This window comes from Rhizobium sp. SRDI969, from assembly GCF_025152725.1.
GTDB classification, from domain to species: Bacteria; Pseudomonadota; Alphaproteobacteria; order Rhizobiales; family Rhizobiaceae; genus Rhizobium; species Rhizobium leguminosarum_I.
On record NZ_CP104038.1, the window covers coordinates 1 to 57,671 of the forward strand.

Annotated in this window: 41 protein-coding genes and 2 pseudogenes (1 of these 43 running past the window's edge); 15 read left to right on the forward strand and 28 right to left on the reverse strand. The window is 62.1% G+C overall.

Translation table 11 applies throughout. The annotated features are described in order from the left end of the window. From repA to N2A41_RS29710, 4 genes are all read left to right on the forward strand, one after another. Window positions 1–1,197: a plasmid partitioning protein RepA gene (gene repA, locus N2A41_RS29695; protein ID WP_260111914.1), complete on the forward strand. Its 1,197-nt coding sequence runs from the start codon at window positions 1–3 to the stop codon at window positions 1,195–1,197. Beyond that, window positions 1,194–2,189 carry a plasmid partitioning protein RepB gene (gene repB / locus N2A41_RS29700; protein WP_260111915.1) on the forward strand — a complete coding sequence of 332 codons (996 nt, stop codon included), beginning with the start codon at window positions 1,194–1,196 and terminating at the stop codon, window positions 2,187–2,189. The genes repA and repB overlap by 4 nt, the downstream gene beginning before the upstream one ends. 154 nt (window positions 2,190–2,343) lie before the next feature. Continuing rightward, window positions 2,344–3,558 carry a plasmid replication protein RepC gene (repC, locus tag N2A41_RS29705; RefSeq protein WP_260111916.1) on the forward strand — a complete coding sequence of 405 codons (1,215 nt, stop codon included), beginning with the start codon at window positions 2,344–2,346 and terminating at the stop codon, window positions 3,556–3,558. A 179-nt stretch (window positions 3,559–3,737) separates the two neighbouring features. Then, entirely contained in the window at window positions 3,738–4,871 is a 1,134-nt protein-coding gene (locus N2A41_RS29710; protein WP_260111917.1) for an RHE_PE00001 family protein, read from the forward strand. 222 nt (window positions 4,872–5,093) lie between these two features. Here the strand turns inward: N2A41_RS29710 and N2A41_RS29715 are convergent, their stop codons facing one another. From N2A41_RS29715 to N2A41_RS29725, 3 genes are read right to left on the reverse strand one after another with little or no spacing between them, the layout of a single operon-like run. After that, window positions 5,094–5,804, reverse strand: a complete 711-nt coding sequence (locus N2A41_RS29715; protein ID WP_170262638.1) for a Bax inhibitor-1/YccA family protein — start codon at window positions 5,802–5,804, stop codon at window positions 5,094–5,096. A 20-nt stretch (window positions 5,805–5,824) separates the two neighbouring features. Continuing rightward, entirely contained in the window at window positions 5,825–6,592 is a 768-nt protein-coding gene (locus N2A41_RS29720; protein ID WP_260111918.1) for an anti-sigma factor family protein, read from the reverse strand. Then, a complete protein-coding gene (locus tag N2A41_RS29725) occupies window positions 6,579–7,118 on the reverse strand; it encodes a sigma-70 family RNA polymerase sigma factor (protein ID WP_260111919.1) in 540 nt (179 codons plus the stop codon). Before N2A41_RS29725 ends, N2A41_RS29720 begins: the two co-directional genes overlap by 14 nt. Window positions 7,119–7,299: 181 nt before the next feature. Here N2A41_RS29725 and N2A41_RS29730 point away from each other — a divergent pair, with 181 nt between their 5' ends. Then, window positions 7,300–7,608, forward strand: a complete 309-nt coding sequence (locus tag N2A41_RS29730; RefSeq protein WP_170279418.1) for a hypothetical protein — start codon at window positions 7,300–7,302, stop codon at window positions 7,606–7,608. Window positions 7,609–7,648: 40 nt separating this feature from the next. Here N2A41_RS29730 and cueR read toward each other — a convergent pair whose 3' ends face one another. The 5 genes from cueR to N2A41_RS29755 all read right to left on the reverse strand — a co-directional run bounded on the left by cueR (window position 7,649) and on the right by N2A41_RS29755 (window position 20,936). Continuing rightward, the gene (gene cueR, locus N2A41_RS29735) at window positions 7,649–8,038 is read right to left on the reverse strand and encodes a Cu(I)-responsive transcriptional regulator (protein WP_260111920.1); all 390 of its coding nucleotides are present in this window, start codon (window positions 8,036–8,038) and stop codon (window positions 7,649–7,651) included. 9 nt (window positions 8,039–8,047) lie between these two features. Next, entirely contained in the window at window positions 8,048–10,573 is a 2,526-nt protein-coding gene (locus N2A41_RS29740) for a heavy metal translocating P-type ATPase (RefSeq protein ID WP_260111921.1), read from the reverse strand. Between the two features lie 106 nt (window positions 10,574–10,679). Continuing rightward, entirely contained in the window at window positions 10,680–13,289 is a 2,610-nt protein-coding gene (treY, locus tag N2A41_RS29745; protein ID WP_260111922.1) for a malto-oligosyltrehalose synthase, read from the reverse strand. A 103-nt stretch (window positions 13,290–13,392) separates the two neighbouring features. Then, the gene (pbpC, locus tag N2A41_RS29750; protein WP_260111923.1) at window positions 13,393–15,471 is read right to left on the reverse strand and encodes a penicillin-binding protein 1C; all 2,079 of its coding nucleotides are present in this window, start codon (window positions 15,469–15,471) and stop codon (window positions 13,393–13,395) included. Further along, a complete protein-coding gene (locus tag N2A41_RS29755) occupies window positions 15,468–20,936 on the reverse strand; it encodes an alpha-2-macroglobulin family protein (protein WP_260111924.1) in 5,469 nt (1,822 codons plus the stop codon). The genes pbpC and N2A41_RS29755 overlap by 4 nt, the downstream gene beginning before the upstream one ends. A gap of 198 nt (window positions 20,937–21,134) precedes the next feature. Between N2A41_RS29755 and msrA the strand changes: the two genes are divergently transcribed. Next, a complete protein-coding gene (gene msrA, locus N2A41_RS29760) occupies window positions 21,135–21,839 on the forward strand; it encodes a peptide-methionine (S)-S-oxide reductase MsrA (RefSeq protein WP_260111925.1) in 705 nt (234 codons plus the stop codon). A 230-nt stretch (window positions 21,840–22,069) separates the two neighbouring features. Then, a complete protein-coding gene (locus N2A41_RS29765; protein WP_017968559.1) occupies window positions 22,070–22,510 on the forward strand; it encodes a response regulator in 441 nt (146 codons plus the stop codon). A gap of 40 nt (window positions 22,511–22,550) precedes the next feature. On the opposite strand, the gene N2A41_RS29770 is transcribed toward N2A41_RS29765, so the two are convergent. Continuing rightward, a complete protein-coding gene (locus tag N2A41_RS29770; protein WP_170262628.1) occupies window positions 22,551–23,291 on the reverse strand; it encodes a TetR/AcrR family transcriptional regulator in 741 nt (246 codons plus the stop codon). A 269-nt stretch (window positions 23,292–23,560) separates the two neighbouring features. On the opposite strand from N2A41_RS29770, the gene N2A41_RS29775 reads away from it, so the two are divergent. Together N2A41_RS29775 and N2A41_RS29780 are read left to right on the forward strand one after the other, a co-directional pair. After that, window positions 23,561–24,760 (forward strand): multidrug effflux MFS transporter, encoded by a 1,200-nt coding sequence (locus N2A41_RS29775; protein WP_017968182.1) that lies wholly within the window; start codon window positions 23,561–23,563, stop codon window positions 24,758–24,760. A 103-nt stretch (window positions 24,761–24,863) separates the two neighbouring features. Beyond that, window positions 24,864–26,156 carry an MFS transporter gene (locus N2A41_RS29780; protein WP_260111926.1) on the forward strand — a complete coding sequence of 431 codons (1,293 nt, stop codon included), beginning with the start codon at window positions 24,864–24,866 and terminating at the stop codon, window positions 26,154–26,156. Between the two features lie 33 nt (window positions 26,157–26,189). Here the strand turns inward: N2A41_RS29780 and N2A41_RS29785 are convergent, their stop codons facing one another. Together N2A41_RS29785 and N2A41_RS29790 are read right to left on the reverse strand one after the other, a co-directional pair. Continuing rightward, window positions 26,190–27,227: a LacI family DNA-binding transcriptional regulator gene (locus N2A41_RS29785; RefSeq protein ID WP_017968184.1), complete on the reverse strand. Its 1,038-nt coding sequence runs from the start codon at window positions 27,225–27,227 to the stop codon at window positions 26,190–26,192. A 74-nt stretch (window positions 27,228–27,301) separates the two neighbouring features. Continuing rightward, window positions 27,302–27,775, reverse strand: a pseudogene (locus tag N2A41_RS29790) (LacI family DNA-binding transcriptional regulator); the annotation flags it as partial. Between the two features lie 105 nt (window positions 27,776–27,880). Between N2A41_RS29790 and N2A41_RS29795 the strand changes: the two are divergent. Next, a protein-coding gene (locus N2A41_RS29795; protein WP_222282285.1) for an IS630 family transposase occupies window positions 27,881–28,827 on the forward strand; the annotation gives its coding sequence in 2 pieces (ribosomal slippage) (window positions 27,881–28,219 and window positions 28,222–28,827; 945 coding nt in all). A 213-nt stretch (window positions 28,828–29,040) separates the two neighbouring features. On the opposite strand, the gene N2A41_RS29800 is transcribed toward N2A41_RS29795, so the two are convergent. The 3 genes from N2A41_RS29800 to N2A41_RS29810 all read right to left on the reverse strand — a co-directional run bounded on the left by N2A41_RS29800 (window position 29,041) and on the right by N2A41_RS29810 (window position 33,239). Then, window positions 29,041–29,337 (reverse strand): hypothetical protein, encoded by a 297-nt coding sequence (locus N2A41_RS29800; RefSeq protein ID WP_260111927.1) that lies wholly within the window; start codon window positions 29,335–29,337, stop codon window positions 29,041–29,043. Between the two features lie 106 nt (window positions 29,338–29,443). Continuing rightward, the gene (locus tag N2A41_RS29805) at window positions 29,444–31,342 is read right to left on the reverse strand and encodes an ABC transporter ATP-binding protein (RefSeq protein WP_162115178.1); all 1,899 of its coding nucleotides are present in this window, start codon (window positions 31,340–31,342) and stop codon (window positions 29,444–29,446) included. An 88-nt stretch (window positions 31,343–31,430) separates the two neighbouring features. Beyond that, a complete protein-coding gene (locus N2A41_RS29810) occupies window positions 31,431–33,239 on the reverse strand; it encodes an ABC transporter ATP-binding protein (protein ID WP_260112001.1) in 1,809 nt (602 codons plus the stop codon). Window positions 33,240–33,789: 550 nt separating this feature from the next. On the opposite strand from N2A41_RS29810, the gene N2A41_RS29815 reads away from it, so the two are divergent. After that, window positions 33,790–35,196 carry an FAD/NAD(P)-binding protein gene (locus N2A41_RS29815; protein ID WP_260111928.1) on the forward strand — a complete coding sequence of 469 codons (1,407 nt, stop codon included), beginning with the start codon at window positions 33,790–33,792 and terminating at the stop codon, window positions 35,194–35,196. A 68-nt stretch (window positions 35,197–35,264) separates the two neighbouring features. Continuing rightward, a complete protein-coding gene (locus tag N2A41_RS29820; RefSeq protein WP_260111929.1) occupies window positions 35,265–37,193 on the forward strand; it encodes a hybrid sensor histidine kinase/response regulator in 1,929 nt (642 codons plus the stop codon). Here N2A41_RS29820 and N2A41_RS29825 read toward each other — a convergent pair. The 5 genes and pseudogenes from N2A41_RS29825 to cyoA form a co-directional block, all read right to left on the reverse strand. After that, window positions 37,188–38,023: pseudogene (locus tag N2A41_RS29825) on the reverse strand (SURF1 family protein). The gene N2A41_RS29820 and the pseudogene N2A41_RS29825 sit on opposite strands and share 6 nt — an antisense overlap. Further along, a complete protein-coding gene (gene cyoD / locus N2A41_RS29830) occupies window positions 38,020–38,421 on the reverse strand; it encodes a cytochrome o ubiquinol oxidase subunit IV (RefSeq protein ID WP_017968191.1) in 402 nt (133 codons plus the stop codon). The pseudogene N2A41_RS29825 and the gene cyoD overlap by 4 nt, the downstream one beginning before the upstream one ends. After that, the gene (gene cyoC, locus N2A41_RS29835) at window positions 38,418–39,038 is read right to left on the reverse strand and encodes a cytochrome o ubiquinol oxidase subunit III (RefSeq protein WP_170277604.1); all 621 of its coding nucleotides are present in this window, start codon (window positions 39,036–39,038) and stop codon (window positions 38,418–38,420) included. The genes cyoD and cyoC overlap by 4 nt, the downstream gene beginning before the upstream one ends. A gap of 5 nt (window positions 39,039–39,043) precedes the next feature. After that, complete coding sequence (gene cyoB / locus N2A41_RS29840) at window positions 39,044–41,047, reverse strand: cytochrome o ubiquinol oxidase subunit I (protein WP_170262622.1); 2,004 nt, start codon at window positions 41,045–41,047, stop codon at window positions 39,044–39,046. Window positions 41,048–41,089: 42 nt separating this feature from the next. Beyond that, window positions 41,090–42,268: a ubiquinol oxidase subunit II gene (gene cyoA / locus N2A41_RS29845; protein ID WP_222385364.1), complete on the reverse strand. Its 1,179-nt coding sequence runs from the start codon at window positions 42,266–42,268 to the stop codon at window positions 41,090–41,092. Window positions 42,269–42,647: 379 nt separating this feature from the next. Here cyoA and N2A41_RS29850 point away from each other — a divergent pair, with 379 nt between their 5' ends. The 3 genes from N2A41_RS29850 (at window position 42,648) to N2A41_RS29860 (ending at window position 44,866) form a co-directional block, all read left to right on the forward strand. Beyond that, the gene (locus tag N2A41_RS29850) at window positions 42,648–43,979 is read left to right on the forward strand and encodes an MFS transporter (RefSeq protein ID WP_170262620.1); all 1,332 of its coding nucleotides are present in this window, start codon (window positions 42,648–42,650) and stop codon (window positions 43,977–43,979) included. 135 nt (window positions 43,980–44,114) lie between these two features. Then, window positions 44,115–44,579, forward strand: coding sequence for a hypothetical protein (locus N2A41_RS29855; RefSeq protein WP_260111930.1), 465 nt, complete (start codon window positions 44,115–44,117; stop codon window positions 44,577–44,579). Beyond that, window positions 44,576–44,866, forward strand: coding sequence for a type II toxin-antitoxin system RelE/ParE family toxin (locus tag N2A41_RS29860; protein WP_064246775.1), 291 nt, complete (start codon window positions 44,576–44,578; stop codon window positions 44,864–44,866). Before N2A41_RS29855 ends, N2A41_RS29860 begins: the two co-directional genes overlap by 4 nt. Window positions 44,867–44,873: 7 nt before the next feature. On the opposite strand, the gene N2A41_RS29865 is transcribed toward N2A41_RS29860, so the two are convergent. The 9 genes from N2A41_RS29865 to N2A41_RS29905 form a co-directional block, all read right to left on the reverse strand. Next, entirely contained in the window at window positions 44,874–45,341 is a 468-nt protein-coding gene (locus N2A41_RS29865; RefSeq protein ID WP_017968198.1) for a cyclic nucleotide-binding domain-containing protein, read from the reverse strand. 102 nt (window positions 45,342–45,443) lie between these two features. After that, window positions 45,444–48,158, reverse strand: coding sequence for an ABC transporter ATP-binding protein (locus N2A41_RS29870; protein WP_222295339.1), 2,715 nt, complete (start codon window positions 48,156–48,158; stop codon window positions 45,444–45,446). A gap of 161 nt (window positions 48,159–48,319) precedes the next feature. Further along, window positions 48,320–49,486: a glycosyltransferase family protein gene (locus tag N2A41_RS29875; protein ID WP_260111931.1), complete on the reverse strand. Its 1,167-nt coding sequence runs from the start codon at window positions 49,484–49,486 to the stop codon at window positions 48,320–48,322. After that, window positions 49,483–50,730 (reverse strand): glycosyltransferase family 4 protein, encoded by a 1,248-nt coding sequence (locus tag N2A41_RS29880; RefSeq protein WP_260111932.1) that lies wholly within the window; start codon window positions 50,728–50,730, stop codon window positions 49,483–49,485. Before N2A41_RS29880 ends, N2A41_RS29875 begins: the two co-directional genes overlap by 4 nt. A gap of 9 nt (window positions 50,731–50,739) precedes the next feature. Then, a complete protein-coding gene (locus tag N2A41_RS29885) occupies window positions 50,740–51,948 on the reverse strand; it encodes a glycosyltransferase family protein (protein ID WP_162115187.1) in 1,209 nt (402 codons plus the stop codon). A 96-nt stretch (window positions 51,949–52,044) separates the two neighbouring features. Beyond that, entirely contained in the window at window positions 52,045–53,217 is a 1,173-nt protein-coding gene (locus N2A41_RS29890; RefSeq protein WP_162115188.1) for an ABC transporter permease, read from the reverse strand. After that, window positions 53,217–54,215, reverse strand: a complete 999-nt coding sequence (locus tag N2A41_RS29895) for an ABC transporter permease (protein WP_017968204.1) — start codon at window positions 54,213–54,215, stop codon at window positions 53,217–53,219. Before N2A41_RS29895 ends, N2A41_RS29890 begins: the two co-directional genes overlap by 1 nt. Window positions 54,216–54,218: 3 nt before the next feature. Continuing rightward, window positions 54,219–56,126, reverse strand: coding sequence for an ABC transporter substrate-binding protein (locus N2A41_RS29900; RefSeq protein ID WP_170262614.1), 1,908 nt, complete (start codon window positions 56,124–56,126; stop codon window positions 54,219–54,221). Then, a protein-coding gene (locus N2A41_RS29905; RefSeq protein WP_260111933.1) for an ABC transporter ATP-binding protein crosses the window boundary here: on the reverse strand, window positions 56,126–57,671 show its 3' portion. 344 nt of this gene lie beyond the right edge of the window; the window shows 1,546 of its 1,890 coding nt (coding positions 345–1,890); the start codon falls outside the window, past its right edge — the gene reads right to left on this strand; its stop codon occupies window positions 56,126–56,128. Before N2A41_RS29905 ends, N2A41_RS29900 begins: the two co-directional genes overlap by 1 nt.

The following is a 57,671-nucleotide window of genomic DNA, read 5'->3' on the forward strand; positions in this document are numbered from 1 at the left end:
TTGGACAACATTAGCGTATCGACGACAGATGTACGGATCGAGCGGCATGCGAACCAGCTTTCGCGGCAACTGAAGCTCCTCCGCGACAAGCTGTTTCCGCCGCTCTCGCAAAAGACGCTACGAACATTCTCCTCCGGCGAGGCGGCCCAGATGATCGGCGTCTCGGACGGCTATCTTCGCCAGCTTTCACTGGATGGCAAGGGACCGCAGCCGGATCTTGCCCAGAATGGCCGGCGTTCCTACACGCTCGGCCAGATCAACGAATTGCGCCAGTATATGGCCAAGCTCAAGCCGAAGGATGCGCTTTCCTATCAGCCGTGGCGTCGCCCTGGCGAAAAGCTGCAGACGGTTGCCGTCACCAATTTCAAGGGCGGCTCGGCCAAGACAACGACGACGCTCTATCTGGCGCAGTATCTGGCGCTGGCGGGTTACCGGGTGCTTGCGATCGATCTCGATCCGCAGGCTTCGCTCTCCTCCATGCTCGGCGTTCAGCCCGAATTCGATCTTTCCGAGGGCGATACGCTGTATGGCGCAATTCGCTATGATGAGAGCCGCAAGCCGCTGAAGGAGATTGTCCGCAAGACCTATTTCGACGGACTGGATCTGGTGCCGGGCAACCTCGAACTGATGGAGTTCGAGCATGAGACGCCACGGGCACTGAACGACCGGCAGCGACCGGGCGAGCTGTTCTTCCGTCGCGTTGGCGTTGCCATTGCCGAGGTCGAGGCGGATTACGACATCGTGGTGATCGACTGCCCGCCGCAGCTCGGTTACCTCACGCTTGGCGCCGTTTGTGCCGCCACGTCTCTTTTGATCACCATCCATCCGCAAATGGTCGACGTCGCTTCCATGTCGCAGTTCCTGCTGATGACTTCGGATCTGCTTTCCGTCGTGCGCAAGGCCGGCGGCGATCTGCAGCACGATTTCATCAAATATGTCGTCACTCGTCACGAACCTTTCGATGCGCCGCAGTCGCAGATCGTCGCGCTGTTGCGCAGCCTCTTCAGTGACGACGTGTTGACGGCGACCATTCTCAAGTCGACGGCGATCGCCGATGTCGGCCTGACCAAGCAGACGCTCTATGAGATCGAGAAGGGGCAGGTGCGCCGCTCGACCTATGACCGGGCGCTGGAATCGGTCAATGCCGCCAACAGCGAGGTTCTCGCCGGTATTCACAAAGCCTGGGGTCGAGCATGAGCAGACGCGATCGCCTGAAAGGTCTTTTCGACGATACAGCGCAGGAGTTGGCCGCGGCCAACTACGAGGAACCATCTTCGCGCGGATCGGCCGGGCCGGTTCGGACGATGGCGCTGACCCTTGGCCGCATGGAGGAAGAGAGCAGGGCGATGCAGGAGGCTTTGCTCTCCGGTGAACGCATCGTCGAGCTCGATCCTGATCTGATCGATTCCTCCTTCGTCCGCGACCGCCTTGGCGACCAGCCCCTGGATATTGAGGACGAGTTGGTGCAGTCGATCGCCGAGAACGGCCAGGAAGTGCCGATCCTCGTTCGCCGCCATCCCAATAATGAGGACCGCTACCAGATCGCCTACGGCCATCGCCGTCTGCAGGCGGTCAAGCTGCTCCGCCTCAAGGTGCAGGCGATCGTCCGTAAGCTCGACGATACCGATGTCGTCATCGCGCAGGGCATTGAGAATTCGGCGCGCCGGAACCTTTCCTATATCGAGCGCGCGGTCTTTGCCCTCAATCTCGAGCTCAAGGGTTTTGAGCGCCCCGTCATCATGAAAGCGCTGTCGACGGACAAGACGGAGCTATCGAAGCTGATATCCGTTGCAAAAGCTATTCCCGCCGAGATCGTCAGGTCGGTCGGAGCCGCACCCGGCATCGGGCGACGCCGGTGGATGGCGCTTGCCCAGGACTGGAATGGGATGACGGCGGCTCGGCTTGCGAAGCTCATTGCCTCGGGAGGTTTCATGGCGGAGGAGAGCGACCGCCGTTTCGAGCTCTTGGTTGCCGAACTCGCCAAGAAAGAGGCAAAGCCCGACGCCACGGAATATGACTGGAAGCCGAAGAGCGGCGGCAAGATTGCCGGACGAATCAAGAGCGCCGGCAATTCCTTCACGATCGCATTGAAGACCGGCGATGCGCCGGATTTCGGCGCTTACATTTCACGCCGTCTCGATGAGCTTTACGAAGCCTATCGGGCCGGAAAGTTGCAAGCAGGAGAGTAGGCCGCAAAAGAAAAAAGCCTCCGAACGTTGCCGTCGCGGAAGCCTTTCTCATATCTGGACAATCTGAGAATCGCACTTCCTCGAATCACTGTCAAGCGTCTTCGGCATCCTTTTGGGTGGTAGGTTTCTTTTGCCTTGAGAAAAGGTGAGGGACATGGAGCCTCAATATGTATCGACGCCCTTCGGGCGGCGATCGATGACGCTTGGCATGCTGGCAAGCCAGGAAAGCGCCAGCAAGGTCGATCCGGACGCATCGGTCGACAAGTGGAAGATCTTTCGTGCGCTGTGCGAAGCAAAGGACATGGTAGGCGTATCGGACCGTGCACTGGCTGTTCTCAACGCGCTGTTGACCTTCTACCCGAAGAACGAGATTGCCGAGGCCAACGGTTTCGTCGTCTTCCCATCGAATGAGCAGCTGTCGCTGCGCACGCATGGCATGGCCGGCACGACGCTGCGGCGAAACCTGGCGATGCTGGTGGAAGCCGGCCTGATCATCCGGCGGGATAGCCCGAACGGGAAACGTTTTGCCCGCCGCAATGGCGAGGGCGGGCTTGGTGAGGCCTTTGGCTTCAGCCTGGCGCCGCTCCTGGTACGCGCTCGCGAGATCGAGGCGCAGGCGGCTCAGATAATGGCCGCCAAGCTCGAATGGAAGCGCCTGAGAGAGCGCCTGACACTTTGCCGGCGTGACATCACCAAGCTCATCGAGATCGCGCTGGAGGAGGAAATTGCCGGCGAATGGATCGAGATGCAGAAGCATTTCAATCTGCTTTCCGCAAGCCTGCCGCGCCGCCCGTCGGCCGCCGAGATGGAAAGCCTGCTGGCTGATCTCGAAGCTTTTCGGCAATTGATCGTCAAGACGCTGGAATCGAAGTCGAAAGCAGAAAAAACAGACGCCAATGATAACCAAAACGGTCGGCACATACATAATTCAAACCCACACCTAACATCTGAACTTGAACCAAGCTTCGAAACGAAGCAGGGCGCAAAGCCGGAGGAAGAACCGCAGCGGTGGCGGGAGCCGTCGAAATCCTTTCCCCTTGCCATGGTGCTGCAGGCCTGCCCGGAGATCATCGCTTACGGACCGGGCGGCGGCATTGGCAGCTGGCGGGATCTGATGGCCGCGGCCGTCATCGTCCGTTCCACGCTTGGCGTCAGCCCCAGCGCCTATCAGCTGGCCTGCGATTTCATGGGACCGGAAAACGCCGCCACGGTGATCGCCTGCATCCTGGAAAGGGGCGGACATATTAACTCGGCCGGCGGCTACCTGCGTGACCTGACACGGCGGGCGGAGCGTGGCGAATTCTCGCTCGGACCGATGCTGATGGCGCTGATGCGGGCAAATGGTCCGACGGCGAGGAAAACCGGATGAACAGCTATGAAAAAGTTTCGCGCCAGTTACGACGGTTAGAAGCATATGCGGCCGGTCTATCAGCCGTCTTGACGGCTTCCTTTCCCGTAGTTTGTTGAAAACCGCTGTTAACCATGTCATACATGGCGGAAGGAAACATTCGTTTTGCTTCCATTTGTGGAAAACTGTAAAGCTTAACAATGCGCTACGATATTGACGGTGCAATGCTTCAAACCCTGCTTCCCTCCATTGCCGCGGCGGTGGATGCGGTGGCGCGGCTGGACGAACGTGTGTTGCGCTCGCCGGTCGGCGAGGGATTTGCCGAACGCAGCCATTTCTTCGACGCCGCCGGCGCGCTCTGGGTGGCCGGCGAACTGGTGCATGTCGAGGATCTCGTTTTGCATGATGCGCATATGGATAGCCGCGCTCCCACCCACGAACTGACGATCGCCCATTCCGTACTGCGAGCACGTCGGCGCATCTGGACCGGCGAACCCTCCTGGGCACTCGGCGTCTCGGGTCTTGCGACGCTGACTGCAACCGCCGGGGAAGGGGAGGGGAAAGTGCCGGACGCGAAGAGCCCCGCAGTTCCGGTCGAGACCGACGAGGAGGGCGAGCATGAAGACGGGCCGCTCGCTGCGGAGATGGCGGAGATCGATGCGCTTCTTGCCCGCTCGCAGAAGCTGCTCGATATCCACACAGGGAAAACGCCGGCAAGCGAGACGGCCGCCCTTACCCCGGCAAGGCGCAACGAGGATCCTCTTGGCTTGCTCGGTGACGACGAGTGGGACGAGGAACAGCGGCTTGCGGAGTGGCGGAGCGTCCAGCCATTGGCCGATAGCTTGCCGCCGGTTCTCGGCGCCGTCATCCTCTTCGAAGCCTGGGAAAGGATCGAGCCGTTGCGGCGTCAGCACTGGCTCGGCGGACTTCTGGTCGCAAGCCATCTACGCGCCCGCGGCAAGGTCGCCTCGCATCTCTTTTCTTTCTACGGCGGGCTGAAGCTGGTGCGCCATGAGCGTCGTCGGGCGCGCGATCGCGCCACGCGGCTGCAAGCCTTTCTGGAGGCGGTGCATCTGGGTGCTGTGGCCGGCCTCAAGGAAATGGATCGCTTGTCCTTGGCACGCACGCAGATGGAGCTGCGCTTTCGCGGCCGCCGTTCAAACAGCAGCCTGCCGGAACTTGCCGATTTCATCCTGTCGCGGCCGATGGTCTCGGCGACGATGATCGCCCGTCATCTGCGCATCACGCCGCGCGGCGCGCTGAACCTCGTCAATGAGATCGGCGTTCGTGAAATTACCGGTCGGGGCCGCTATCGCGCCTGGGGTATCATCTAATGCATGTCGCCCAATAATGTGCAGCGGTTTTGGGACAACGACATGCATAAAACAAAGACTTAAAGCGCGTCGTATGATTCCGATTTGACGCGATGCGCTTTAAAAGCGAAAACGGCCGGGCATTGCCCCGGCCGTCTCGTTTAGGTGAACACCCGATCCGCCATCCTGTCACAGATTGCAGACCGGGCGCTCTGCGCTTCCTTTGCCCCCAGAAGCGCAGTCCTATTCCCGCTCGCCGGTGAAGTTGAGCAGAAGCTGGAAGATGTTGACGAAGTTCAGGTAGAGCGAGAGCGCACCGAAGACGGCGAGCTTCTGGTTCGATTCCTGATCAAAGTTTTCCGAATACTGTTCCTTGATATTCTGCGTGTCGTAAGCGGTCAGACCGACGAAGACGACGATGCCGATCACCGAGACCGCAAACTGCAGCGCGCTCGAACCCAGGAAGATGTTGACGACCGAGGCGATGATGACGCCGAAGAGGCCCATCATCAGGAACGAGCCCATGCGCGAGAGGTCACGCTTCGTCGCATAGCCGTAGAGGCTGGTGGCGCCGAACATCGTCGCGGTGATGAAGAAGGTCCGCGCGATGCTCATCCCGGTGAAGACCAGGAAAACGGAGGCGAGCGACAGGCCCATCACGGCGCAGAAGGCCCAGAAGGTGATCTGAGCGGTGCTGGCCGACATCGTCTGGATCTTGAACGAGAAGAAAAAGACGAAGGCGAGCGGGGCAAGCATCACCACCCACTTCAGCGGCGAGCCGAAGATCGGGACGTAGAGTGCCGGCGTCGAGCCGACGACAAAGGCGACGAGGCCCGTTATGACGAGGCCGAGAGCCATATAGTTGTAGACGCGCAGCATGTGCTGGCGCAGGCCTTCGTCGAAGAGGGCCTGGGAGCCGGCGACGGCGCCATAGCGGGGATTGATCGGGTTCATGCTGATCTCCTCGGTTTGAATTAATAGAGCGAGCGGGCGAGCCGTTCGGCCGCCTGGTCGAGATTGAGACCGCGATCGTCGGCGATCAGCGCATAAGCGACCTCGCCGATCTGCCAATAGGCGGCTTCTGCTTTTTCCAGCGTGAGATGACTGACCGGCTTGACCTCGAAGGCGCCCGGACGGACGGCAAAAAGCGACAGTCGCTTTCCATCCGATTGTTCGATCGCCATCTCGACGCTGGGGCCGAACTCGGACGGGAAGATCTGCACGTCGGCGACCTTCCAATCCCTGGGCAGTTCGGGCATCACGATCGCGGTGGCGGCGCGAATATCGTCGGCGCTATAGGTGGCCGGCGTCTGCGGAGGCATCGATTGGCGCAGCGTCGCCGTCTGATAGGCGCGGACGGCATCCTCGACATAGGCGGGTGCCGGAACCGATGCCGCCACCTCTGTCGCCGAGAAGGCGCCGAAGGAATTGTGCGCCACCCAGCCGGCGGCGATCAGTATGCCAACGGCGGCAACGCGCTGCATGGAATGGAAGATGCGGCCATAGGAAAGGCCACGTTCCAGCCGGCGGGCGGCATCGCGGGTCTCGGGGCGGCCAAAGGCACTTTCGCCGGCCAGCGCCAGACGCAATTCGCCCCTCACGCTGAGGTCGGCCATGACCTTGGCGGCAATCGCCGGATTCTCGGAAAGATAGGATTCCACCTGGATGCGACGGGCGACATCGAGCTCGCCATCCACATAGGCGTCAAGGTCGGCATCGAGGATCGGATCAACTGCTTTCATTGCTGTTCCCTCCGATTACTCTCAGATGCGAAACCCGCGGCGTCTTCTCCTCGAATTCGCGCAGTTGCGCGCGGGCGCGGGAGATGCGCGACATCAGCGTCCCCACAGGAATGCCGAGCGCCTGGGCGGCTTCCTGGTAGGAAAGGTCTTCGATCGCGACGAGATGCAGCGCCTCGCGCTGTTCCTCCGGCAGGGCGAAGAAGGCGTCGCGCACCTGCTGCAGGCGCACGGCATGTTCCTGGCCGGCCGGCAGCGATTGCTCGGCTTCGACAGCTGCTTCATCGTGGCGGCGCGTCAGCGATCGGTTGCGGCGAAGACGATCGATATGGGCATTGTGCAGGATGGAGAGCAGCCAGGTGCGCAGGTTGCCGCCGCTGCGGAAGCTCTTTCGCTTCTCGAAGGCGCGCACCAACGCATCATGCACCAGATCCTCCGCCTCGTCCGAATTGCGCACCAGCGAGCGAGCGTAGCGCCTCAGCGCTGCAAGCTGTCCGATGACGTCGAAGGGGCGTTCTTTGCGTTCCATGATTGAGTATACGCGAGTGCCGCAGGTTTTATTCCCGACGGAACTAAAAAAGTCAGGGCGGGCGGAAGACCGTCGCTGGATCAAATCCTTCCCCGGCGGAGGGGAGCCGCAAATCCGCGATTGTTTATGACAATTACATGACAGATCATGACGCCGCTGATTTGTAGGGGAACATCAAGAAATGAAGGAAAAGAAGCGGGTCTACGAAGCACTCGTGGACGGCGCCATGGAAGGGCTGACGGATCAGGCGCTTTATGATTTCGTCAAGGCGCGTTGTCCGAAGGCCACCAGCAAGAAGATCGTCCGGGCCTCGCTTCTCGCCCTGATGGACCCTCATCTCAGAGACCGCAATATTCTCGACGTGATCTATGCGCTGGCGATCAAGCATCGGCTGGATGACGGCGTGCTGGACGACGGTGAAGACGAGGAGCCCGACGAGCGGGCTCAACCGTCGCGGGCAGCCAACCAGAACATGCCGCAGCTTTCCTGATGCAGATCATCTGAACGCGACGCCTGCTCTCCCGGAATGGTCAGCCGCCGTCCGAAAGCTCTTCGAGGATCGGACAGTCCGGTCTGTCGTTGCCGTGGCAGGCATGCACGAGATGCTCCAGCGTCCGGCGCAGTTCCGTCAATTCGCGGATCTTGCGGTCGATCTCGGCAAGCTTGGTCTCAGCGATATCCTTGACGTCGGCGCTCGCCCGGTTGTTGTCCTCGTAGAGCGCCAGCAATTGCCGGCACTCCTCGACGGAAAAGCCGAGACCGCGCGAGCGCTGCAGGAAGCGCAGCTTATGGACGTCGGTCGCGGCATAGTCGCGATAGCCGTTTCCGCCCCTTTCGGGGCGGATGAGGCCGATATCCTCGTAGTAGCGGATGGTCTTCGAAGGCAGGCCGGATTGTTCCGATGCTTCGCCGATATTCATCGCCATCTCCTATAGTTTTGCAAAACGCAGTCTCAGCGCATTTGATATCACCGAGACGGACGAGAGGCTCATCGCCGCTGCGGCGATCATCGGCGAAAGCAGCAGCCCGAAGATCGGGTAGAGCACGCCGGCCGCGACCGGCACGCCGAGCGCATTATAGCCGAAGGCAAAGCCGAGATTCTGCCGGATGTTTCGCATCGTCGCCTCCGCCAGCCGTCGCGCCCTGACGATGCCGTTCAGGTCGCCCTTCACCAAGGTGATGCCGGCGCTTTCCATCGCGACGTCGGCGCCGGTACCCATGGCGATGCCGACATCGGCGGCGGCAAGCGCCGGCGCATCGTTGACGCCGTCGCCGGCCATGGCGATGATGGCGCCCTTGGCTCGCAACTCGTCGATCAGCGCCTTCTTGCCTTCCGGAAGCACATCGGCACGGACCTCGTCGATGCCGAGACTTTTTGCCACCGCGCGCGCCGTGCGCTCGTTGTCGCCGGTCGCCATGATGATCTTCAGACCGCTGTCGTGCAGTGCCTTGATGGCGGCTGCCGTTGTCGGCTTGATGCGGTCGGCAACGGCGACGAGACCGGCAAGTGCACCGTCGAACACCACGAACATCACCGTCTTGCCGTCGCCGCGCAGGACTTCGGTCTTCTCGACAAGGACCGCTGGATCGATGCCGAGATCGGTAAGCATCGCCGCATTGCCGAGCGCTACCGTCGTGCCGCCGGCACGACCCTGAACGCCCTTGCCGGTCTTTGCCTCGAAGCCGGTGACCTCCACGAAGGGGACACCGCGCTCCTCGGCGCCGGAAACGATCGCTTCGGCCAGCGGATGTTCGGAGCCGCGCTCCAGGCTTGCCGCCAGCGACAGCAGCCGATTTTCCCCGACCCCGCCGAAAGTGACGATGTCGGTAAGCTTTGGCTTTCCCTCCGTCAGCGTGCCGGTCTTGTCGACGATCAGCGTGTCGACTTTGGAAAAGCGCTCCAGTGCTTCGGCGTCCTTGATCAGCACACCTTCCTGCGCCCCTCGCCCCGTCGCGATCATGATCGACATCGGCGTCGCAAGGCCGAGTGCACAGGGGCAGGCGATGATCAGAACGGCGACAGCGGCAAGCAGTGCATTCGCCATGCGCGGCTCCGGACCGATCGCGGCCCAGACGAGGAAGGCAAGCACGGCGGCGGCGACCACCGCCGGCACGAAGATGGCCGACACCCGGTCGACCGCACCCTGGATCGGCGCTCGCGAGCGTTGCGCCTTGGCGACCATGTCGACGATACGCGACAGCACAGTGTCGGCGCCGACCTTCTCTGCGGTCATGACGAAGGTGCCGTTCTTGTTGATCGTGCCGCCGGTCAGCGGGTCGCCCTTCGACTTCTCCAGCGGCAGGGGCTCGCCTGATATCATCGATTCATCGACCGTCGACTGGCCTTCGAGGACGGAGCCATCCACCGGCACCCGCTCGCCGGGACGAACGCGCAGTCGGTCACCAGGCTGGATATTATCCACCGGCACGTCGTTCTCGCTGCCCTCCGCATCGATGCGCCGTGCCGTCTTCGGCGCAAGGTCGAGCAAGGCGCGAATTGCCGAGCCGGTGCGTTCGCGCGCTTTCAATTCTAGCACCTGGCCGACGAAGACGAGCGCGACGATGACGGCTGCCGCTTCGAAATAGACGGGCACCGCTGCACCGTGGCCATGGAAGCTCATCGGGAAGATGCCGGGTACAAGCGTGGCGACGACGCTGTAGACATAGGCGGTGCCGACGCCGAGACCGATCAGCGTCCACATATTCGGACTGCGGTTGACGATAGACGCCCATGCGCGGCGGAAGAAGGGCAGGGCCGCCCAGAGCACCACCGGCGTTGCCAGCAGCAATTCGATGTAGGTCGCCTGTGACTCGCCGATTGCTTCTCGCAGCGGTAGGCCGAGCATCGGCCCCATGCTGAGTGCCAGCAATGGTATGGCGAGAATGGCGCTGATCCAGAGCCGCCTGACGAAATCGACGAGTTCCGGGTTCGGGCCTTCGTCAGCAGGCGGAATGCCCATCGGCTCCAGCGCCATGCCGCATTTCGGGCAGTCGCCGGGGCGATCGCTGACGACCTCCGGGTGCATCGGGCAGGTATAAAGCCTACCCTTAGGTGCCGGCTTTGCCACCGGGCGGCTGCCGTCGCGATAGGCTGCGGGGTCGGCTTGGAACTTCGCTTGGCAAGCGGCCGAGCAGAAGTAGAATTTTTCGCCCTCGACTTTCAAAAAATGTTTTGCGGTCGAGCGATCGACGGTCATGCCGCAGACGGGGTCCTTCGCGGTCAGATAATCCTCAGGTGCCGCCACAAACTTCGTCCGGCAGCCCTCGGAGCAGAAATGATAAATGCGGCCGTCATGATCGAGCGAGGGCTTGCCGGCCTGCAGATCGACGGTCATGCCGCAGACAGGATCACGGATCATGGCGCTGACAGCCTTCTCCTGTTCATGGCCGCAATGGCAATGATCGTCGTCATCGGCGTGGCTGTGATGGTGATCGTGTTCGTGCTTGATATCCATGACTATCTCCTGTGCCCGGAGGGCCGTTGGATAGGCTTATCCACCTTCCAGCGACTGGAAGGTCAAGCACTATTTTCACGGACTCGATTTTTGCGACGGCTGATCGTCAGATCGGGGTGATCAGCCCGACCGGCTGACTCCCGAGCAGGGCGGCGACTGAAATGCTGCCCCCGGGCTCGATTGTCTTTCCGGTCAGCAGGTCGGCCTTCAGACCGTGAAGCGGGGAGGGCACGGCGATTGCCGTATCCTCCCAGAATTCAGGGCCGGCAAAGAGCACACCCGGATCAAGCCAGCCGAACATCAGCCGGGGCGCCGCGATGATCGCGAAATCATCCTTATGCACCCGGGCAAAAGCAAGCACATGGTCGCGTCGGGCGCCCGTCACCTTCAGCGGCAGATAGTCGCCTCTGGCAAAGAGTTCCGCCTGCCGCTGACGCAGCTGCAGACCGATCCCGACGAGGCGCTGCTTCAGCGCCGCCGCCTGCAGCTTGGCGATCGGTCCGGCTTCATCAAGCCAAGCCGTCAGCCGTTCATGATCGACCGGCCGGCGGTTGTCGGGATCGACGAGACTGAAATCGAAACCCTCCGCACCTTGGTAGATATCGGGAATGCCGGGGGCCGTCAGCTTGAGCAGCGTCTGCGACAGGCTGTTGAGGTAACCCGCCGCGATGAAAGGCTGCAGCACCATTTCGAAATCCTCGAGGAAGACGTCATTGTCAGGCGAGACCAGCGCCGCGGCATAGGTGGTGACCGCTTCCTCGTAGGCGGCATCCTGCTCTGTCCAGCCGCTGTGCAGTTTCGCCTCTCGCACCGCCTTGAGCGCGTAATCGGTGAAACGTTCGCGGAGTTCTTCCGTCTGTCCTCTGTCGAAATCCTCTGGCCAGATGCCGGCCAGCGCCTGATAGAGCATCCATTCGACATTTGGTTCCGGCGCGGCACCCTCCGGCAGATCATTCACCCACGGCCGGTTCATCTCGCGCCAACGCTCGACCGCCTGCGCAAATACATCCGCGCCCTCGCTCAGCGCATAAAGCCTTGCCCGCGCATCCTCGCCGCGTTTGGTGTCGTGGGTGGCGCTTGCCGAAAGCCCATGCGGCTGCAGCCGAGCTCGCTCGGCCATGCGGCGGTGGAATTCCTCCGGGCCGCCAGGCGCCTTGCCTGGTTCGCCGCCCACTTCGTTTGCGGCAAGCAGCCTGTTGTAGCGATAAAGCAGCGTATCCTCCGTCGCCTTCGCCATTACCGGCCCGCTCAATTGCTGCAATCGGATACGGAACTCGTGGGCCGCGTCACCTTCGACCTTGCCTTCGAGAAGCTTCAGCACATGGTCGAGGGTACGCCGATCGTCGAGCCGCGCCATGGCTTGCGAGGCGGTCGCCGCAAGGACCGCTGAATCCTGCCAGGAAAGCGGGCCGCCGTCGCCATAGGTGCGGTAGACGGGAAAGGCGATCAGCAGTTCGCTGAGCGCAGTGGCGATCTCGCTTCTTTTTAGCTCGGGAAAGATGCCTGCTGCGATCGACACCAGCCTGTCGGTCTCACCGGCGAAATTGCGCTCGACCATCAGTTGCTTGGCATTCCGCCGGCCCGCCTCGAGATCACCCGTCTCGCCGGCGATGCCGCGATAGGCATCGTCCAATATGCGCAGGCCACCGCCGTCGATGAACAGCTCGCTCAAGGCGGCGATGAATTCATATCCCGTGGTGCCGGCGACCGGCCAACTCTCCGGCAGGACCTCACCGGCTCCGAGGATCTTTTCGACAACGATATAGGTGTCCAGTCCCGCCGCCTCGCGCAGCCTGTCGAGATAGGCCTTGGGTTCGGCGAGCCCGTCGATATGGTCGACGCGCAGGCCCTGGACCTTGCCATGGCGCACCAACTCGAGCACCAGCCGGTGCATGTCCTCGAACACAGGAGGGTCTTCAACGCGGGTGCCGACCAGTCCGGTCACCTCGAAAAAACGGCGATAGCTCAGATGTCGCGCCGCCTCCTTCCAATGCGTCAGCCGCCAATGCTGTGCCTCATGCAGGCTTCTCATGAAATCGCGATCGGCCGAGATGTCATCGAGCTTTTGCTGGAGGACTGCCCGATCGCCGGCTTCGAAGAGAATGTCTCGCATTGCACGGTTGAAGCTCTCGCCGGATGTCACGGCCGCAGCTTCCGCCATTCTGGTGGCAACCGGATCGTCGAGCTGGTTTGCGATCGCCCCGTAACTCCCGGGGTTCAGCGGCAACAGCGTCTCGAAATAACCGAAGGCGAAGTTGCCATGCGTTTCGTCGAGCGTGATGCGAAGCTCGCCGTCAGCCAGCGCCCCATCGAAATCCTGGCCGAGCTGTGGCAGCGTCAGCGGCTCGCTCCAGTCGATGTCGAAATAGCTGCAATAGGCGCTTTGCCGGCCGAATGTCAGCACGTCGCGCCACCAGCCGTTTTCCGGCGAGGCCGCCATGTGGTTCGGGACGATGTCGAGGATCAACCCCAGGCCCGCCGAGGCGAGGCTTTCGGTCAGCCTGTCGAATCCTACCCGGCCGCCGAGCGCCGGGTCTATGTCGTTGGCGTCAGTGACGTCATAGCCGTGGGTCGAGCCGCTGACGGCGGTGAAGATCGGCGAGGCATAGAGGTGGCTGATGCCGAGGGTCTTGAGGTAGGGGACGAGGCCGCAGGCGCGATCGAAGCTCATGCCGTTGCGGAATTGTATCCGGTAGGTCGCGGTCGGAAGTGTCATGAGGCCGTCTGACGTTGGAGGGAGACTGTCCCCAACGGTTGCAGCATAGCTTTTGTTCCCTTACCGGCCGGCGTGTCTTTTCAGACGTGCAAAGAACGATGCTTCAGTCGATGAAAACGCCGACGCTTGCGGCGCGGCCGGCCGAGTCGATGACCGTCAGTTTCGAGTAGCCGCCGCCATCAGGCAGCCATTGCTGGATGCGCCGGCGGGAGAGATCGGGCAGCGGCTTGCCGTTGGCAAGCCAGCGGAAGGGGGCTCGGCCGCCCTGGAGCTTCAGCATCAGCGGTGACAGGTTGCCTTGCCTAGCGCCGAGATCGACATGCGCGCCCTCGGGCGGATAGATAATCTCAGGCGCGGCCTCGTGGCCGGAGGTGAGCAGGCCGCTGGCATTGAGGGCAAAACGCCGCTGGCTGATCGGCAGCTCGGACTGGGCGATGCGTACGGCGCCTGCAGGCGGGCGGGGCATCGGCGTCGTCGCGATGCCTGACTTGGCGAACCCTTCAAAGAGGATGGGCGCGGCGGTACCATAACCGGTCAATCCCGGCACGGAGCTGTTATCAGGCCGTCCGACCCAGACGCCGAGCACATAGCGCCCGTCATAGCCGACCGACCAGGCGTCGCGATAGCCATAGCTCGTGCCGGTCTTGTAGGCTATGCCGCGCTGCGGCGCGCCGACGGGGGGGATGACGCCGGAGAGAATATCGGCGACGTTCCAGACCGCGACCGGCTCCAGCAGCGGTTCGCCGTCGAGCTTGCCCGGTGCGCCGGTGACGCCGTCGCCGAGCCTTGCCGGTTGGCCGCGATCGGCGAGCGCCGTATAGAGCTGCACCAGATCCTTCAGGGTGATGCCGACGCCGCCCAGCCCGATCGCAAGCCCCGGCGTCTCATTCGGCGGCAGGACCGGCCGTACCTCGGCGCGGCGGAAGCGTGCCATCAGCCGTGACGGCCCGACGGCATCGAGCAGCTTGACGGCCGGCACATTTAGCGAAAGCTGCAGCGCCTCGCGCACGGTAACGTCGCCCTGATAGCTCATGTCGAAATTGCGCGGCCGGTAGCCGAAGAAATCGGCGGGGCGGTCTTCGATGATCGTCTCCTGGGACACTAGGCCCTGTTCGAAAGCTAGCCCGTAAATAAAGGGCTTCAGCGTCGAGCCTGGCGAGCGGTTCACGCGTGTCATGTCGATCCAGCCGGAGCGGCTGGCATCGAAATAATCGGCCGAGCCGACCTCACCGACGATCGCGCCCGTCTGCGCATCCGCCATCACCATGGCAAGCGAAAGCTTCGGCCCGAGCTTGAATGCCGCTGCCCGCGCAACCGCCTCCAGCCCCTGCTGCACCTGCCTCTTCAGTGTCGTCTGATACTTGAGGACATCAGGCTCCTTGCGCAGTGCTGCTTCGGCGACATGGGCGGCAAGTGCCGGCAATTGCATGCGCTGGGGCGGGACCGCGACGCCTTCGGCCCGTTCCGCCTCGCCGTCACCAACGGCTCTGGCGACCGCCACCCGATCGAGGACACGCTTGCGTGCCTCCTCGGCTGCCTTGAGATTGCGATCCGGCCGGCGTCGTTCCGGCAATTGCGGCAGGGCGACAAGCAGGGCTGCCTCGGCGACCGTGAGGCGGCGTGGTTCCTTGCCGAAATAGGCAAGGCTTGCGGCGCGCACGCCTTCCAGATTGCCGCCATAGGGCGCATGCGTCAGATAGAGGTCGAGGATCTCTTCCTTCGACAGCCGCCGTTCGATCTGCACGGCGCGCGCCAGTTGCAGCAGTTTTGCCGAAAGAGAGCGGCCTTCGCGCGGCTCGATCAGCCGCGCCACCTGCATCGACAGCGTCGAGGCGCCGGAGACGATGCGGCCGTTGCTGACCAGTTGCACGGCAGCGCGCCCGAGCGCCCAGAGGTCGATGCCGCCATGTTCGTAGAAACGCTGATCCTCATAGGCGATCAGCATGTGCAGGAATTGCGGATCGACGTCGGAGACCGCCGTCTTCAGCCGCCAGCGGCCTTCCGACGTTGCAAACGCACGCAGCAATTGCCCGTCGGCATCCAGCACTTCGGCGGAGACGGCATTTGCCCTGTCGAGCGGCGGCGGAAAGGTCTTGTCGGCGGCATCGAGCGCAAAGAGAGCCGCACCGGCAAGAACGATGCCGGCTGCGGACCCGATCGCAAACTTGTGCCACCGCCTCATTGTTGCGCCGTCACGACCTCCATCTTGCCGGTAGCCGTGCGGGCCGAAAGCTCCGGCCGGTACATATCCTCGACGCTTGCCGCCGGATGGTCGTAGGTGCCGGGGGTGACGGCGCGCACGACATAGGCGACGTTGAATTCGCGCTCGTCACCTTCTGCGCGGTTGAAGGCGGCCACGAAGCGATCGTAGCGGAATTCGTTATGGGCGGCGGAGATCTCGCCGATCCAGTCGAAATTCGTCATCTGCGCGCTGTCGACGAGATTCGGATTGTCGATCTCGAAGCCGGCCGGCAGCAGATCCGTGATGACGATGCGCGACGGCCAGGCATTGATTTCGCGCACATGGATGACGACGACGTAGCGCTCGTTCTGCTTCGCCTCGCTGACATTCGCCTCTTCGCCGTCGAGTGTGTAATAGGTGCGGTCGATGATGAAGCCGTCGCCGCCGGCCGGCAACGGCACGGTGGGCGCGGCAACGGTGGTGACGACGGCCGAAACCGCGTCGCCCGTCTGGTTGGTCAGCGTCAGCGGATGGTCGCTCAGCGCATCGCCTGATATCTTCGCCATGTAGGCACCGGTGTGCGGCGCGCCGTTGACATCGACCTTGAGGCCGTCGTCACCGCCCTGGATGGCGCGGGCGGCGAGCAGCATCCAGGCCTCTTCCTGGGTGCTCTTATATTTGCTGCGGCCCCATTCCTTGGTGACGGCCTTGGCAAGCTCCGGGATGACAGGCGGCACCGGCCGGCTTTCGGCTGCGAGCGCCAGGATCGCCGCGCCGTCGCGCAGGATCGTGCCGTAATCGGTACGCGACAGGTTCACCCGCGATACCATCGATTGCTCCGACATCTGCAGCGCGTCGAGGAAGATATTCTTCGAACGCTGCGCATCACCGTAGAGCGCCAGCGCGGCGGCGATATGCGCCTTGGCGAGCGGCGTCGGGAAGTCGTTGATCATCGTATCAGCATAGTAGCGCAGATCGCTGACCGCAGCCTTCTTGTTGCGGGCAAGCACGTAGATGGCATAGGCGATCTGGTCACCCTGGCCCTTGATATCGGTTGTGTAGGACAGCGTGTTCTGCAGGTTTTCGAGCGCCTGGACGAAAGCCCTTTCCGGCACGTCGTATTTCATTTCGCGAGCCCGCGTCAGGAAATCGGTGACGTAGGAATCGAGCCAGACATCGCCCGAATCCGGTCCCCAGAGACCGAAGCTGCCGGCCGAGGCCTGATAGGAGAGCACGCGGTAGATCGCATCCTGGACGCGCTTCTTCACATCGTCGTCGTTTTCCATGCCGGCCTGCTTCGCCACTTCGGCGAGATAGAGCAGCGGCAGCGCCCGGCTGGTGGTCTGCTCGGCGCAGCCGAAGGGATAGCGGTCGAGCGTCATCAGCAGGGCTGGGATATCGAAGGCGGCAGAACGGGTGACGTTGACGCTGATCGAGGCGCCGGGCAGCACGCTGTCGGCGAGCAGGTTCTTGTCGACGGTGAGCTTTGCCCCGGGCTTCAGCGCCAGCACCCTGCGTTCGGTGATCGGCAAGGAGGCCGGGCGCACCGGCACGTCGAGGTTCTGGTCGAGCGAGAGGCCGGAAGCGTCGGAGAGGTTGATCGAGACGCTGCCGGCGCCCGGCTGTTTGCCGATGAGCGAAAGCGTCAGCTCGGATTTCGCGCCGGCCTCGAGACGGATCGTCTGCGAGGCGGACGCTTGCTCGATGCCGACCGCGTCATTGCCGGTCAGCTGCAGTTTGTAATCGCCGGCTGGCGCATCGGTGTTGGCGATGTCGAGGCGCAGATTAGCCTTGTCGCCGGGGGCGAGGAACTTCGGCAGGCTTGCAGTCACCACGACAGGATCGCGGATGATGACATCCTTGACGCCGTGGCCAACGCCTGATTTCGACCAGGCGACCGCCATCACGCGCGCCGTGCCGTTGAATTGCGGAATATCGAAGGAGACATTGGTCTTGCCTTCGGCGTCGAGCTTCACCGGCCCGGAGAAGAAGGCGACGAGCTTCTGCGTCGGCGGGCTTGCCTGCAGCGCGATGGCACCGCCATCGCCACCGGTGCGGAGCTTGCCAGTCGCACCCAGCGAGCCGTCGATCAGGCGGCCATAGAGGTCGCGGATTTCAAGGCCGAGCTGGCGCTGGCCGAAATACCAGTCCTCGGGATTCGGCGGTTCGTAGCGCGTCAGGTTGAGAATGCCGACATCGACGGCGGCAACCGTCACATAGGCCTCCTCATTGGCGCCGGCGCCCGCCACCTGCAGGCCAATATTCAGCGGTCCGCGCGGCAATATCTTTTCGGGCGTGTCGAGCGTTACCTGCAGCGCGCGCTGTTCAGGATCGACTTTCAGCCATTTGATGCCGATCGAGCGCATCGGCATGTGGCTGTCCTGCGCGTCGCCGGGGCGGAAGAGCGTGGCGGTCACATATGCGCCGGCACCCCAATCAGCCGTGACGGGGATGTCGACCTCGCCGCCGGTCTCGCCGATCGTGGCATTCTGCACCGCCACCAGCTTTTCGGTTCCGGCCGTCACCATCAGCTCGCCGCCATAGCGCGAGGTGACTTTGAGCTTGGCGGTTTCGCCGATCTTGTAGCTGTCCTTGTCGAGGGCGATCTCAAGCCCGTCGGGCGTTTCGGTCGAGGTCGAGGTCACGAACCAGCCGGCGTCGAATTCGACGCTGGAAGTCGGGCCGTCGGCATCCGGGCTTTCCACTTCGAGACGATAGCGGCCCCAGCTCACCGGCACGGAGATCTTGCCGCCGTCCATCGTCGCGTCGACGCTGCCGTTGGAGACCTGCTCGGCGGTGTAAACAGGCTCGTATTTCCAAGCCGTTCCCTCGCGATACCACTGATATTCGCGGTTGAGGCTGTAGAATTTCCAGCGCAGGCTCTTCGTCTCCTGCTTCTGTCCATCGGCCTTGACGCTGATCACCGTGAAGTTGGCGATCGCGTTCTCCGGCAGATCGTCGGAAAATTCCGGCTTGATGCCGATCGAAGCGCGCTCGTTCTTCACCGGAATGGTCAAAGAGCGCTCGATGGCGCGGCCGCCCGCCTCCTGCATGCGCATATAGACGGTGGCGTTCAGCAACTGTGTCGTTGCCGGCAGTTCGCTGATGGTGAGATCCGTCGAGGCTTCGCCGTTCTCGTCGAGTTCCGGCAGGCCGTCGATCGGCAGGCGCGAATCTTCGCTCGCCTCTTCGTCGGCGAGGCCGAAGAGGAAGCCCTTGTAGGCCGCACTCTCGCGCGTCGGCTTGACGACGACGTCGCCTTCGAGCGTCAGGCCGGCGGCCGGGGCGCCGTAGAGATATTTGCCCGAAACGGTGATCGTCGCCGGCGTGTCCGGGCCGACTTCCTTGGCCTCGGTCTTGATCTCCATGTCGGTGCGATCGGGGACGAAATCGTCGACGAGGAAGCTCTTGGTGGCGATCGCGCTGCCCTTGGGATCGGTATAGATGTTCATCGTCCAGGTGCCGCGCATGGCGTTTTCCTGGGTCGGGAAATCGACGCTATAGCCGCCGAGATTACTGGCCTGGCTGACGATCCGCCGGTCTTCGACACCATCGGGACGGCTGAAAATGAAGGTGAGCGGCAGGTTGTCGATGGCGTTGCCATCGGTGTCGCGGGCTAGTGCCTGGGCATGCACCGTCTCGCCGGCGCGGTAGATGCCGCGTTCGGTGAAGGTCAGCACGTCGATCGCGCCGGGTGCGGCGCGGCCCGTCACTCCACGGTCGGAAAGGTCGAACCCGGCGCGCGTCATGTCCAGGAAGACGTAGTCCGACGCGCCGTTCCTGGCGGTAATGACCGCGGGCGTCAGCGCCGCCGTGCCGCGGATCAGGCCGGCGGTGAAGGTGGCTCGGCCGTTTTCGTCGGTGGTGGCGGTGCCTAGCACTTCATTGTTCTTGGCCAGCAGCTGCAGTTCGACGCCTGATATCGGCTTTGCCGAAGCGAGCGAGCGGGTGAAGACGTTGAGGCCATCAGTACCGGCATAGGTGGTGACACCGATATCGGAGACCAGGAACCATTGCGTCGCCTGCGAATCCCACTCCTGCGCGGGGCCGTTTGCTGCCGTTGCGGTCATCACGTAAATGCCGGGCTTGCGCGCGGGCAGCGCCTCGTCGACCGGAAAGCTGGTGACGATGTCCTTGTTGAGTTCATTGGCGATGTCGATGGAGCCCTGCCAGACGAGCTCGCCGCTCTGGTCCTGGATGTTCTGGGCGCTGTAGCCGTCGAGCTGGGACAGGAATTGCGAATTGGTCAGCAGCGGCGCGATGGCGCGATCGCCGATGCGATAGAGTTTGAGGTTGGCCGAGGCCATGTTGACCGAGACGATCGGGATGCCGCGGCGCGCCGTCGACGGCAGCACGAAGCTGTCGCCGGTGAAACGCACCATCTGGCTGCGGTCCTTGATATAGACGTCGATGCTGACGGGGGCGTCGAGCGGCTCGTCGACCGACGACGGCAGGCCGGTGCGGAAAGCGATCTTGTAGGTCTGGCCATGCGTCAGCCCCTCGACGCAGATCTGCTTGTCCTTGGTTTCCAGCACCTTCGGCGCTTCGCCGTTCAGCGTCACGAAGGGCGTGTAGTCGGTGGTCTTGACGAGCGCTTCTGAGAAGGTGACGCAGGCACGCGGCGTGGCGCTGTCGGCATCGACCGTGTGTTCGGTGATGCGGAAGCCCTGCGTCGATTTCAGCTGCAGGTAGGCGGTCTGCACGTCTTCGGAGGCAACCAGCGCCAGGCTCGCCTTGTAGGCGTCAAGCGCCGGACGGTAATTGGCGTTTCGGTCCAGGGCGTCGGCGAGGACGGCGAGCGCCTCGGCGCGCTTGGGCTTGGTGCGAGTCAGCTCGTAGCCGTTCAGCGCGTCGAGCACGGCCTGGCCGCTCGTATTGCTCTCGGCGGTACCCAGCGAAGCGGCGGCGCGGGCGGCTTCGAGCCAGAGATCAGCGTCGTCAGGTGTGATCGACAGCGCGCCATGGAAGGACTTCAGCGCGTCGGCCAGGTTGTTGCCGGTAAGGTCGATGCGGGCATTGGCCGTCAGGCTGTCGACACTCTGGCCATGCTGGTCGTCGGCAAGCTCCAGATTGTCCTTGAAGTCGCGGGCCTGCTGAATGAGGTCGTTGGTCAGGAAGGTGGGGCGCGGCGCGGCGCCGATATCCGGCTCCTGCTGGCCGGCCGTTTCGACGATCTTGCCGGCGATGGCGCCAGGAAAGGCGTTCATCGTCTTGAAATCGGATTTCAGGAAGCACCATTTCACCTTGGGATTGTAGGTGAAGGCCTTGCAGCTCTTGTCGCCGATGCAGGAGGTTTTGCACTGATCGAGCGAGACGTTCTGTTCGGTGCGAAGATCGAAGCCGAAGAAATCGGCGTCCTTGATCGTCTGGATGTCTCGCTTGGTGTCCGCAGCGGCGGCGGGAAAGCTGATGGCGATCATGGAAAATGCGATTGTCGCGAATGCGAAGAACGAGCGCACGGACATAGGTTCCCCCCGGAAATGCTGGCTCTGACCGGCGGCACTCTCCTCACTCCTCGCGAGATTGTCAACTCAGGTTGAGCGCTGTTTCATCTTCACACAGGCGCTTTCGTCTGGCTGTCACATCGGCGTGAGTGACCGCCTTGTGATTTGCGGCTTTTGCAAGGATGAGCAAGGATTTGGGTGATCGCAGGAGGTAGTGCCATGTCCCCGTCTTCCCACCGCAGGAGCCTTGCCGCGCTCCTTGCAGCCACCATTTTCTCGCTCGGTACGTGTGCTGCAGGCGCGGCCGAAGATGCCGTCGTCATCCCGCCGCCGTCCGTCGACGAGGCGGCCGGGCCAGGCACAGAGACCGCCATTTTCGCCGGCGGCTGTTTCTGGGGCGTCCAGGGCGTCTTCCAGCACGTGAAGGGCGTTGAGAGCGCCGTCTCCGGTTATGCCGGCGGCGACGCCAAAACGGCGCAGTACGAAACCGTCAGCACCGGCTCGACGGGCCACGCCGAATCCGTCCAGGTGAAGTTCGATCCGAAACAGGTAAGCTACGGCAAGTTGCTGCAGATCTTCTTCTCGGTGGCGCACAACCCGACGCAGCTGAATTTTCAGGGCCCGGACCGGGGAACGCAGTACCGTTCGGCGTTGTTCGTTGCCGATCCAGAGCAGCGTAAGGTTGCCGAGAGCTATATCAGCCAGCTCGACAAGGCGCATGTCTTCTCGCAGCCGATCGTCACCAAGGTCTCTGAAGCCGCAGGTTTCTATCCGGCCGAAGCCTATCATCAGGATTTCCTGACGCTCAATCCGACCTATCCCTATATCGTTTACAACGACCTGCCGAAAATCGAGAACCTGAAGTCACTGTTTCCCGCCGACTACCGCGGCAAACCGGTCCTGGTGATGAAGGTCAAAGGCTGATTAACCCTATCGGTGCTGGCATTATCGAGGCGGCAATGGTGCCGCCCTTTCTGCGCCACCTCTGTGCACTTAAGAATTTATCAACGTTAACAATATCTTAAATGCAAAAAACGGCGTTCCACGGCGGAACATATCGTTAAGTTGCCCGTTACCACCGTGAGTTTCGCGTGGGATAGGCTGTCGGAGCGGATCACTCGTTAGAAGTATAGGTGTAACCAAAGGGACGTATCATGGCCACCAATGTCGTGCGGCGCTGGCAGCGAGATGATCTCATGAAACAGAGAGTATTGATCGTCGAAGATGAATTCCTGATCGCGCTCGATCTCGAGGCGACGGTGGAAGGCATGGGCATGCGAGTTGCGGGCCTTGCGAATGGTCGCGAGCAGGCCCTGCGGCTGGCGCCGCTTGCCGATATCGCCTTCGTCGACGTCAATCTCGCCGATGGCCCGACCGGGCCTGAGATCGGCCGACGGCTGGCGCAGGAGCATGGCATTGCCGTCGTCTTCATGACCGGCAATCCCGAAGTGGTGGCTGACGGCGTCAAGGGCGCCGTCGGCGTGGTCCAGAAGCCGGTGATGCCTTCGGTTGTCGAGCAGCTGGTGAAATATCTTGCCGCGCGCCGTGTCGGCATGTTCGCGGTCGTGCCCGCGCAGATGACGATCTTTGCCTGATCGGCCGGCTTGATCTGCCGGTTTTATCTGAAAGTCCTGGTTAGCCTGATATGGCTGCGAGCTGCGGCGGATGGCCGGTCTTTTCAGCCTCTGCCCGGCCATAGGCCTTGAGAAAGGTACGCACGGCGTTGCGCGCCGCCTTTTCCAGCTCTTCATCGGTGGGCGTGGCGCCGAGAAGGATCATCATCTGCAGGTCGGCATTGCCGAGCGCCACGAATTGCCGGGCGGCAACGTCGAAATCATCGATGACGAGCGCTTGCTTGTGGGCAAGCCGCGCGAAAAGTGCGGAAAGTGCGGTGGTCAGTTTGCCGGGCCCCTGCTGGCGCCAGCCTTCGAAGAGGTGCGGATATCGCTCGCCCTCGGTCTGCACCAACTTGCGCAGAAATTTTCCGTCGTGGTTGCAGATGCAGTTCTTGTTGAGGCGCACGGCGAAGGCCGTCAGCTCGTCTTCCAGATTGTCGGGACGATCAGGAAAGGTCGACAACACGGAAAAGAGCATGGCATTGGCGCGGTTCATGACATCCTCGACGACGGCGACGAACAGCGTTTCCTTCTCGCGATAGTGATTGTAGATCGTCTGGCGCGAGACACAGGCGACGGCGGCGATCTCGTCGATGCTGGCGCCGGCAAAACCCTGGCGGCAGAATACGTCGGCCGCGGCATCGAGGATCGACATGCGCTTGGCGCATTGTCCACGCTGCGTATGCCCTGTCATCCGGACTGCCGGTGTCATGCGATCTTTCATGCGATCGAAGATAAGACGTCTTGACGTATTAGACAATGGCGTCTAATTTTACATCCGTGTCCAAATTTGTTGACACTCCTGGTTCCACGGCTGAGATATGAGCTCCCAACTTCGTCTTCGCGCGAACGATTATCATTGAACGGGCGCATCGGCCCGAAAATCGGAACCGATTTTCGGAAAGTACGATGCGCAGATTTAAAGTGTTAGAGCATCCCTTGTGCCTCCGAGAGGACGCGCGGGCACTCTCAGAGCAATGCGGCGGAGTGACAATCCGGTACCCTGCGCTATTATGAAAGATCACCATTATGACGGCTCCCTTCTTTCGCATTGCCCTCATTCTCGGCCTTCTGTCGGCCATCGGGCCTTTCGCCATCGACATGTATCTGCCAGCGCTGCCGTCGATCGGCCAGGACCTGCATGCCGATAACAACGTCACCCAGCTTACCCTTCTCGCCTTCTTCATCTCCTTTGCGCTCGCTCAGCTCGTCTATGGTCCGCTGTCGGATATGTGGGGCCGCAAGCTGCCGCTCTATCTCGGCATCGGCCTCTTTGCCATCGCCTCGATCGGCTGTGCGCTGGCAACCGACATCGAAACGCTGATCGCCTTCCGTTTCGTTCAGGGTATCGGCGGTGCTGCCGGCATGGTCATTCCGCGCGCCATCGTCCGCGACATGCACACTGGCGTGCAGGCCGCCCGACTGATGTCGCTGCTGATGCTGGTCTTCTCGATCTCGCCGATCCTGGCGCCGCTGACAGGCAGCGCCGTCATCGAGTTCTACGGCTGGCGCGGCGTATTCTGGGCCGTGACGATCGCCGCCTTCATCGGCCTCGTCCTGCTCGCCACCCAGCTTGACGAAACCCGTTCGGCGAACGAACGCAATGGCAGCGGTCTGAAGAGCGCCATGGCGGCTTACCGTCTGCTGCTAACCGACCGCAATTTCCTGACGTTGACTTTCATCGGCGGCCTCGGCATTTCGAGCTTCCTCGTCTATCTCGCCAACTCGCCCTTCGTGCTGATCCAGCATTACGGGCTGACGCCGACACAATACAGTTTCGCCTTCTCGATCAACGCCGTGTCGTTCTTTGCGGTATCGCAGGCCACGGGCTGGCTCGGCGAGCGTTTCGGCCTCGTGCGCGTCATGCGGATTGCGGTCAGCGCCTACGCGCTTGCGATGGTCGTGATGGCGGTGGTGATGGCCTCCGGCTTCAACCAGCTGCCCGTCCTGGCGACCTTTCTGTTCATCGGCTACGGCTTCCTCGGCCTCGTCATCCCGACGAGCGCAGTGCTTGCGCTTGAGGATCACGGCGAGATCGCCGGCACTGCCTCGTCGCTTATGGGCACGCTGCATTTCGTGATCGCCGCCGTCGCCATGGTCATATCGAGCGTCTTTTTCGACGGCACAGCCGTTCCGATGGCCGCCGGCATAGCGCTCTGCGCCTTCTCAGCCTTCGTGCTGACGCAGGTAACGATCGGCCGCCGCGCCGCCGTCGCCGCTGCCGAATGATCTCAAGACAGGCCGCACCCGGAGAAAATGCAACGCCCAATTGATTATCGGCAGGCCGCGCTATCTACGCCATGACGAAGCATGGTCATACCGGAGGATACGCATGGTCGACGAGAAGCGGCTGATCTCGAAAATCACCTGGAAGCTGATGCCATTTCTCGGCATTCTTTATCTCATCGCTTATATCGACCGGCAGAACGTCAGTTTTGCCAAGCTGCAGATGGTCGATGCCCTCGCAATGAGCGAATATGCCTATGGTCTCGGCGCTTCGCTGTTCTTCATCGGCTATTTTCTCTTCGAGGTGCCGAGCAACCTCTTCCTCGACAGGCTCGGCGCCCGTGTCTGGTTCGCGCGCATCCTGGTCTCCTGGGGCATCGTCACCATCGCGCTCGCCTTCACGCAGAACGCGATGATGTTCTATGTCCTGCGCTTTCTGCTCGGCGTCTGCGAAGCCGGCTTCTTTCCCGGTGTCCTCTATCTGCTGACGCTCTGGTTTCCCTCGGCCTATCGCGGCAGGATGGTCGGGCTGTTCATGATCTTCAGCGCCATCGCCAATGCCGTCGGTGCACCGCTCGGCGGCGTGCTGCTCGATCTCGATGGTCTATACGGCTTTGCCGGCTGGGAGTGGGTGTTCCTGGCGACGGGTGTTCCGGCTGTGATCGCCGGCATCGTCACCTTCTTTTATCTTCCCGGCCGGCCTGAAAGTGCAAGCTTCCTGAGCAGCGAGGAGAAGAACTGGCTCGAACGAAGGCTCGCCTCGGAAAATGCCGGCATGGGCGAGAATGCCGGAAACGGATTCAAGGCGCTCATCGACCCGCGCGTCCTGCTGATGTCACTCTGCTATGTCGCCTTTCCGCTTTCGGCCTATGGCCTCAGCTATTGGCTGCCGACCATCGTCAAGGCTTTCGGCGTCAGCAACACGGTGAACGGGTTCCTCAACATCATTCCCTGGGTGCTGGTCGCGATCGCGCTTTATGCCGTTCCCGCCATGGCCGACAAGGCGCAATCCAAGACACCCTATATCGTCATTCCCGCTGTCATTGGCGCCGCCTGCCTGCTGCTCTCGGCGCTGATCCCGAACCACACCTTGCAATTCGCCTTCCTCTGCGTCGCCGCTGCAGGGATCTTCGCACCCCAACCGGTGTTCTGGAGCCTCCCCTCCCGTTTCCTCAAGGGCGCGGGGGCTGCGGCGGGCCTTGCCGCCATCAATTCGGTTGGAAATCTCGGCGGTTTCGTCGCCCAGAACGTCGTGCCCTGGATCAAGGATGAGAGCGGCAGCACGATCGCGCCGATGTTCTTTCTCTCGGCCTGTCTTGCGTTCGGCGCCTTGCTGGTCTTCGTCGTCACGCGTCAGCTGTCACAGAGGGAGCATCCGGCGGCTCCAAGCCGGGTCTGATGCAGACACCCAAAAGTATCTACGCGATGGGCTTCAGGTCGGCAGCGTGAAAGCGTCGCTTTCGCCTGGAACGAGTTCCAGCGGCCAGATCCTGTTGCGGGCCCCCTGCGGATAATGATCGGCATAGGCCGGCATGGTGGCGAGCAGGGTTTCGCCAAGCTGCGCGCCGAGATCGCGCAGCGACATGCGGAAGGAAGTCAGCGTCGGCTGCAAGAAAAGCGTGCGCGGCTCCTCGCGGAAACCGACGATGGCGAGGTCACGGCCGGGCACGATGCCGGCCTCGGCAAGCCGGCGGTAAAGCCCGATCGCCATCAGTTCATGGATCAGGATGATTGCGGTTGGCCGCTGCGCGATCATCAGCAATTCATGGCCGGCCTGATAACCGCCCTGTTCGCTCGACTTGACACGGATGACGAGGGCCGGGTCGTAGGGGATGCTGTGCCGTTGCAGTGCCTGGCGGTAGGCGTCGAGGAAGAGGTAGCCGAGATTGATGTCGGAGGAGGGGACAGCCACGGCGATCCGCCGGTGACCTTTGGCGACCAGCCGGTCGACGCCGCGCGTCGCCACGCCCTCGAAATCGAGATCCACCCAGGTGTAGCTGCCGCCCGACGCGCTGCGGCCGAGCGCCACAAAGGGGATGCGGGCCTTCTCCAGAAGTTCGATGCGCCGGTCGGTGCGTCGTGTCGCAGAGATGATCAACGCGTCGACAAGCCGGCGCGCCACCATGCGCTTCAGATATTCGTGCGGGTCCTCGTCATCAGGGCAGGGCAGCATGACGAGATCGAGCTTGTGGCGGGAAAAGACGCTCTGCAGCCCGTCAGTGACGCCAAGGAAGAAATCGTCGCTGTTTTCGACCGTCTCGCGGCTCACCTCGAGCATCAGCCCGATGACGTTGGTCATGCCCTGGCGAAGGCTGCGGCCCGACTGGTTGGCGACGTAACCGAGCTCCTCGGCGGCGGCGAGCACGCGCCGGCGCGTTTCGTCGTTGACGTCGGGCTTGCCGTTCAGCGCACGGGACACCGTTCCGATCGAAATGTCGAGATGCTCGGCGAGCTGGCGGATTCCCTTCATGTTCGACGATTTTCCTCCCCACCGGATCGCGTTTATCCTTTCTTGCCACAGGATGGCGCCTGCGAAAAGCCGGGGGAGGCATTAGGCTCTGAAGCTCTGGCGGATGACGAGCTCCGGAATGATGCGTTCGTAACCTGGACGAGCGGCTGGCCATTTCGCTGCGCGAGTTCGAAGAAACTCGCCGGCGGCGAGCCGGACAGGATGATGGTCGCCTCGGCACGGTGGCCGGCGAGCAGCTCGTCTTCCGGCTGGCCGGTATTGATAAGGATCGAGATGCTGCCGCGTTTGATGAGCAGGGTCGCGACGATGCCGACCAGGCGGCTCTGATTGGCAAGAACGGCGCGCAAGTCGTTGATGTGGTAGCCGAGTTCTTGCGCCGCCTGCAGCATCCTTTCGCGCGTTGCAGGCGCCACGCTGGCGCCCGGCGTGAAGGTGCGCGAGACGGCGGAGCGCGAAACCCCCGCCAATTGCGCCACCTGCTCGGCGCTGACGAAGCGCATGCGTTCTTTCTTTGGCGTCTTACCGCCGTTCACTGGACCATCATTCATCGGCTTCAGCTAGAGCGGGATTGTTTTAGTCGGAATCGGAACAGGGATTCCCTTTCTGGTGCAAATCAGATTCACCATTCTGGCCGGTGCAGGAGGCCGGTCTGGATGGCGAAACCTTTTTCGGATGATCTTCGGGAACGCGTTGTTGGCGCAGTAACGCGCGAGGGCCTGTCGTGTCGAGCGGCGGCAAAGCGCTTCGGCATTGGCATCAGCACCGCGATCGACTGGGTCCGGCGCTTGCGTGAGACGGGCAGCGCGGCTCCCGGCCAGATGGGCGGGCACAAGCCACGGGCGATCTCAGGTAAACATCGGGTCTGGTTGATCGATCGCTGCCACATGCAGGCGTTCACCTTGCGCGGGTTGGTGGCGGAACTCGGAGAGCGCGGCCTGAAAGTGGATTACAGCGCCGTCCGGACCTTCGTGCATGAGGAAGGGCTGAGTTATAAAAAAAGACGTTGGTCGCCAGCGAGCGCGAGCGGCCCGATGTTGCCGCCCGGCGGGCGCGCTGGCTGAAGCATCGCCATCGCATCGATCCATCTCGCCTTGTCTTTATCGACGAAACCTGGACGAAGACGAATATGACGCCGCTCAGGGGCTGGGCGCCGCGCGGCGAACGGCTGTTGGGCCATGCGCCCTTCGGCCACTGGAATACCATGACTTTTGTCGCAGCCCTCAGGGCCGACCGCGTCAGCGCACCGTGGATCATCGACGGCCCGATCAATGGCGAACGCTTTCGCATCTATGTCGAGAGGGTGCTGGTACCGGAGCTCAAACCCGGCGACATCGTCGTCATGGATAATCTCGGCTCGCACAAGGCCGGCGCTATCCGTGCCGCCATCCGCAAGGCCGGCGCCAGATTGTTCTTCCTGCCGCAGTATTCCCCCGATCTCAATCCGATCGAAAAACTCTTCGCCAAGATCAAGCACGAGCTGCGCAAGGCGCAGGCTCGAACCCGACAGGCCATCGACGACGCGCTGGCAGCCACCCTTCAAACCGTCTCGCCGAAAGAGTGCCAAAACTACTTCAAGGAAGCCGGATATGAACGGACATAAAACAATCCCGCTCTATTGGTCGCCCCTAACAGCCGGATGACAGGCGGCCGAGGGCAGCCAGAAATTATTGCTGCGGAGAATGGCTGTGAACCAATCGCATTGGCCCGAGGCAGAACAATGGTCGTCACAAAGAAAAACCGAGGCTGCCCAGATGCAGCCTCGGTTGAGGGGCAAAAATCAGCGGCGACCGCAAATGGTCCCGGTGCGAACTTGCTACTCGCAGACCCGCACGGTTTCGGTATGATAACCGCCATCGTAGCGATTACGGACGTCGCGGTCCTCATACCAGCATCTTGGCGCGGGTTCGACATAACGAGGGCCATCGACATAGCGAGGACCGCTATTGGCGATTGCGCCTCCGATCAGCCCGCCGACGACGCCTGCGGCAACGCCGCCGGCGATGACTCGGCCGGTATTATTGTGATGATGGTGATCGCTCGCGGCAGCAGGCTGGATAGCCGATCCAACGAGGGCCGTCGCGATCAACAGGCTGCTAATAACTCTCTTCATGACATTCTCCTCAGTGGCATTCGCCCCGGATAAAAGGGAAATGCGGCAGCAACGCGTTTGTTCGTTCAAACTTTGCAAAAGTGTTAATTCAAGTCATTACACACCATCAAGTCGCCGACTGCGTCGCCGTCGTCTCCTCCAGCACGTCTTCGGGAATATCGTCGAAGGACGCATAGTTGAGGTTATAGAGCTTCGAATAGAGCTTGCCATTCTTCATCAGCTGTTGATGGTTCCCGCTTTCGATGATTTCGCCGTTCTGCAGCACGATGATGCGATCCGCCTCGCGGATCGTCGCGAGGCGATGGGCGATGACGAGGCCGGTGCGGTTTTCGAGCAGCTTCACCAGTGCCTTCTGGATCAGCATCTCGGTATAGCTGTCGATATTGGCCGTCGCTTCGTCGAGCACGAGGATCTTCGCATCCGCCACCAGCGCGCGGGCAAAGCTTAAAAGCTGGCGCTGGCCAAGCGAGAGATTGCCGCCGCGCTCGCCGAGAACGCTGTCGTAGCCCTCCGGCAGGCGCATGATGAACTCGTGCGCGCCAACGGCCTTCGCCGCCTCGATCACCTGTTCGCGCGTGGCCTCGCGCATGTGGTAGCGAATGTTCTCAAAGACCGTGCCGGTGAAGAGGAAGGGTTCCTGTAGCACCATGGCGATCTGAGCTCCGAGCGAATCCTGCGTCAGATCACGCACATCATGGCCACCGACCAGCACTTGGCCCTGCTGAACGTCGTAGAAGCGGTGGATCAGCGACATGCAGCTAGATTTGCCGGACCCCGTCGGCCCCACCAGCGCCACCGTCTCGCTGGGATTGACCTTGAAGCTGACGTGCTTCAGCACCGGATTTTTCGGATTGTAGCCGAAGACGACGTCTTTGAATTCCACCGAGCCGTCCATGTCGCGCGACAAGGCTTTGGCGCCAGGCGCGTCCTTGATGTCGACCGGCACGTCGAGCACTTCGGTCAGCCGTTGGCCAGACGCCATGGCGCGCTGCATCACCGAGTATTGCAGGGTCAGCGAACGGATCGGGTCGAAGAAACGCTGGATATAAAACAGGAAGGCGACAAGCACGCCGACATCGAGCGCCTGATTGAGAACACGTGCGCCACCGACGACGATGACGAGTGCCATCGCTACGCCCGTCAGGCTGTCGACGATCGGCACCATCACCTGCGCATAACGCGCCGCCGTCAGATGCGTCTCGAGGTTGGCATGCGCCTTGTCGTCGTAGAGCGTGAAGTTGACGCCCTGCCTGTCCATGCTCTGGACGGCGCGCACGCCGTGGATCGCCTCGGCAAGCGCGCCGTTTGCGACCGAATTGGTCTCGTGCGCGGCCATGAAGGACTTGCGCGCCAGCGGCAACCAGAACAGCCGGACTATGAAGAGCACCGGCAACACCGAGAGCGTCAGCAGCCCCAGTTTGAAGTCGAGATAGAGCATCACGAAGACGATGCCGAAGAGCAGCATGATGTCGCCGACGGAGAGCACCGAGGTCTCGAGGAATTCCTGCATCGAGTTGACGTCGCCCTGCAGGCGCGACATCAACCGTCCCACTTCGGTCTTGTCCATGAAGGAGAGCGAGACGCGCTGCAGATGCGAAAACATCGCCTTGCGGATATCGAAGAGCACGTCTTCCGCCACGCCGCCGACCAGGGTCTCCTGCGCGTAGCTCGCCGCATAGTTGATGAGGATGGCGATCGTGAAGGCGACGATCGACCAGATCAACGCCGAAGCGTTGCCGCCCGGCGACATGCCGTGGTCGATGGCATAGCGGATGATTAGCGGGATGATCAGCTGCATCATCGTGAAGGTCAAAACGGCGACGACCGACCAGAGGACCTGCCGGCGATAGGGGCTGACGAAGACCCAGATGCGCTTGACGATGTTGCCGTCGAAGGCCTTGCCGAACATCTCCTCTTCGACGCGATGTGAACCGACGACTGCCCGTGGCGGGCGGCGTCCGTCCTCGCGAACGTCGGGACGCTCGGTTTCCAGTTCCTCGGCCATGTCATTCCTCCCGCGGCCAACACTTCAGGTTGCCTGCATAGTCAGTTTGTCCGCTCCTCTCCCCGCTGGGGAGAAGAGGGAGTATGCGCTAGGCGCTTAAAGCCTCGTCGCCCGGTCGCACCTGAAGGTCGTAGAGTGCCTTGTAACGCCCGCCGAGCGAAAGCAGCGCCGCATGCGTGCCGCGTTCGACGATCCGGCCGTCTTCGACGAACAGGATCTGGTCGGCATGCATCAGCGAGCTCAGGCGGTGGGCAACGATGATGGTTACGCGATCTGCGGCGTAGCGGCGCATGGCGCTGCGGATGCGCTGTTCGGTGGCCGCATCGATCGCCGCCGTCGAATCGTCGAACACCATCACCGCAGGTCTCAGCATCAGCGCGCGGGCGATCGAAAGTCGCTGCCGCTGGCCGCCGGAAAGCGAAACGCCGCGCTCGCCGACGACGGTGCCGTAACCTGTGGGCAGGCCGAGCACGTAGTTGTGCAGCTGGGCGCTTTCGCTGGCGCGCTCGATGCGGCCTTCCTTCGCCCACGGGTCGCCATAGGCGATGTTGTTCTCGATCGTCGTCGTGAACAGGAAGGAATCCTGCTGCACGACGGCCACCGCCCGGCGCAGCGATTGCAGCGTCGCCTTGCGGATGTCCTGTCCGTCGATCGTGACCTTGCCGCCGCTGACGTCGTAGAAGCGGGGAATGAGATGGGCGATCGTCGACTTGCCGCTGCCCGGAGGCCCGACAATGCCGATCGTCTGGCCGCGGCGGGCTTCAAAGGAGATATCCTGGAGCACGGGGCGCTTTTCGGAACCCGGATAGGCGAAGCTGACATTCTCGAAGCGCAACACGCCGTCGGTGAGGTTGAGCTCCTTCGCATCCGGCGCATCCTTGATCGCGATGTCGAGGTCGAGAAGGGCAAAGAGCCGCGAGCCGCAAGTGGAGGCGCGGGCAAAGGCGTTGACCATCAGGCCGAGCTGGCGCACCGGCATCTGCAGGATGGTCATGAAGGTCAGGAACGAAGCCAGCGTGCCGACGGTGATCTCGCCCGACATCACCTTGCCGCCGCCGATCCACAGCACCAGGCCCATCGCCGCGAAGAAAGAGAAGGTCATGGCGCTAGTATTGGTGACGCGGATGCCGACGCGCTGGTGTGCAAGCGCCAATGCGCTCTTCGACGCGGCCTCGAATTTCGAAATCTCGTGTTCGTGGGCGGCGAAAGCGCGCACGACGCGGATGCCGCCAAGATTCTCCTCCATGATGCGGGTCAGCACCGAAAGCCGCTCCTGCAGGTCGAGCCACGTGGCACGTAGCCTGAGCTGCGTCACCGAGGAGCGCCAGCCGACGAAGGGCACGAAGCTTAGCGCCAGAAGGCCGAGCACGACATCGGTCGACAGCAGCATATAGGCGCCGATGCCGATCAGGATCGACAGCAGGATCATCCGGACGAGCGCCGTGGAAAAATACATGCGCACGCCTTCGAGATCGAGCAGGCCGACGGTGATCAGGTCGCCGGAATGCACGGTATCGTGAAAGCTGAAAGAGAGACGCTGGATTTTCTCGTAGCAGGCCAGCCGCAGTTCGTAGCCGATGTGATGGCCGACGGCTTCGCTGTAATAGTTCTGGACCATGGTGAAGAGGCCGCGCAGCACGCTGGCGCCAAGCAGCAGTAGCGCCGTGGTCAGAAGCGCGTCCTGTGCCACCTGGCCCGCCGCACCGCCGCTCATCGCCATCTGCGTGTGGTCGACGGCCCGGCCGAGAAGGCGCGGGATCATCAGCTGGAAGGTGGAGGCAACAAGCGTGGCGCCGATCGCAAAGCCGGATTGCCAGGGGTGGCGGAAGGCCATCATGGTGATGCGCACCAATGTGAAGAGGCCTCGCCCCCAGCCTGCCGCAGTTGCAAGCGCCATCGAAGCCGAAGGCTTCGTCGCGCGTATTAACGCATCGCTGCTCACGGTATTTTTCCAATAGATGTGTGGTCGGACTCTGGCCCGAAAAGACGGCAAATCCATGAAGGGATTGATAGCGCCTTCACTTTTGCCGATTCCAGTTGGGGGTTCAAGTAAAGAATTCACCAGTTGGTTATTTTTACGTGAGGTCTCCTCGCATCCCCGGCGGGAGCAATCTTCCCAACGGCCAATCCCGGCAGCCTGGGGTGCGAAGGTCGGTCATATTTTCGCAGATTTCCTATAAATTACCCTGTATTTCAATAGCTTAAAAAAACGGCAACAAACCTCTTGCCACCTGCGCCATTTGGCGCTTTCATACACTACTAGTTTGATAGACTATGGACGAGCGTGATTGCTCCCCTAGTTCTCTTGCGGGACCGCTGGTTCGGACCCCGATGCCGCGGCAGATGTTGTGAATGGCCGCATGAACCTCATCAACGCGTGAACCGCTGTTTTATGCGTTGAAACCTCGATCGACCCACGGTGCGGATGAAGCCGCAAAGGAGTTGCGATGACGGTTCAGGGACTTCTTTCCGCGAGGGCCAATGCGACGGCGCAGATATCAGCCGTACCACGCATTGCGATCGTCGGGCGGGGCTTTTCCGGCATGATGACGGCCATCGCGCTGATGAAGACGGTGCGCGCGCCCTTCCACCTGCAGCTGTTCGATCCGAATTCGTCGGTCAGCGGTGGGCAGGCGCTGGCCTCAGTCCGCTCCTCGACGATCCTCAACACCCGCGTGCGGGACCTCTCGGTCTCGGTCGGCGACAATGACGATTTCAACGACTGGCTTTGCAGCAACGCCGCCTTCCGCGCCGCCGTGCCGGCCGCCATCCCCGGATTCCGGCAGATCTTCGTGCCGAAGGAAATCTTCAGCGATTATGTCTACCAGCGCTTTTCGGAAGCACTGGCCGCGCGCAGGGACATTACCGTCCAGGTCTGCAACGATCCGGTCGTGGCGATCCGCAGGAGCCACGGCAACCGCTTCCTGCTCGAAAGCGCCAATCCCGCCAATCCGTTGTTCGATACCGTGATCCTCGCCACCGGCTACGGCCTGGCTGCGCCGAATGCCGGCGGTGAGGATGCTTCGCCGGTCAGAGCCCAGCGCCTCGTCGCGCGGCCGCATGCGGTGTTGCTCGGCAGCGGCATCCGCGTCGTCGACCAGCTGCTGCAGCTGCGCGATTCCGGTTATACCGGCCAGGTGACGATCATTTCAAGGCGCGGCTTCCTGCCCCAGAGCCATACGCCGAATTCCGCCGATCCGGTGTTCCCGGCCGAAACGCTGCCGCAGAGCCTGCCGGAGATCGTGCGCTTCATCCGTGAAGCCTGTCGCGAGGCGGAGGAGGCGGGGCGAAGCTGGCAATCGGTAATGAACGGCCTGAGGAAACATGCCCGCTCGCTCTGGCGCTCGCTGCCGGCCCGCGACAAACATCAGTTCAACCGGCACCTCAGGGCAATCTACGACAGCCATCGCAACCGCCTGCCGGAAGCCATGCACCTGCGTCTGAAACGTGAGCTCGCCGAAGGCCGCACGGTGCTGCGCCGCGGCCGGGCCGGCCGCCGCGGCTTGAGCGGCCTGTTCTTCACGCCGGCCGGTTCCGCCGCCGAGGAGATCATTCATGCCGAGCGCATCATCGATTGCCGCTGTCAGGCGCCGGATCTTTCAGCGCCGCTGATGCAAAGCCTGCTTTCCGCCGGCCTTGCCATGCCGGACGAACTCTCGCTCGGGCTAGCCGTCAATGCGCGCGGCGAGCCCTTCCTCGAGGACGGTTCGACGGTCGCCGGACTCTTTGCCGTCGGCCCGCTCGGCCTCGGCAGCCTGCCCGATATCGATCTGGTGCCCGAGATCGTCTCGCAGGCCTATGCCGTTGCCGAGCGCGTCGGCGAACGGTTCTATCCAAGGGTCAAGGCCGTCTGAAAATCTGGAGCTGTTTCGGAACCATCTGGCTGCCTCGGCGTTAAAGCGCTGGTGACTCAGAGGGGCCGATGGAATTGCTGAATCGACATGACACGTCTCTTGACGAAGGGGGACGCTTTCGCCTTCTGGTCGATGCCATCACCGACTACGCTATCTATATGCTGAGCCCCGAAGGCATCGTCACCAGCTGGAATACCGGCGCCCAGCGCTTCAAAGGTTACCAGCCTTCCGAAATTCTCGGTGAGCATTTTTCCCGTTTCTATCTGGAAGAGGACCGCGCCGCGGGTGCACCAGCGCGCGCGCTTGCCACGGCATCGGAGGACGGCCGGTTCGAGGGGGAAGGCTGGCGCCAGCGCAAGGATGGCAGTCGCTTCTGGGCGCATGTGGTCATCGATCCGATCCGCCGCCCCTCCGGCGAACTTATCGGCTATGCCAAGATCACCCGCGACCTGACCGAACGCATGGCTGCCGAAAAGGCGATCCGCCAGAGCGAGGAACAGTTCCGCCGGCTCGTCCAGGGCGTCTCGGACTATGCGATCTACATGCTCGATCCCGACGGCAATGTCAGCAGCTGGAATTTCGGCGCCGAGCGGATCAAGGGCTATCGGCCGCAAGAAATCATCGGCAGGCATTTCTCAACCTTCTATACCCCCGAGGACCGCGAATCCGGCCTGCCGGAGATCGCGCTCGGCCTCGCGCGTACCGAGGGCCGGTTCGAGAGGGAAGGTTGGCGCGTCCGCAAGGACGGCACCCGTTTCTGGGCCAGCGTCGTCATCGACGCCATCCGGGACGACGAAGGCGATGTGATCGGTTTTGCCAAGATCACCCGCGATATCACCGAGAAGATGGAGACCCAGCGGGCCCTGGAGCAGGCTCGCGAAGAGCTCTTCCAGTCGCAGAAGATGGAGGCGATCGGTCAATTGACCGGCGGTATCGCCCATGATTTCAACAATCTGCTGATGGCTGTCCTCGGCAGTCTCGAAATCCTGAAGAAACGCATGCCGCAGGATCTCTCGCTGACATCGTTGGTCGACAATGCCATGCAGGGCGCCCAGCGGGGTGCGGCGCTGACGCAACGCATGCTGGCCTTTTCCCGCCGGCAGGAACTGCACATGGAGCCGATCGACCTCTCCGGCCTGATCCGCGGCATGATGGATATGCTGAGCCGTTCGCTCGGACCGCTGACCGTGATCGAGACCTCTTTCCCCGTCAGGCTGCCGACGATCCTGACCGATCCGAACCAGCTGGAGATGGCGATCCTGAACCTCGTCGTCAACGCCCGCGACGCCATGCCGTCCGGCGGCCGGATCATGCTTCGCGCGTCCGAGGAGTCGCTGCCATCAGGCAAAGGCCCGCTGTCGCCTGGCCGCTATGTCCGTATCGCAGTGATCGACGAAGGCGAGGGCATGGACGCAAAGACGCTAGAGCAGGCGATCACGCCGTTCTTCACCACCAAGGGTGTCGGCAAAGGCACCGGGCTTGGCCTTTCCATGGTGCAGGGCCTTGTGTCCCAGTCCGGTGGCCGCCTCACGATGAAGAGCAGCCTCGGCGAAGGCACGACCGCCGAATTGTGGTTCCCGGTCGCAATTGTCGAACGGGCGACCGAGGCAACTGCCGACCGGCCGCAGCAGGAGGAAAATGCGCCGCGCCGGCTGCGCATCGTCGCCGTCGACGACGATGGTCTGGTCCTGATGAATACGACGCTGATGCTGGAGGATCTCGGCCATACCGTGTTCGAGGCGATGGCCGGTCCCGAGGCACTTGACATCCTGCGCAAGCAGCAGGTCGACCTGGTAATTTGCGATCATGCCATGCCGCGCATGACGGGGGCGCAGCTCGCCCAGGCGATCCGCAACGAATGGCCCGAGATGCCGATCATCCTGGCAAGCGGTTACGCCGAGATCCCGCAAGGGGCCGACATCGTCGACTTGCCCCGCCTCGGCAAGCCCTTCTCACAGGCGCAGCTCGCCGAGGCGATCAGCCGGGTTGCTTCATAAGGATCGCCGACGAGGATAAGGCCTTGGCCGAACCCGGCTCCCCCTCTCGCCGCGAAGAATGAACACCAGCAATGCCAGCACCATCGCCGCCAGCCCGTACCAGGTGATCGCGTAGACGAGATGGTTGTTGGGGAACTCGATGATCGTGAGGCCGCCGACAGGCAGACCGCCGGGGTTGGCACTGGCATCGGCATCGATGAAATAGGGCGCGGCCGCACTGACGCCGCGCTTTTCAGCGATCGCTGCGATATCGCGCGAATACCAGCGGTCGGTCGCGGCGTCATTGGATTGCAGCAGCGATCCCTTCGGCTCCGTCATCCGCAGCAGACCGGTGATCTCGATAGGGCCTGACAATTCGCCCTCGCGGCGCGAGGCCTGGTCGCGCCGGTCGGTCGGCACGAAGCCGCGATTGACGAGGATTGATGTCCCGTCGGCAAGCGTCAGCGGCGCCATCACCCAATAACCTGGACCGAGCATCGTGGAGGCATAGACCAGCGTCTCCTTGTCGTTCGCCAGCGTCCCCACTGCGGTCACCCGCCGATATTCGTCATCAGTGGCGTTGACCTTGTTCCAGTCGGCGCGTGCCGGGGCCGGCACGGGTGGCGCATGCACACGCTGGTCGACGCGGGCGATGAGGTCGCGTTTCCAGGCTAGGCGCTCAACCTGCCAGGTGCCGAGTGCGGCGAGTGCCGCGGCAAGTAGTATCAGGCAGGCGGCGAAGATCGCGCGTTTGAACTGATAACGCCGTCTTTCCGATTTTTCCGAGTGAGCCTCGCTCATGAGCTGACCCGCTGCGGGCGGCGTTGCCGCCGCCCCTTCGTCATAGTCACGGCATGTTCTTCATCATCTCGGGGCTCATCGGCATCATGTTGGTGTTGAGATGATGCATGACCCAGAGCGAGCCGGAGAGCGCGATGGCGACGATGATCAGGGTGAAGATCAGCGCCATGATCGTCCAGCCGCCCTCGCTCCTGGTATTCATATGCAGGAAGAAGACCATATGGACGACGATCTGGATCGCGCCGAGGCCCATCACCAGCACCGCCGTCACCGCCGGGTTTTCGAAGACGCCTGACATGACCAGCCAGAAGGGAATGGCAGTCAGGATGACGGAGAGCACGAAGCCCGTCATGTAGCTGCGGAACGTGCCATGGCCGGCTTGATGGCCGTGGCTGTGGCCGTGGTGGGCCTCGTGGGCATCCTCATGTGCAGGTGCTTGCGAACTCATCCGACAACTCCCAGCAGATAGACGAAGGAAAAGACGCCGATCCAGACGACGTCGAGGAAGTGCCAGAACATCGAAAGGCACATCAGGCGGCGGCGGTTGGCCTCGATCAGCCCGTGCATCGACACCTGTACCATCAGCGTGATCAGCCAGACGATGCCGAAGGTGACGTGCAGCCCGTGGGTGCCGACCAGGGTGAAGAAGGAGGAGAGGAAGGCGCTGCGCGTCGGCCCGGCGCCTTCGTGGATCAGGTGGATGAACTCGTAGAGTTCGAGCCCGATGAAAGCTGCGCCGAACAAGCCGGTCACGGCAAGCCAGAACAGCGTTTCCGCCTTTGCGTTCCGCTCCATCTGCAGCATCGCGAAGCCGTAGGTGATCGAGGAAAACAGCAGCATCGATGTGTTGAGGGCAACGATCGGCAGATCGAAGAGATCGGCGGGCGAGGGGCCGGCGGCATAGTTGCGGCCAAGGACGCCGTGCGTTGCAAACAGAACCGCGAAGATCAGGCAGTCGCTCATCAGGTAGAGCCAGAAGCCGAGATTGGTGCTGTTTTCCGGATGATGATCTTCCGTCAGGTAGAATTCAGGCTTTTCGGCCGTGTCGATAGTCTGATCGCTCATGGTCATCACACCTGCTCGGCAAGCAATGCGGTGCGCTTGCCTTCCGTTTCGGTCACCTCTTCGGCGGGGATGTAGAAGTCGCGTCTGTAGTTGAAGGTGTGGCCGATCGCCACAGAGAGCATGGCGACGACGGAAACGACCACCAGCCACCACATGTACCAGATCAGGCCGAAGGCGAGGGCGATGCTGATGGCCGAGAGGATCGCGCCGGTGCCGGTGTTCTTCGGCATGTGGATCGGCCGGAAGCCTTCCAGCGGACGCGCATAACCGCGGTTCTTCATGTCGTACCAGCCGTCATGATCGTGCACCACAGGCGTCAAGGCGAAGTTGTATTCCGGTGGCGGCGAGGAGGTCGACCATTCCAGCGTGCGGCCGTCCCAGGGATCGCCGCTGTCGTCGCGCAATTCCTCGCGCTTCATGAAGCTGACCACGATCTGGATCAGGAAGGCGGCAATGCCAAGCGCGATCAGGCCGACGCCGAAGGCGGCGATGATGAACCAGATCTGTATCGACGGGTCCTCGAACTGGCTCATGCGGCGGGTGACGCCCATCAGGCCCAGCACGTAGAGCGGCATGAAGGCGAACCAGAAGCCGATTTGCCAGAACCAGAAGCTCATCTTGCCCCAGAAGGCGTCGAGCTTGAAGCCGAAGGCTTTCGGGAACCAGTAGTTCACGCCGGCGAACATACCGAAGAGAACGCCGCCGATGATGACGTTGTGGAAGTGGGCGATGAGGAACAACGAATTGTGCAGCACGAAGTCGGCCGGCGGCACGGCAAGCATGACGCCGGTCATGCCGCCGATGACGAAGGTCACCATGAAGCCGACCGTCCACAGCATCGGCACCTCAAAGCGGATGCGGCCGCGATACATGGTGAAGAGCCAGTTGAAAATCTTGGCCCCGGTCGGGATCGAGATGATCATCGTGGTGATGCCGAAGAAGGAATTGACGCTGGCGCCCGAGCCCATCGTGAAGAAGTGGTGCAGCCAGACGATGTAGGAAAGAATCATGATCACGCAGGTTGCGTAGACCATCGAGGCGTAGCCGAAGAGGCGTTTGCCGGAGAAGGTGGCGACGACTTCCGAGAAGATGCCGAAGGCCGGCAGCACGAGAATGTAGACCTCCGGATGACCCCAGATCCAGATAAGGTTGATGTACATCATCGGATTGCCGCCGAGGTCGTTGGTAAAGAAGTTCGTGCCGGCGTAGCGGTCGAGCGACAGCAGCGCGAGCGTGGCCGTCAGGATGGGGAAGGAGGCGACGATCAGCACGTTGGTGCAGAGTGCCGTCCAGGTGAAGACCGGCATCTTCATGAAGGTCATGCCCGGAGCACGCATCTTGACGATCGTTGCGATCAGGTTGATGCCCGAAAGCGTCGTTCCCACCCCGGCCACCTGCAGGCCCCAGATATAATAGTCGACGCCGACGCCTGGACTGTAGGCAGCGCCCGACAGCGGCGGGTAGGCGAGCCAGCCGGTCTGGGCGAATTCGCCGATGAACAGCGACAGCATGATGATGATCGCGCCGGCGGTAGTCATCCAGAAAGAGAAGTTGTTCAGGAAGGGGAAGGAGACGTCGCGCGCGCCGATCTGCAGGGGCACCACGAAATTCATCAAGCCGGTGACGAAGGGCATCGCCACGAAGAAGATCATGATGACGCCGTGGGCGGTGAAGATCTGGTCGTAATGGTGCGGCGGCAGATAGCCCTCCGAACCGTTGAAGGCGATCGCCTGCTGGACGCGCATCAGGATCGCGTCGGAGAAACCGCGCAACAGCATGATGACCGCGAGGATCACATACATGATGCCGATCTTCTTGTGATCGACGCTGCAGATCCAGTCCTGCCAGAGCGGACCCCAGAACTTGAAATAGGTGATGGCGCCGAGCACGGCGAGACCGCCGATGATGACGCCAAGGAAGGTCACGACCAGGATCGGCTCGTGATAGGGGATGGCATCGAGGGTCAACCGGCCGAAGACGAACTTCAGGAGGTCAGGATTGGAAAACATGGAACAACCCGTTCATTATGTCTCGCGACGCAAAGCGCCAGGTTAATTGTTGTTGTTGAGCTGCGCCGGCGCCGGATCGGCGCCATTGCTCATGCCTGGCATGGAATGACCCCCATGCTGCATGTCCATTTCAGGCATACCGGGCATGCCAGGCATGTCGTGCTGCATGCCGCCATCGGTGCTCTTGGGCGGCTCAACTTGTGCCGGAACACCCGTTGCCGGCACGGTAGCCCCGTGCTCGACGACACCTCCGCCGGCGTGACCGTCATATCGCAGCTTCTCGCGGTTCTCCGCACTTTCCTTGCCGCCGCCCCCCATCATGTCGATGTGCATCATCTCGTTCATGCACATCTTGCCTGGCGTGGCGCACAGGTTGAGGATGGCGTTGTAAAGGTCGGCATCGGTGCCGGCATAATAACGCACCGGTTCCTTCTCGCTCGGCTTTTCGAGCTTCAGATAGGCGTCGCGGTTGAGCATGGTGCCCTGCTGCTTGACCTGCGCCACCCATTGGTCAAATCCCTCTTGGGTGAGACCGTGGAACTTGAAGCGCATGTGCGAGAAGCCGGCGCCGCTGTAATTGGCGGAGAAGCCCTCGTATTCGCCTTCCCTGTTGATGACGGCGTGCAGCTTTGTCTCCATGCCCGGCATGGCATAGATCTGGCCGGCAAGGGCGGGGATATAGAAGGAGTTCATCACCGAGGAGGCGGTGATCTTGAAATTGATCGGCCTGTCGACTGGGGCAGCGAGTTCGTTGACGGTGGCAATACCGAGCTCGGGATAGAAGAACAACCACTTCCAGTCGAGCGCCACGACCTCGACGTTCAACGGCTTGGTATCGGCCGGAATGGCCCGCTCCGCATCGAGGCGGTCAAGCGGACGGTAGGGATCGAGCTTATGGGTGGAAATCCAGGTCACGGCGCCGAGCGCGATGATGATTGCCAGCGGTGCTGCCCAGATCACGATTTCGAGACGGGTCGAATGGTGCCATTCCGGCGCGTAGGTAGCCGCCGTATTGGAGCGGCGATAGCGCCAGGCGAAGAACAGCGTCAGGAAAATCACCGGTATGATGATCAAAAGCATCAGTACCGTCGAGATGACGATGAGATCGCGCTGTTGCGTGGCGATGTCGCCGGAAGGCGCCATGACCACCATGTTGCATCCTGCCAGGAAAAGCAGCGGCAAGACGGATAGAAGGCGGGAAAACTTCATGAGTTTTAGCACGTCTCTAAGCTCTTGTTGTTTCGTTCGTTCCGCGACTAACGCACTGGACGCGATAGCGACATGAGGTGTTTGGTCGCAGCGCAGCAATCATGCCGCACTGCGGCAAGAATCATGTCGCACGACAGCTTTGAAATCCTGATGAACTCAAGAAGGATTCTTCCGCCAGCGCATGTTTCCAAGCAATATATCCGCCAGAACCGGGCAGGCCAGCATCCCGTCGGAAAATCGCGGTCCGGATCACGCTGTTTTTTCCGTTCACGCCTCATTTTGAGCCGCGATGATGAACTATTTACGTCTTACGGACTTGATAAGCCTGCAGGTTTGATCAAGATCAGGTTGAGGCGCCTTGGCGAAAGCGCTTCAACGAGAGAGGCGTTTCATGGCTACAACATCGCATTACGGACCGTCATCGTCGTCGCTGGAACGCGACGCGCGGCGCATTCACGACGACAAGCCGGTTTCGCCGGGCAGTATCGCCATCGGCGTGGTGATCGGCCGCATGTCGGAATTCTTCGATTTCTTCGTCTACGGTCTCGCCTCGGTCCTGGTCTTTCCGCAGCTGATCTTCCCTTTCGCGCCGGACAGGCTGACGGGAACGCTTTATTCCTTCGCCATCTTCTCGCTGGCCTTCCTGGCCCGCCCGGTCGGCTCCGTCGTCTTCATGACGATCGACCGGCTGTATGGCCGCGGCACCAAGCTGACGATCGCGCTCTTCCTGCTCGGCGGCTCCACGGCCTCGATCGCCTTCCTGCCGGGTTACGACGAGATCGGCGTCTGGTCGATCGCGTTGCTGGCGCTCTTCCGTCTCGGCCAGGGCTTCGCGCTCGGCGGCGCCTGGGACGGCCTTGCCTCGCTGCTCGCGCTCAATGCGCCGGCCAACCACCGTGGCTGGTATGCGATGATCCCGCAGCTCGGCGCGCCGATCGGCTTTGCGCTGGCGAGTACCCTGTTCGGTTATTTCGTCGCCAATCTTTCCAGTGAGGATTTCCTCTCCTGGGGCTGGCGTTATCCCTTCTTCGTCGCCTTCGCGATCAACGTCGTGGCGCTGTTTGCGCGTTTGCGCCTGGTCATGACCAAGGAATTCGGCACGCTGCTGGAACAGCACGAGCTTGAAGCCGCCCCCATCCTCGACGTGCTGCGCGTCCATGGCCGTGACATCCTGATCGGCGCCTTCGTGCCGCTGGCAAGTTTTGCCATGTTCCACCTGGTCACCATTTTCCCGCTCGGCTGGATGAGCCTTTACGGCAACCAGCCGATCGGCGCCTTCATGGTGGTGCAGGTGGTCGGCGCCATGGTCGGCATTGTCACCATCATCGCGTCGGGCTTGATTGCCGACCGTATCGGCCGGCGCGCCCAGCTTGCCATCTGCGCCGTCATCATCGCTATCTTCAGCTTCGTCGGGCCGATCCTGATCGCGTCCGGCAACAGTGGTCATGACGCTTTCGTCATCATCGGCTTCGGCGTCCTCGGCCTTTCCTTCGGCCAGGCGACGGGCTCGATCTCGTCGCGCTTCGGCCGCGGTTATCGCTATACGGGCGCCGCCTTCACCTCGGATCTGGCCTGGTTGATCGGCGCGGGTTTTGCGCCGCTGGTGGCGCTCAGCCTGTCGAGCCGCTTCGGGCTGACTTTCGTCGGCTACTACCTGCTGTCCGGCGCCATCTGCACGCTTGCGGCCCTCGCCTTCAGCAGGGCGCTGGAGCAGCGCGAATAGGTGGACTTGAACGCATGGGGGCCAGCATGGGAAACCATGCAGGCTTTCGTCTTCGGGCAGCGCAATTTCAATTATTGAATGCATTGCAATCTATAATTAAATGCATATTCTTGTCGGCCTGAACGAGGATAGGCCATGACCGCGGAAACTATCGATCATTCGACCCTTTCCCGCCTTGTCGAAGCAGGGGCGGTCGAGGTGGCTCATGTTGTCGGCAAGACCGGTGGCTGGTCCGTCGTCATCCGCTATGGCAAGGTCGAGCGCCCGCTCGCCGCCCAACGCAGCCGGCAGGTGCGCGTGTTCAAGCGCATGGATAGCTTGGTGTCTTATCTCAAGGATGTCGGCATCTCGCAGTTCGATGTCGATGCGGCCGATTACGCTCCGGGGACGGCATCGCGGCCGGATCGGGCCGCAGCTCTGCGTCGCACTCATGAGGCGGCGGAATACGACAAGTGGTTCCGTGAACAGGTCGAGGAAGCGATCCGGGAGGCCGATGATCCGAACGCGGTCTGGATCAGCGCGCAGGACGCCGAAGAGCGAATGGACAAGCTTCGGGCCGAACTGCTCGCGCAGCTGGAATCCGGAGATAAGGCTTCTTGATCGTCAAATGGCTGCAACAGGCTCTCCTGGATCGGGAAGGCCAGATCCGGCACGTCTTCGCTCAAAATCCAAAGGCTGCAATCGCATTGGATGATGTTATCCGACATCAGGCCAAAATGCTCGCCGATCACCCCGAAGCAGGACGCGGCGGCCGTCTTGACGGAACCCGGGAATTGGTCATTCCGCGTACCACATTTCTGCTGATCTATCGCATCGACAGAAAAGCACAGAGGGTGGAAATACTGCGCCTTCTACATGGCGCGCAGCAATGGCCGCCGAAACGCTGAATGCGTTTTACTGCGCCATCTGCGGCTGTTTCGCCGCCCGAGCCGCGGTCAGTTCCGCGGTGGTATGGTTCAGGCGGTCGGCCAGCACCCGCATGATTTCCACGGCCATCTCCGGGAAATCGCTGAGCAGCTTCAGGAAGTGCTCCTTGCTGATGCGCAACACTTCGAGCGGCGAGGTGGCGCGAACCGTTGCCGTGCGCGAGACATCGCAGAGGATGGCGATTTCGCCGACGATGGAATTGGGTTCGACGTCGGCGACCTTGATCTCGCCCGCTGGCGAGGCGACAACGATATCGGCGGTACCCGAGAGGATGACGTAGGCCGCATCACCGACATCGCCCTGATGAAAGAGGTTCTGCCCGGCTTTGTAGGTCATGCGATCGGAGGTAAAGGCCAAAAGCTTGAGCTTTGCTGGCGCGATCCTTGAAAAGATCGGTACCCTTCGCAGCATTTCGACTTCGTCTCTCAACAGCATGAGCGTTTCAATCCCCTGACGCAGGGTCCATAAGACCAGGCATCTTCAAACTCCGAGGCGCTCCCCATCGGGAACACCCACCATCGCCGCCCCTATAGAATATTACGATAACAGTTCCTTGAACATCCCGTTTTTCTCGGAAAGTTCCGGATAGTTTCCGGCTTCCGCCAATCCCCCGCGGTCGAAGAGCAGAATCCGGTCGAACATTTCTGCCAGCCGGGCATTGGAGAGCACCCAGATGATCGCTGGCCGATGGCCTTCCTCGTGCAGGTTCTCGATGATATTGCGGGTGATCTGATCCTGAACGCGTTGGTCGAGCGCCGACAGTGGCCGGTTGAATATGAAATAGTCCGAGCGCTTCAACAGGGCGCGGGCCAGGTTCAGCTTCTGCCGCTGCACCATGGTCAGTCGCTTGCCGCCGGAGCCGACATCGAATTCGAGGCCGATCGACAGCACGTCGTCATAAAGGTCGAGCGCATCGAAGAGCTCGCCCATGATGCCGCGGATGCGGTCGGAGGCGTCGGCCTGCTGATAGGCGATACGACCGAAGAGCACATTGTCCATCAGGCTAGCCGACGGAGTGAAACGCTCGGCGTCGTAGCGCTCGATCAGCTCAGAGAGATCGGCCGGAATATGTTCGTGGAACTGCTTGCGGGCACTGACGATCTTGTCCATGAGCTCGTTCGTCAGCAAGCCGAAGCGGTGGCGCGGCTCGATATAGGCAAAACTCAGCCGGATGATGGCCGAACGTTCCTCTGGCGTGGCGTCCTCGAAGCGGCGGCTTTGCAGCTTCTGCAGCAGCGCCTGATAGGCCGGGATGTCGTCCGCCGTCATGAAGGTCAGCTGCTGGAAGAAAGGATGGTCCGGCGGCAGGTCGTGGAAGAGTTCCACGGCGTTCTCGGCGATCTCGAGGCCCATGTCGTAGAGATCGGTGCTGAGGCCGGTCTCACGGAAGAGCTGCTGGAAATAGGGATGCGCGGCAAGCCTTCGATTGGTCATCAACGGCCGCTTCATCGTGCCGAAGAGCAGGTTCTCGCCGACCGTCGCCTGGGCGTTATAGGCCTCGAAATCGAAAGGCACGACGATCGTGTCGAGACCCTCGCCGCGCAGCCGGTCGCGCAGCGAGGCGCGCAGCGCCACGACGTGGCCGCCGAGCGCCACATGCACGTCCGTGTTGACGGTCGAGCGCAGCGCCAGATCGAGGATGTCCTGCGAGATCAGGACAGCGTCGAGCACCGGGCGGATCGCTTTCAGCAGATCCTCAGGCCCGCTGGCGCCGGCGGCTTTGTAGTCCACCCAGTCGCTGTTGAGGTCGAGCGTCGGATTGCCGGCCTTCTCCGCTTCGGCGGAATGCCATTTATATTCCAGCGCTTCCCGCTCATCGTAAACGGGATCGGTCATCGGCGCATGTTTCAGGCCGTAGAGCAGATTGCTGGCAAGCGTGCCGTGAAAGAAGAAGGTGTCGGACGAGGCATAGGAGATCCGCCGGCCGGTGATCGATTCCGGCATCTCCAGGAGATCGCGCCCGTCGATGGTGATGCGGCCGGAGTCCGGCCAGACCATGCGTCCGAGCGCTTCGGCGAACGCTTCCGCGCCGCTGCCGTTCGGCCCGACGATCGCCACCGTCTCGTTCGGTTTGATCTCGACGGAGACGTGGTCGACGATACGGGCGCCGCTGTCATCGGAGAGCGTCAGATTGGTGACGACGAACGCGCCCGTCAGCGGGCCGACGGGGGCGGTTGCGAGTTCCTGGATGCGGCTGTCGATCAGCGGCTCGACGTTGAACTGCTCATAGACCTGCTGGTACTTCACCTGCACGTCCTGGCGCATCTGGTCCCAGTCGATCAGTTCCTTCAGCGGGCCGGGCAGGTCCTTATAGGCTGAAATGACGGCGACGAGCTGGCCGATGTCGAGCCTGCCCTGCAGCGCGAGGTAGCCGCCGATCGCGTAAAACAGGAACGGCGTGACCTGGGCCAGGAAATTGTTGATGAACTTCACCAGGAACTTCCACTGATAAAGGTCGTAGCGGATCGAAAAGATCCGGCCGAGCCGCGAGGCGATGTCGGCGCGTTCGAGGTTCGACGTGTCGTTGCCGTGGATCGTGCCGATGCCTTCGACGATTTCGCCGACGCGGCCGGAAAGCTCACGCGCCGTCAGCTGCCGCTGCCGGCCGAGATCCAGCAGGCGCTTGCGCATGCGGGGAATGACGAGCGCCTGCACGCCGACGATGCCCGCCGCGATCATGCCAAGCCAGAAATTCTGCACGATGATGAAGGCGAGCGCCGTGATCGCCTGGCCGCCGAGAAGGGCAGGGGAGACGAAGGCATCACCGGTGAAACCGCCCATCGGCTCCACCTCGTCCTTGATCATGGTGGCGATTTCGGCCGATTTTACCCGCTTGAAATGGATGGGTGGAAACCGCAGCACCCGGTCGATGAGCTCAAAGCGGATACGGCGTAGCATGCGTTCGCCGAGCCGGCCCTTATAGGTGTTGATATAGAACTTGAAGAGCCCGTTCAGCACCACCAGTGCCAGAAACACCATGCTGAGGGCCATCAACATCTGGAATCGGTTGAGCTGCAAGCCTTGAAAGAATTCGACATGTCCGATCAGCGGAATGTCGTAGGCAATATGCATGAAGGTCTGCCTTGCGCCCGGACCTTCGAACCCGTCTCCCTGGATCGGTCCGTTGACGATCTGCTTCGGCAGGTCGAAGGACAGGAAATAGGGCACCATAGAAGCGGCGACGACAGCCAGAATCCACAGCTGCTGCAGCCGCGTGTTCTTCCAGATGTAGCGGGCGAGGCTTTTTTCCATGGCTAACCGTCAGCTTGCTGGGAAATTCCGAGGGCGCGATCCGGGCGCCGGGTCCGGGAGGAATTCTGAGAAGAGGATCATGCAGCCGGACCGCCGATATCGCAATGAAAACAAGGCGAAGCGACCGGCCGCAAAAGTGCCGATTCTCGCCGGAACATTGCTTATACCACAGGAATTTTGGATTGGGCGAGGGATTCGGCAATCATGGAGCGAATGATGAGGGCGGTTTTCTCCGCCCCGTCGAGGTCGAGCAGGACCGATCCCCTTGGCGGTGTGGTGAGCGCCTTTTCGACGGCCTCTTTCAGATGGCCCGAGGTCAGTCCGTTTTCCGGCAGAATATCGGCAAGGCCGAGCGCCTGCAGCCGTTCGGCGCGCACCGTCTGCTCGGTCTCGCCGCCGGCGACGAAGGGGATGAGGATCGCCCGACACTCGGTGCGCAGGAGATCGCCGACCGTGTTGTAGCCTGCTTGCGAGATCGAGACCTTGGCGCCACGCAGCAGCGAGGGAAAATCCTTACGGAAACGCACCAGCGTCACATTCGGGGCCGCGTCTTCAGACAGGGCGGCGAAATCTGCCTCCGGCAGGTTCGGGCCGGCAACCAGCAGCCAGCGAAGATCGGCGGGCAGCAGCGCTGCCGCCTCTTTGGCCGCGCCGATCAGCGCAGCGCCGACCGCGCCGCCGCCCGCCGATGCGATGATGTCGAATGTCTCCGTCGGTACCGGCGCCGACGGGGGTGCGACGAGGCCGGTATAAAGCAGCCTGTCGGCGATCTCGGATGTCAGCGGAAAGGTGTCCTCAAGCTTGACGAAACCGGGATCGCCGTGGACGAGCACGGCATCGAAATGGTCCTTGACCAGCGTGACGGTCTCGGCGTCGCGGCCGGCCTTGCGGTTTTCCTGCAGGATGTCGCGCACTGAGCTCAAGAGTTTCGGCCGGGGTTCGGCCTTGTCGATCGCCTCGAGCAGGGGCAGGAGTTCGAAGCGCATCTGTCGCCGGCCGAAGGGGAAGGCCTCGATGATGACGACATCGGGCCTTGCGGTATGAAAGGCATCGAGCAGCAGCTGGCAGCGGGCATGGAGGAAATCCTCGCCCGCTGGCCGGCCATCGGCATCGGCGAGGCCGGAGAAACCGGCATTGCTGGCGACGACTGCCGGCAAGGCCACGGTCTTCACGCCTTCACTAGGAAAGCCCGGCACCGGCAGGCCGCCGGTCACGACGGTCACGTCAAAACCGTCCTTGACCAGCGCATTGGCGATCCGGCTCGCGCGGGCTATGTGGCCGATGCCGAGCAGATGCTGGACGTAGAAGAAAATACGCGGTGCCGTCATGACGCCTTCTGCCATTCGGCCTCGAACAGGCCTGTGAGCTGTCGGATGCTGGAGTGGTAGTCGAAATGTTCGCGCACCTGGCCTTCGGCGGCGTCGCCGAGGCGCTTGCGCAGTGCCGGGTCGCGGATCGCAGCCTCCAGCGCGCTGGCAAGCCGCGCCGGGTCCTCGGGCGGCACGACGAGACCGTTTTCACCGTTCTTCAGCAGCTCCGGCACGCCGGATACTTCGGTCGAGAGGCAGACGAGCCGCTGGCTCGAGGCTTCGACCAGGACGTTCGGCAGGCCGTCGCGGTCGCCGTTGGCAGCGATGCGGCAGGCAAGCGCGAAGAGGTCGGCGCGGCGGTAATGATCGAGCACGTCTTCCTGCGCCATGGCGCCCTTCCAGATGATGCGGCCGGAGATGCCGAGTTCGCTGGCCATCGCCTTCAGTTTCGCAAGCTCCTCGCCGCCGCCGATATGGTCCATGCGCCAGTGAAGGTCGGCAGGCAGCAGCGCCAGCGCGCGCAGCAACACGTCGTAGCCCTTCTTCTCGACGGCACGGCCGACGCTGAGGATGAAGGCCGGATCGCCGGGGTCGCTGCCGGTGCGGTTCGAACGCTCGCCGGCAAAATGGCCGAAACGGGCGAGATCGAGACCGTGATAACTCAGATGCACAGCATCCTCTCGGTCGGTCAACGCCCGCATGTGTTCGTAGCCCGTCCTGGTGCAGGTGACCGCCCAGCGGGCGCTGCCGAGTTTTTCCTGCAGCTCCCAGTCGGGTGACGTCCAGATGTCCTTGGCGTGCGCCGAACAGGTCCAGGGCGTTTCCGTGAGGATGCTCGCATATTCCGTCACCGAGGCCGGCGTGTGGATGAAATGGGCATGCAGCCATTCGCCCTCATCCGGCCATTCACGCCCAAGCACCAGCGCCTGGCCGAGACGGCGGAAGCGATTGCGAGAGATATCGCGCTTGAGGTCGGCGAGGAAGCGTTTCATCAGCGGCTTGAAGCCGGGCTTGGAGAAACCGGCGATGAGGCCTTTCAACACGCGGATCGGCTCCTCGTGCAGATATTCCGGCAGATAGACGACGCGCGCCCTGATCTCGTCATGCACGGGATGGCGCTTCTTGTCGGTCGGCCGGCGCATCGAAATCAGCGTCAGGTCGAAGCCGGCCTTTTCGAGGCCGAGCAACTCCTGGGCGATGAAGGTTTCCGAAAGGCGGGGATAGCCTTTCAGCACGACGAGGATCTTGCGGCGTGGCGGCAATGCTTTGCCCTATTCCGCGCCGACGAGGGAAAGGTGGCTGCCGCGGCCGTCGATCCACCGGCCGACGGTCTGCGAGATATGGTCCAGCCCTTCAAGACGCATGTTGCCGCCGCTCTTTGACGGCGGCTGGCGGAAGGGCAGACGCTTCAGCGCTTCCGCCATGATTGTGGGGTCGACCGACTGTTCCGGCAGCAGCATGTCGACGAGGCCGAGCTCGCTTGCCCGCTTCGCGCGCAGCAGCTGTTCCTCGCGTGGTTTGACACGCGGCACGATGAGGGCCGGTTTGTCGAAGGAGAGGATCTCGCAATAGGTGTTGTAGCCGCCCATGGCAACGACGCCGGTGGCGCTGTCGATCAGCTCTTCCATGTGATTGTCGAACTCGATCACCTCGATATAGGGAATGGCTTCCCCCTTCTGCACCAGCTTGGCGCGCTCGGCGGCCGGCATATAGGGGCCGAGCACGACGAGCGCCTTCTGCGTCAAGGTCGGGTCCGCCTCGTAGGCGTTCATGACGTCGTGGACGAGATCGGAGCCGTCGCCGCCGCCGCCTGTGGTGACGAGGATGTAATTGTCCTTGCGGGCGTTGATCGAGGTCTTGCCCCTGGAGACGCTGCGCTGCAGGAAGCCGACGAAATCCATCTTCCGGCGCAGGCTTGCCGGCACGTCGAGGCCGATCAGCGGATCGTAAAAGTCAGGTGGGCCGTAGACCCAGACGCTATCGTAATATTGGTCGATCTTCTGCATGATGCTGTTCTTCTTCCACTCGGCCTCGAGCAGATGCGGCGCGTCCATGATCTCGCGAAGCCCCAGCACCAGAACGGTGCCGCGGGCCTTGAGATAGGCGAGCGTATCTTCGACTTCGCCCTTCAGTCCCATCGGTTCCTTGTCGACGATGAAGATATCGGGCTGGAAGGTCTCGGCCGTGTGGCGAATGCTCGATTCGCGCATCTTCAGCGTCTCGTGCAGGTCGATATGGCTGGCGAGCGACGTATATTCGCCGTTGCGCAGCTTGATGACGCTCGGGATCTTCACGAAGTCGACGCGGGCTCGGTAGTCGAAAGCGCCGGCGATCGTGGCACCCGAAATGATCAGAATGTTCAGGCCGCGATAATCCTCGACCAGCGCATGGGCGATGGCGCGACAGCGCCTGAGATGGCCGAGACCGAAGGTGTCGTGGCTGTACATGAGGATGCGCGCATCTTCGAGACGTCTGGACATGGGCATCCCTTCTGGGGTGAGCAACATACTTAGTACCCCCACCGTCCGGAGGGCAAGAGGTGGGGGCGGTGCCGAGATGCGCCGCTGCGTTTCCTGCTATTTGTAGGGATCTGCCGCATCACGCAAGCCGTCTCCCAGAAAGTTGAACGCCAAAATGACAAGAACAACAGGAATGATCGGATAGAGCAGCCACGGGTAGAAGGCGATGACGCTGACGCTTTTTGCCTCGGTCAGCAGAATGCCCCAGCTGGTGATCGGCGGACGAAGGCCGAGGCCGAGGAAGGAGAGCGCGGTCTCTCCAAGGATCATGCCGGGGATTGAAATCGTCGCCGAAGCAATGAGATGCGACATGAAGCCCGGCACCAGATGCCGGCCGATGATGCGCGGCGTGCTGGCGCCCATCAGCTGTGCGGCCTGGACATAATCCTCCTCGCGCAGCGCCAAGAGCTTGGAGCGTACGGCGCGCGCCAGCCCCGTCCAGTCGATGATGCCGAGGATGACGGTGATGCCGAAATAGATGACGATCGGGCTCCACGTCACCGGCATGATGGCGGCCAGCGCCATCCACAGCGGCAGGCTCGGCAGCGATTGCAACACTTCGATCAGGCGCTGGACGATGAGATCGAAAAAGCCGCCGCGATAACCGGCAAGGCCGCCGATCACGATGCCGAGCACGAAGCTGATCGAAATGCCGATCAGACCGATGGTCAGCGATATCCGCGCGCCGTAGAGGATGCGCGACAGCACGTCGCGGCCGAGCCGGTCGGTGCCGAGCAGGAACATCTGGCCGCCGATCGCCGGGCAGACGAGGTGATAGTTCGAGGCGACAGCGCCCCAGAATTTATAGGCGTCGCCGCGGCAGAAGAAACGGATCGGCTGCACGTCATTCGTCTTGTCGGTATAGACGCGGTGCAGCGTGTCGATATCGAGCGTCATGCTGCGGCCGTAGACGAAGGGACCGACGAAGCTGCCCTTGTCGAAAAAGTGGATGGTTTGCGGCGGCGCGTGGATGAAATCGACATTGCGTGTGTGCAGGCCATAGGGTGCGAGGAACTCGACAATCAGGATCATCAGGTAGACGGCGGCGAGAAAGATGCCGGAGATCAAGGCCAGCTTGTGCTGCTTGAACTTCCACCACATCAGCTGCTTCTGCGAGGCGAGATGGATGCGCGATTGCGCCGAAGTCATGCTTTCGGTCGCAAGCGGATCGAAAGGCGCGGTCGAGACGTAATGCGGCAGCGGCGCGCCGGGTGCGGGAAGGGGCGACATTATTTGGTGCTCCTGCCTTGCAGACGGATACGGGGATCGAGGAAGCCGAGCGCGATGTCCGAGATCAGCACGCCGATGACGTTGAGGAAGGCCAGGAACATCAGGAAGGAGCCGGCAAGGTACATGTCCTGGCTCTGTAGCGCCTTGATGAGCATCGGACCCGTCGTCTCCAGCGACAGCACGATCGCGACGATCTCGGCGCCCGAGATGATCGACGGCAGGATCGAGCCGATATCGGCGACGAAGAAGTTGAGCGCCATGCGCAGCGGGTATTTGATGAGCGCCTTCAGCGGCGGCAGGCCCTTGGCGCGCGCGGTGACGACATACTGCTTCTGCATCTCGTCGAGCAGGTTGGCGCGCAGCCTGCGGATCATGCCGGCCGTGCCGGCCGTGCCGACGATGATGACGGGGATCCAGAGATGGGCGAGGATCGACTGCGCCTTCGCCCAACTCATCGGCGCCGAGATATATTGCTGGTCCATCAGATGGCCGATCGAGATGCCGAACCAGATATTGGCGAAATACATCAGGATCAGCGCCAGCATGAAGTTCGGAATGGCGATGCCCATCAGACCGAGGAACGTCAGCCCGTAATCACCCCAGCTGTACTGGTGCGTGGCCGAATAGATGCCGATTGGAAAGGCGATCAGCCAGGTGAGCAGGATCGTCGTGAAGGAGACGAGGATCGTCAGCCATAGACGATCGCCGACCACGTCGGAGACCGGCAGCTGGTATTCGAAGGAGTAGCCGAAATCGCCGTGCAGCATGCCGCCGACCCAGTAGAAATACCGCACGATCTCCGGCTTATCGAAGCCGTATTGCTGGCGCAACTCCTCGATTTCCTGGAGGTTGGCGGTTTCGCCAGAGGCGCGCAGTTCGGCGATCTGGCTCTCGAAGAAGTCGCCCGGCGGCAGCTCGATGATGGTGAAGACCAGTGCCGAAATGACGAAGAGCGTCGGCACCATGGCGGCGATCCGCCAAAGTATATATCTGAACACGCCTCAGGCCTCCTTGTACCAGAATGCATCCGGCATATAGACGCCGAGATAGGAGGTGGGATCGAAGCCGTAGAGCGCTTTCTCCGGCAGGTTCTGCAGCTTGGCGGCGCGAAGGATCGGCTGCAGCGTGCTGTTGATGAGGCCGATCGAGAACACCTGCTGTGTATAGAGCGACAGCATCTTGTGCCAGATCACCTGGCGCTCCTCGAATTTCGCCGTCGAGCCCCATTGGCCAAGCAGGTCGACCAGTTCGGCCGCCTCCGGCAGGTCGGGTGCGACGCCCTCCTGGCCGGCGGAGAGGTAATGCATGCCCCAGAGCGGCCATTGCAGCTGATCGTCGAGTGTCGGCGCAAGGCCTGCGGGCGACATGTCGGCTGTTGGCACGCCATTGTCGAGGCCGTACCAGATCGACATCATGATCGAACCGCTCATGGCCCGGTTGCGGAAGACGTCGCGCTGCGAGGTGCGAGTATAGAGCGCAAGGCCGATATTGGCCCAGTGGTCATGCACCAGCTCCAGCACGTCGGTATCGAGATTGCTCTCGCCGGCGGTCTCGACGGTGATCTCGGCGCGCCGCCCGTCGGGCAGCAGCCGGATGCCGTCGTCGTCGCGTTTGGTCAAGCCGAGCTCGTCGAGCAGGCGGTTGGCCTCGTCGGGATCGAACTTCACGAAGGCGTCGGCATATTCCTGCTTGAAGAGCGGGCTGTCGGGCAGGACCGTATCGGCGCTTGGCGTGCCAAGGCCGTAGAAGGCCACCATGTTGACCTCGTGCCGGTCGATCGCCAGCGACAGCGCCCGGCGCAGGCGCACGTCGCGGAAGAGGCCGCGCCACACCTCGTCGGCGCAGTTGAGGTTCGGCAGCAGCGTGATGCGCGAGCCGCGCGCGAGCTTCCAGAGATTGACCTTCACCGGGAAGCGCTTTTCGGCCTCCTTCAGGAAGGTGTAGTCGTTGAAATCGATGCCGGTCACCTGCAGGTCGGCTTCGCCTGCACCCGCCTTGGCGGCGATGATCGACGAGGAGGAGACGTTGAGGATGAAACGGTCGAGATAGGGAAGCTGCCTGCCGGTCTCGTCGACGCGGTGGAAGAACGGGTTGCGCTCGAAGACGAACTGCTCGGACGGCAGCGGCGTCGTATTGCGCCAGGGATCGAGCGTCGGCAGGTTCGGATTTTCCGGACGATAGGAACGCGCCATCTTGATGTGCAGATCCTGCCATTTCTTGACGCGGTAGGTCTTCATCAGCTCGTCCATCTTCGCCTGGTCCGGCTGGAATTTCTTGTGGAACTGCTTGAGATAATGACCAGGGCCGAAGATGACGAGCGGCTGCGGGCCTGCCAATGTCGGCAGGAACATCGGGTTGGGTTTTTCCCAGGTGTAGCGCACGGTCAGCGCATCGAGCATCTCGAAGCGCGGCAGGCTTCCATGCGGACGAAGTTCCAGCGCGCCGCCGCCGGGTGTCAACTTGTCGTTCAGGATGACGTCTTCCCACCAGTAGCGGAAATCGTCGGCCGTGAACGGCTGGCCGTCGGACCATTTATGGCCTTCGCGCAGCGTGAAGGTGAAGACCGTGTCGTCCTCGGACTGGAAACCGGCCAGGATATCCGGCTGGAACTGCAGGTGCTTGTTGTAGCCGACCAGCCGGGCATAGCCGTAGATCGTCATGAAGCGGATATCGCGCTGGCCGCCGATAATGGTGCGCACCGTGCCGCCGTAGGCACCCGGTTCCAGCCCCAATTCCTTCAGGTTGACGATGCGCGGGCGGGCGGGAATGCGCTCGGCCATCGGCGGCAGGCTGCCTGATGTCAGCCGCTCCTTCAGGAATTCCGGTTCGGCGGCTTGTTGCGCCCTCACCACCGCGGGCGCGATCGCCGCGCCGACGAGGCCGCCCAGGAATATGCGACGCGTCACCATCAACGCAACTCCTTGGCATCGGCGCCCTTGCGGGCGCGCACCAGATGGCCGTCGCCGAGGTCGGCATAGGCGAGTTCGGAAGCGTCGTCGTGCTCGGCGGTGAAGGTCACGCCCCAGTTCTGCTTGTCGGCGGCGCCGTTTTCCCTGAGCGCCTTGAAATCGAGCGGCCGGTCGAGATCGGGGAAGGGGACGGCGGCGAGCAGCGATTTCGTATAGGGATGCACCGGATCGCGCAGGATGATCTCGCGCGGCGCGATCTCGACGATGCGGCCCTTGCACATCACCGCGATACGGTCGGCCATGTAATCGACGACGGCGAGATTGTGCGAAATGAAGAGATAGGTAAGTCCCAGCTCCTTCTGCAGGTCCTTCAACAGGTTGAGGATCTGCGCCTGCACGGAAACGTCGAGAGCCGAGACCGGCTCGTCGAGGATGACGAGCTTCGGCCCGAGCGCGAGTGCGCGCGCAATACCGATGCGCTGGCGCTGGCCGCCCGAAAAACTGTGCGGGTAACGGCTGAGATAACGCTTGTCGAGGCCGATTGCCGCCATCAATCCCTCGACCTTGCGCTTGCGCTCGTTACTGTCGCCGCGGTCATGGATCTCGAGCGGTTCGCTCAGGATGTTGCGCACCGTCATGCGCGGCGAAAGCGAGGAGACCGGATCCTGGAACACCATCTGGATCTTGGTCCGCATGTCCTGCAGTTCGGCGCCTTTGACGGAGAGGACGTCGACGACCTCCTTGCCGTCGTTGAATACCACCGCGCCGCTGTCCGGCGTGATGGCGCGCATCAGGATCTTGCTGAGTGTCGTCTTGCCGCAGCCGGATTCCCCGACCAGGCCAAGACATTCGCCGCGGCGGACGTCGAAGCTGACGTCGTCGACGGCGCGCAGGACGGTGGCTTCGTGCTTGCCGAAGAAACTGCGCTTGCGCGCCTTGTAGGTCTTCGACAGATTGGCAACGGACAGCAGGGTGCCCGGCGCCTCTGCCTGGAGCGGCTTCTTCTTGCCGACGAGGGACTCGAGATTGACCGTTACCTCGCGCAGCGCTTTCAGCCGCTCGCCGGGTTTCATGTCGAAATGCGGAACGGCGGCCATCAGACCTTTGAGATAAGGATGCTGCGGATTGCGGAAGATCGCCTCGACGGGTCCTGCTTCCATGATCTCGCCGTGATAGATGACGACCACCTCGTCGGCCATATTGGCGACGATGCCGAGATCGTGGGTGATGAGCAGCATCGCCATGCCGAGCTTGGCCTGCAACTCGCGGAGCAGTTCCAGGATCTGCGCCTGGATCGTCACGTCGAGCGCCGTCGTCGGCTCGTCGGCGATCAAGAGAGCCGGCTTGCAGATCAGCGCCATGGCGATCATCGCGCGCTGGCGCATGCCGCCGGACAGTTCGAACGGATACATGTCGTAAGTGCGATGCGGGTTGGAAAAGCCGACCAGGCCGAGCATCTCCTCGGTCCTTTCACGGGCTTCCTGCTTGTCGGCCTCGGTATGGATCAGCAGCACTTCACTGATCTGATTGCCGATCGTATGCAGC

Excerpts from the sequence above, each read along its gene's own strand:
- repB (WP_260111915.1), top strand. The coding sequence starts at position 1,194 with ATGAGCAGACGCGATCGCCTGAAAGGTCTTTTCGACGATACAGCGCAG.
- repC (WP_260111916.1), top strand. The coding sequence starts at position 2,344 with ATGGAGCCTCAATATGTATCGACGCCCTTCGGGCGGCGATCGATGACG.
- N2A41_RS29710 (WP_260111917.1), top strand. The coding sequence starts at position 3,738 with ATGCGCTACGATATTGACGGTGCAATGCTTCAAACCCTGCTTCCCTCC.
- N2A41_RS29715 (WP_170262638.1), bottom strand. The coding sequence starts at position 5,804 with ATGAACCCGATCAATCCCCGCTATGGCGCCGTCGCCGGCTCCCAGGCC.
- N2A41_RS29720 (WP_260111918.1), bottom strand. The coding sequence starts at position 6,592 with ATGAAAGCAGTTGATCCGATCCTCGATGCCGACCTTGACGCCTATGTG.
- N2A41_RS29725 (WP_260111919.1), bottom strand. The coding sequence starts at position 7,118 with ATGGAACGCAAAGAACGCCCCTTCGACGTCATCGGACAGCTTGCAGCG.
- N2A41_RS29730 (WP_170279418.1), top strand. The coding sequence starts at position 7,300 with ATGAAGGAAAAGAAGCGGGTCTACGAAGCACTCGTGGACGGCGCCATG.
- cueR (WP_260111920.1), bottom strand. The coding sequence starts at position 8,038 with ATGAATATCGGCGAAGCATCGGAACAATCCGGCCTGCCTTCGAAGACC.
- N2A41_RS29740 (WP_260111921.1), bottom strand. The coding sequence starts at position 10,573 with ATGGATATCAAGCACGAACACGATCACCATCACAGCCACGCCGATGAC.
- treY (WP_260111922.1), bottom strand. The coding sequence starts at position 13,289 with ATGACACTTCCGACCGCGACCTACCGGATACAATTCCGCAACGGCATG.
- pbpC (WP_260111923.1), bottom strand. The coding sequence starts at position 15,471 with ATGAGGCGGTGGCACAAGTTTGCGATCGGGTCCGCAGCCGGCATCGTT.
- N2A41_RS29755 (WP_260111924.1), bottom strand. The coding sequence starts at position 20,936 with ATGTCCGTGCGCTCGTTCTTCGCATTCGCGACAATCGCATTTTCCATG.
- msrA (WP_260111925.1), top strand. The coding sequence starts at position 21,135 with ATGTCCCCGTCTTCCCACCGCAGGAGCCTTGCCGCGCTCCTTGCAGCC.
- N2A41_RS29765 (WP_017968559.1), top strand. The coding sequence starts at position 22,070 with ATGGCCACCAATGTCGTGCGGCGCTGGCAGCGAGATGATCTCATGAAA.
- N2A41_RS29775 (WP_017968182.1), top strand. The coding sequence starts at position 23,561 with ATGACGGCTCCCTTCTTTCGCATTGCCCTCATTCTCGGCCTTCTGTCG.
- N2A41_RS29780 (WP_260111926.1), top strand. The coding sequence starts at position 24,864 with ATGGTCGACGAGAAGCGGCTGATCTCGAAAATCACCTGGAAGCTGATG.
- N2A41_RS29785 (WP_017968184.1), bottom strand. The coding sequence starts at position 27,227 with ATGAAGGGAATCCGCCAGCTCGCCGAGCATCTCGACATTTCGATCGGA.
- N2A41_RS29800 (WP_260111927.1), bottom strand. The coding sequence starts at position 29,337 with ATGAAGAGAGTTATTAGCAGCCTGTTGATCGCGACGGCCCTCGTTGGA.
- N2A41_RS29805 (WP_162115178.1), bottom strand. The coding sequence starts at position 31,342 with ATGGCCGAGGAACTGGAAACCGAGCGTCCCGACGTTCGCGAGGACGGA.
- N2A41_RS29810 (WP_260112001.1), bottom strand. The coding sequence starts at position 33,239 with ATGGCGCTTGCAACTGCGGCAGGCTGGGGGCGAGGCCTCTTCACATTG.
- N2A41_RS29815 (WP_260111928.1), top strand. The coding sequence starts at position 33,790 with ATGACGGTTCAGGGACTTCTTTCCGCGAGGGCCAATGCGACGGCGCAG.
- N2A41_RS29820 (WP_260111929.1), top strand. The coding sequence starts at position 35,265 with ATGGAATTGCTGAATCGACATGACACGTCTCTTGACGAAGGGGGACGC.
- cyoD (WP_017968191.1), bottom strand. The coding sequence starts at position 38,421 with ATGAGTTCGCAAGCACCTGCACATGAGGATGCCCACGAGGCCCACCAC.
- cyoC (WP_170277604.1), bottom strand. The coding sequence starts at position 39,038 with ATGAGCGATCAGACTATCGACACGGCCGAAAAGCCTGAATTCTACCTG.
- cyoB (WP_170262622.1), bottom strand. The coding sequence starts at position 41,047 with ATGTTTTCCAATCCTGACCTCCTGAAGTTCGTCTTCGGCCGGTTGACC.
- N2A41_RS29850 (WP_170262620.1), top strand. The coding sequence starts at position 42,648 with ATGGCTACAACATCGCATTACGGACCGTCATCGTCGTCGCTGGAACGC.
- N2A41_RS29855 (WP_260111930.1), top strand. The coding sequence starts at position 44,115 with ATGACCGCGGAAACTATCGATCATTCGACCCTTTCCCGCCTTGTCGAA.
- N2A41_RS29865 (WP_017968198.1), bottom strand. The coding sequence starts at position 45,341 with ATGCTGTTGAGAGACGAAGTCGAAATGCTGCGAAGGGTACCGATCTTT.
- N2A41_RS29870 (WP_222295339.1), bottom strand. The coding sequence starts at position 48,158 with ATGGAAAAAAGCCTCGCCCGCTACATCTGGAAGAACACGCGGCTGCAG.
- N2A41_RS29875 (WP_260111931.1), bottom strand. The coding sequence starts at position 49,486 with ATGACGGCACCGCGTATTTTCTTCTACGTCCAGCATCTGCTCGGCATC.
- N2A41_RS29885 (WP_162115187.1), bottom strand. The coding sequence starts at position 51,948 with ATGTCCAGACGTCTCGAAGATGCGCGCATCCTCATGTACAGCCACGAC.
- N2A41_RS29890 (WP_162115188.1), bottom strand. The coding sequence starts at position 53,217 with ATGTCGCCCCTTCCCGCACCCGGCGCGCCGCTGCCGCATTACGTCTCG.
- N2A41_RS29900 (WP_170262614.1), bottom strand. The coding sequence starts at position 56,126 with ATGGTGACGCGTCGCATATTCCTGGGCGGCCTCGTCGGCGCGGCGATC.